The organism is Skermanella mucosa (assembly GCF_016765655.2).
Lineage (GTDB): Bacteria > Pseudomonadota > Alphaproteobacteria > Azospirillales > Azospirillaceae > Skermanella > Skermanella mucosa.
On the sequence record NZ_CP086108.1, the window covers coordinates 1 to 57,671 of the forward strand.

General features: G+C 68.1%; 47 protein-coding genes and 1 pseudogene (1 of these 48 running past the window's edge). 28 read left to right on the plus strand and 20 right to left on the minus strand.

The window, feature by feature from the left end; translation table 11 throughout:
- The first annotated feature begins 50 nt into the window (after positions 1-50).
- The 3 genes from JL100_RS33015 (at position 51) to JL100_RS33025 (ending at position 5,711) form a co-directional block, all read left to right on the plus strand.
- Entirely contained in the window at positions 51-1,769 is a 1,719-nt protein-coding gene (locus JL100_RS33015) for an NAD(P)H-dependent oxidoreductase subunit E (protein ID WP_202683333.1), read from the plus strand.
- Entirely contained in the window at positions 1,766-4,540 is a 2,775-nt protein-coding gene (gene fdhF / locus JL100_RS33020) for a formate dehydrogenase subunit alpha (protein WP_202683334.1), read from the plus strand. Before JL100_RS33015 ends, fdhF begins: the two co-directional genes overlap by 4 nt.
- A 343-nt stretch (positions 4,541-4,883) precedes the next feature.
- Complete coding sequence (locus JL100_RS33025; protein ID WP_228421718.1) at positions 4,884-5,711, plus strand: IclR family transcriptional regulator; 828 nt, start codon at positions 4,884-4,886, stop codon at positions 5,709-5,711.
- Between the two features lie 7 nt (positions 5,712-5,718).
- Here the strand turns inward: JL100_RS33025 and JL100_RS33030 are convergent, their stop codons facing one another.
- The 5 genes from JL100_RS33030 to JL100_RS33050 form a co-directional block, all read right to left on the minus strand.
- On the minus strand, positions 5,719-6,291 hold the full coding sequence (locus JL100_RS33030; RefSeq protein WP_228421747.1) for a PIN domain-containing protein: 573 nt from the start codon (positions 6,289-6,291) through the stop codon (positions 5,719-5,721).
- Positions 6,291-6,740: a helix-turn-helix domain-containing protein gene (locus JL100_RS33035; RefSeq protein WP_202683336.1), complete on the minus strand. Its 450-nt coding sequence runs from the start codon at positions 6,738-6,740 to the stop codon at positions 6,291-6,293. The genes JL100_RS33030 and JL100_RS33035 overlap by 1 nt, the downstream gene beginning before the upstream one ends.
- A 303-nt stretch (positions 6,741-7,043) precedes the next feature.
- Positions 7,044-7,346 carry a helix-turn-helix domain-containing protein gene (locus JL100_RS33040; RefSeq protein ID WP_202683337.1) on the minus strand — a complete coding sequence of 101 codons (303 nt, stop codon included), beginning with the start codon at positions 7,344-7,346 and terminating at the stop codon, positions 7,044-7,046.
- 38 nt (positions 7,347-7,384) lie between these two features.
- On the minus strand, positions 7,385-7,843 hold the full coding sequence (locus JL100_RS33045; protein ID WP_202683338.1) for a type II toxin-antitoxin system VapC family toxin: 459 nt from the start codon (positions 7,841-7,843) through the stop codon (positions 7,385-7,387).
- 47 nt (positions 7,844-7,890) lie between these two features.
- Entirely contained in the window at positions 7,891-8,133 is a 243-nt protein-coding gene (locus JL100_RS33050) for a type II toxin-antitoxin system Phd/YefM family antitoxin (protein ID WP_202683339.1), read from the minus strand.
- 591 nt (positions 8,134-8,724) lie between these two features.
- Here JL100_RS33050 and JL100_RS33055 point away from each other — a divergent pair.
- Positions 8,725-10,074 (plus strand): IS1380 family transposase, encoded by a 1,350-nt coding sequence (locus JL100_RS33055; RefSeq protein ID WP_228421149.1) that lies wholly within the window; start codon positions 8,725-8,727, stop codon positions 10,072-10,074.
- A gap of 279 nt (positions 10,075-10,353) precedes the next feature.
- On the opposite strand, the gene JL100_RS33060 is transcribed toward JL100_RS33055, so the two are convergent.
- The gene (locus JL100_RS33060; RefSeq protein WP_202684737.1) at positions 10,354-11,811 is read right to left on the minus strand and encodes a hypothetical protein; all 1,458 of its coding nucleotides are present in this window, start codon (positions 11,809-11,811) and stop codon (positions 10,354-10,356) included.
- A gap of 1,012 nt (positions 11,812-12,823) precedes the next feature.
- Between JL100_RS33060 and JL100_RS33065 the strand changes: the two genes are divergently transcribed.
- Together JL100_RS33065 and JL100_RS33070 are read left to right on the plus strand one after the other, a co-directional pair.
- Positions 12,824-13,009, plus strand: a complete 186-nt coding sequence (locus JL100_RS33065) for a hypothetical protein (RefSeq protein WP_202684736.1) — start codon at positions 12,824-12,826, stop codon at positions 13,007-13,009.
- Positions 13,010-13,029: 20 nt separating this feature from the next.
- Positions 13,030-13,533 (plus strand): hypothetical protein, encoded by a 504-nt coding sequence (locus JL100_RS33070; RefSeq protein ID WP_202684735.1) that lies wholly within the window; start codon positions 13,030-13,032, stop codon positions 13,531-13,533.
- Positions 13,534-13,557: 24 nt separating this feature from the next.
- On the opposite strand, the gene JL100_RS33075 is transcribed toward JL100_RS33070, so the two are convergent.
- A complete protein-coding gene (locus JL100_RS33075) occupies positions 13,558-14,637 on the minus strand; it encodes a zinc-dependent alcohol dehydrogenase family protein (RefSeq protein WP_407697056.1) in 1,080 nt (359 codons plus the stop codon).
- A 129-nt stretch (positions 14,638-14,766) separates the two neighbouring features.
- Here JL100_RS33075 and JL100_RS33080 point away from each other — a divergent pair, with 129 nt between their 5' ends.
- From JL100_RS33080 to JL100_RS33090, 3 genes are all read left to right on the plus strand, one after another.
- Positions 14,767-15,621, plus strand: coding sequence for a LysR family transcriptional regulator (locus JL100_RS33080; protein ID WP_202684734.1), 855 nt, complete (start codon positions 14,767-14,769; stop codon positions 15,619-15,621).
- An 87-nt stretch (positions 15,622-15,708) separates the two neighbouring features.
- Entirely contained in the window at positions 15,709-15,966 is a 258-nt protein-coding gene (locus JL100_RS33085; protein WP_202684733.1) for a type II toxin-antitoxin system Phd/YefM family antitoxin, read from the plus strand.
- 256 nt (positions 15,967-16,222) lie between these two features.
- A complete protein-coding gene (locus tag JL100_RS33090) occupies positions 16,223-17,863 on the plus strand; it encodes a M20/M25/M40 family metallo-hydrolase (protein WP_202684732.1) in 1,641 nt (546 codons plus the stop codon).
- 752 nt (positions 17,864-18,615) lie between these two features.
- Here the strand turns inward: JL100_RS33090 and JL100_RS33095 are convergent.
- The gene (locus JL100_RS33095; RefSeq protein ID WP_202684731.1) at positions 18,616-19,479 is read right to left on the minus strand and encodes a YsnF/AvaK domain-containing protein; all 864 of its coding nucleotides are present in this window, start codon (positions 19,477-19,479) and stop codon (positions 18,616-18,618) included.
- A gap of 213 nt (positions 19,480-19,692) precedes the next feature.
- Here JL100_RS33095 and JL100_RS33100 point away from each other — a divergent pair, with 213 nt between their 5' ends.
- Entirely contained in the window at positions 19,693-20,166 is a 474-nt protein-coding gene (locus JL100_RS33100) for a methyltransferase family protein (RefSeq protein WP_202684730.1), read from the plus strand.
- Positions 20,167-20,172: 6 nt separating this feature from the next.
- On the opposite strand, the gene JL100_RS33105 is transcribed toward JL100_RS33100, so the two are convergent.
- Complete coding sequence (locus tag JL100_RS33105) at positions 20,173-20,949, minus strand: O-methyltransferase (protein ID WP_202684729.1); 777 nt, start codon at positions 20,947-20,949, stop codon at positions 20,173-20,175.
- Positions 20,950-21,236: 287 nt separating this feature from the next.
- Positions 21,237-21,557: pseudogene (rpoZ, locus tag JL100_RS36965) on the minus strand (DNA-directed RNA polymerase subunit omega); the annotation flags it as partial.
- 197 nt (positions 21,558-21,754) lie between these two features.
- On the opposite strand from rpoZ, the gene JL100_RS33115 reads away from it, so the two are divergent.
- Positions 21,755-22,321, plus strand: coding sequence for a vitamin K epoxide reductase family protein (locus JL100_RS33115; RefSeq protein WP_202684727.1), 567 nt, complete (start codon positions 21,755-21,757; stop codon positions 22,319-22,321).
- Positions 22,322-22,361: 40 nt separating this feature from the next.
- Here the strand turns inward: JL100_RS33115 and JL100_RS33120 are convergent, their stop codons facing one another.
- The gene (locus JL100_RS33120) at positions 22,362-22,661 is read right to left on the minus strand and encodes a hypothetical protein (RefSeq protein WP_202684726.1); all 300 of its coding nucleotides are present in this window, start codon (positions 22,659-22,661) and stop codon (positions 22,362-22,364) included.
- Between the two features lie 507 nt (positions 22,662-23,168).
- Here JL100_RS33120 and JL100_RS33125 point away from each other — a divergent pair.
- From JL100_RS33125 to JL100_RS33135, 3 genes are all read left to right on the plus strand, one after another.
- On the plus strand, positions 23,169-24,068 hold the full coding sequence (locus tag JL100_RS33125) for a replication initiator protein A (protein ID WP_202684725.1): 900 nt from the start codon (positions 23,169-23,171) through the stop codon (positions 24,066-24,068).
- 259 nt (positions 24,069-24,327) lie between these two features.
- Entirely contained in the window at positions 24,328-25,248 is a 921-nt protein-coding gene (locus JL100_RS33130; RefSeq protein ID WP_202684724.1) for a helix-turn-helix domain-containing protein, read from the plus strand.
- Complete coding sequence (locus JL100_RS33135) at positions 25,238-25,648, plus strand: hypothetical protein (protein WP_202684723.1); 411 nt, start codon at positions 25,238-25,240, stop codon at positions 25,646-25,648. Before JL100_RS33130 ends, JL100_RS33135 begins: the two co-directional genes overlap by 11 nt.
- 28 nt (positions 25,649-25,676) lie before the next feature.
- Here JL100_RS33135 and JL100_RS33140 read toward each other — a convergent pair whose 3' ends face one another.
- Positions 25,677-26,747 carry an extracellular catalytic domain type 1 short-chain-length polyhydroxyalkanoate depolymerase gene (locus tag JL100_RS33140; protein ID WP_202684722.1) on the minus strand — a complete coding sequence of 357 codons (1,071 nt, stop codon included), beginning with the start codon at positions 26,745-26,747 and terminating at the stop codon, positions 25,677-25,679.
- Between the two features lie 168 nt (positions 26,748-26,915).
- Here JL100_RS33140 and JL100_RS33145 point away from each other — a divergent pair, with 168 nt between their 5' ends.
- A complete protein-coding gene (locus tag JL100_RS33145; protein ID WP_202684721.1) occupies positions 26,916-27,077 on the plus strand; it encodes a hypothetical protein in 162 nt (53 codons plus the stop codon).
- Positions 27,078-27,089: 12 nt separating this feature from the next.
- Here the strand turns inward: JL100_RS33145 and JL100_RS33150 are convergent, their stop codons facing one another.
- Positions 27,090-28,331 (minus strand): dienelactone hydrolase family protein, encoded by a 1,242-nt coding sequence (locus tag JL100_RS33150; RefSeq protein WP_202684720.1) that lies wholly within the window; start codon positions 28,329-28,331, stop codon positions 27,090-27,092.
- A 34-nt stretch (positions 28,332-28,365) separates the two neighbouring features.
- A complete protein-coding gene (locus JL100_RS33155; protein ID WP_202684719.1) occupies positions 28,366-29,319 on the minus strand; it encodes an aminotransferase class IV in 954 nt (317 codons plus the stop codon).
- 170 nt (positions 29,320-29,489) lie between these two features.
- Here JL100_RS33155 and ppc point away from each other — a divergent pair, with 170 nt between their 5' ends.
- A complete protein-coding gene (ppc, locus tag JL100_RS33160; protein ID WP_202684718.1) occupies positions 29,490-32,282 on the plus strand; it encodes a phosphoenolpyruvate carboxylase in 2,793 nt (930 codons plus the stop codon).
- A gap of 22 nt (positions 32,283-32,304) precedes the next feature.
- Here ppc and JL100_RS33165 read toward each other — a convergent pair whose 3' ends face one another.
- The 4 genes from JL100_RS33165 to JL100_RS33180 form a co-directional block, all read right to left on the minus strand.
- Positions 32,305-33,069 carry a hypothetical protein gene (locus JL100_RS33165; RefSeq protein ID WP_202684717.1) on the minus strand — a complete coding sequence of 255 codons (765 nt, stop codon included), beginning with the start codon at positions 33,067-33,069 and terminating at the stop codon, positions 32,305-32,307.
- Between the two features lie 183 nt (positions 33,070-33,252).
- Positions 33,253-34,371, minus strand: a complete 1,119-nt coding sequence (locus tag JL100_RS33170; protein WP_202684716.1) for a hypothetical protein — start codon at positions 34,369-34,371, stop codon at positions 33,253-33,255.
- Positions 34,368-35,348: a glycosyltransferase family 2 protein gene (locus JL100_RS33175; protein ID WP_202684715.1), complete on the minus strand. Its 981-nt coding sequence runs from the start codon at positions 35,346-35,348 to the stop codon at positions 34,368-34,370. Before JL100_RS33175 ends, JL100_RS33170 begins: the two co-directional genes overlap by 4 nt.
- On the minus strand, positions 35,345-36,826 hold the full coding sequence (locus tag JL100_RS33180; protein WP_202684714.1) for an O-antigen ligase family protein: 1,482 nt from the start codon (positions 36,824-36,826) through the stop codon (positions 35,345-35,347). Before JL100_RS33180 ends, JL100_RS33175 begins: the two co-directional genes overlap by 4 nt.
- Positions 36,827-37,219: 393 nt before the next feature.
- On the opposite strand from JL100_RS33180, the gene JL100_RS33185 reads away from it, so the two are divergent.
- The 11 genes from JL100_RS33185 (at position 37,220) to JL100_RS33235 (ending at position 52,325) form a co-directional block, all read left to right on the plus strand.
- Positions 37,220-38,437 carry a glycosyltransferase family 4 protein gene (locus tag JL100_RS33185; RefSeq protein WP_202684713.1) on the plus strand — a complete coding sequence of 406 codons (1,218 nt, stop codon included), beginning with the start codon at positions 37,220-37,222 and terminating at the stop codon, positions 38,435-38,437.
- Positions 38,434-39,951: a hypothetical protein gene (locus JL100_RS33190; protein ID WP_202684712.1), complete on the plus strand. Its 1,518-nt coding sequence runs from the start codon at positions 38,434-38,436 to the stop codon at positions 39,949-39,951. Before JL100_RS33185 ends, JL100_RS33190 begins: the two co-directional genes overlap by 4 nt.
- A 3-nt stretch (positions 39,952-39,954) precedes the next feature.
- Complete coding sequence (locus tag JL100_RS33195) at positions 39,955-41,157, plus strand: glycosyltransferase family 4 protein (protein ID WP_202684711.1); 1,203 nt, start codon at positions 39,955-39,957, stop codon at positions 41,155-41,157.
- A gap of 145 nt (positions 41,158-41,302) precedes the next feature.
- Positions 41,303-42,514 (plus strand): glycosyltransferase family 4 protein, encoded by a 1,212-nt coding sequence (locus JL100_RS33200; protein ID WP_202684710.1) that lies wholly within the window; start codon positions 41,303-41,305, stop codon positions 42,512-42,514.
- 34 nt (positions 42,515-42,548) lie between these two features.
- Positions 42,549-44,843, plus strand: a complete 2,295-nt coding sequence (locus JL100_RS33205; RefSeq protein WP_202684709.1) for a GumC family protein — start codon at positions 42,549-42,551, stop codon at positions 44,841-44,843.
- 169 nt (positions 44,844-45,012) lie between these two features.
- Positions 45,013-46,260 carry a glycosyltransferase family 4 protein gene (locus JL100_RS33210; RefSeq protein ID WP_202684708.1) on the plus strand — a complete coding sequence of 416 codons (1,248 nt, stop codon included), beginning with the start codon at positions 45,013-45,015 and terminating at the stop codon, positions 46,258-46,260.
- Positions 46,261-46,356: 96 nt separating this feature from the next.
- Positions 46,357-47,655 (plus strand): dTDP-4-amino-4,6-dideoxygalactose transaminase, encoded by a 1,299-nt coding sequence (gene rffA / locus JL100_RS33215; protein ID WP_228421720.1) that lies wholly within the window; start codon positions 46,357-46,359, stop codon positions 47,653-47,655.
- Between the two features lie 62 nt (positions 47,656-47,717).
- The gene (locus JL100_RS33220) at positions 47,718-49,025 is read left to right on the plus strand and encodes a lipopolysaccharide biosynthesis protein (protein WP_202684706.1); all 1,308 of its coding nucleotides are present in this window, start codon (positions 47,718-47,720) and stop codon (positions 49,023-49,025) included.
- Between the two features lie 20 nt (positions 49,026-49,045).
- On the plus strand, positions 49,046-50,035 hold the full coding sequence (locus JL100_RS33225) for a glycosyltransferase family 2 protein (RefSeq protein WP_202684705.1): 990 nt from the start codon (positions 49,046-49,048) through the stop codon (positions 50,033-50,035).
- 823 nt (positions 50,036-50,858) lie between these two features.
- Positions 50,859-51,539 (plus strand): hypothetical protein, encoded by a 681-nt coding sequence (locus tag JL100_RS33230; protein WP_202684704.1) that lies wholly within the window; start codon positions 50,859-50,861, stop codon positions 51,537-51,539.
- A gap of 81 nt (positions 51,540-51,620) precedes the next feature.
- Positions 51,621-52,325: a hypothetical protein gene (locus JL100_RS33235; protein WP_202684703.1), complete on the plus strand. Its 705-nt coding sequence runs from the start codon at positions 51,621-51,623 to the stop codon at positions 52,323-52,325.
- A gap of 37 nt (positions 52,326-52,362) precedes the next feature.
- Here the strand turns inward: JL100_RS33235 and JL100_RS33240 are convergent, their stop codons facing one another.
- Together JL100_RS33240 and JL100_RS33245 are read right to left on the minus strand one after the other, a co-directional pair.
- A complete protein-coding gene (locus JL100_RS33240; protein WP_202684702.1) occupies positions 52,363-53,145 on the minus strand; it encodes a 4'-phosphopantetheinyl transferase family protein in 783 nt (260 codons plus the stop codon).
- A 232-nt stretch (positions 53,146-53,377) separates the two neighbouring features.
- Positions 53,378-53,680: a DUF1127 domain-containing protein gene (locus tag JL100_RS33245; protein WP_202684701.1), complete on the minus strand. Its 303-nt coding sequence runs from the start codon at positions 53,678-53,680 to the stop codon at positions 53,378-53,380.
- A gap of 276 nt (positions 53,681-53,956) precedes the next feature.
- On the opposite strand from JL100_RS33245, the gene JL100_RS33255 reads away from it, so the two are divergent.
- Positions 53,957-57,671, plus strand: the 5' portion of a protein-coding gene (locus tag JL100_RS33255) for a non-ribosomal peptide synthetase (RefSeq protein WP_202684700.1). The gene runs 3,488 nt beyond the window's last position; the window shows 3,715 of its 7,203 coding nt (coding positions 1-3,715); the start codon lies at positions 53,957-53,959; its stop codon lies beyond the right edge, outside the window.

Sequence of the window (57,671 nt, forward strand, 5' to 3'; positions counted from 1 at the left end):
GCTGCCGGCGGCGAGGTAAGAAGAGAACGAAGAGGCAGGGGCAGGAAACCATGGACACGGCCATTCCCAACGAACCCAACAACGGGCACCCCAACCAGAAGCACCCAGGTGCGGGGCGCCGCAAGACCCGTGGGCAACCGAGGGGGCGCCAGGTTGACCTGATCGCGCTGGCCGAGGTCCAGGACCTGCTGGGCGACCGTCCCCGCCGGCCGGACCTGCTGATCGAGCATCTGCACCTCCTCCAGGACCGCTACCACGCCCTGCACGCGCGCCACCTGGTGGCGCTGGCGCAGGAGATGCGGCTGGCCCTGGTCGAGGTGTACGAGGTCGCCAGCTTCTACGCCCATTTCGACATCGTGTTCGACGGGGAGGAAGCTCCGCCGCCGCTCACGATCCGGGTGTGCGACAGCCTGACCTGCGAGCTGAAGGGTGCCGCCAAGCTGCTCGAAGCCCTGCCGGACGCCGTCGGCCCCAATGTCCGCGTCGTCCGCGCGCCCTGCATGGGCGCCTGCCACAACGCCCCCGCGGTGGCGCTCGGCCATGCCCTGCACGAACACGCCACGGTGGAGAACGTCAAACAGGCGCTCGACGCCGGCCACACCCACCCCCACGTCCCCGACTATCACGGGTTCGACGACTACCGCGCCGGCGGCGGCTACAAGCTGCTGGAGGAGTGCCTGGACGGCACCCGCGACCTGGAATCGATCCTGACCACCCTCGAAGGCTCCAGCCTGCGCGGCCTGGGCGGCGCCGGCTTCCCGACCGGGCGCAAGTGGCGCTTCGTCCGGGCCGAGCCGGGGCCGCGCCTGATGGCGATCAACGGCGACGAGGGCGAGCCCGGCACCTTCAAGGACCGCCACTACCTGGAGACCGACCCCAACCGTTTCCTGGAAGGGATGCTGATCGGCGCCTGGGCGGTGGAGGCGACCGACGTCTACATCTATCTGCGCGACGAATACCCCCAGTGCCGCGAGATCCTGGACCGCGAGATCGCCAAGGTCGAGCAGGCGGGCCTCAGCCGGCACACGAAGATCCACATGCGGCGCGGCGCCGGCGCCTATATCTGCGGCGAGGAATCGGCGATGCTGGAAAGCATCGAGGGCAAGCGCGGCCTGCCGCGCCACAAGCCGCCGTTCCCGTCCCAGGTCGGCCTGTTCGGCCAGCCGACGCTGATCAACAACATCGAGACCGTCTTCTGGGTCCGCGACATCGTCGAGAAGGGCCCGGAATGGTGGTCCGGCCACGGCCGCAACGGCCGCAAGGGCCTGCGCAGCTACTCCGTCTCCGGCCACGTGAAGGAGCCCGGCGTCAAGCTGGCCCCCGCCGGCGTCACCATCACTGAACTCATCGACGAGTTTTGCGGCGGCATGGAGGACGGCCATACCTTCAAGGGCTACCTGCCCGGCGGCGCCTCCGGCGGGATCCTGCCCGCCAGCATGGGCGACATCCCGCTGGATTTCGGCACCCTTGAGCAGCACGGCTGCTTCATCGGCTCCGCCGCCGTGGTCGTGCTGTCCGACAAGGACGACATGAAGGCGGTCGGCCTGAACCTGATGAAGTTCTTCGAGGACGAGAGCTGCGGCCAGTGCACCCCCTGCCGCGCCGGCACCGAGAAGGCCGTCAAGCTGCTGGAGCGTCCCCGCTGGGACCAGCCGCTGCTGGGCGAGCTGGCGAAGGTCATGACCTCGGCCTCGATCTGCGGCCTGGGCCAGGCGGCCATGAACCCCATCAAACAGATCATGAAGCATTTCCCGGAGGACCTGACATGACCGAGGCGATCCGATTTTTCCTCGACGGCGAAGAGGTCGAGGCCCGTCCCGGCGAGACCATCTGGCAGGTCGCCAACCGTCGCGGCACCGAGATTCCCCACCTGTGCTACACCCCGGCCCCCGGCTACCGGCCCGACGGCAACTGCCGCGCCTGCATGGTCGAGGTCGAAGGCGAGCGCGTGCTGGCCGCGAGCTGCATCCGCAAGCCGCAGAACGGCATGAAGGTCAACACCGCCAGCGAGAGCGCCAAGTCGGCCCGCAAGCTGGTGTTCGAGCTGCTGGTCGGCGACCAGCCCGACCGGAAGGAGGCGCACGACCCCGACGCCCGCTTCTGGCAGTGGGCCGACAGACTTGAAGTCTCCGACAGCCGCTTCCCCGGCGCCGACGCGGCGCCCGAGAAGGACTTCAGCCACCCCGCCATGGCGGTCCAGCTCGACGCCTGCATCCAGTGCAACCTGTGCGTCCGCGCCTGCCGCGAGGTCCAGGTCAACGACGTGATCGGCATGGCGATGCGTGGCCACGCCGAGAAGATCGTCTTCGACTTCGACGATCCCATGGGCGTCAGCACCTGCGTCGCCTGCGGCGAGTGCGTCCAGGCCTGCCCGACCGGCGCCCTGATGCCGGCCACCCAGGTGGACGCCAAGACCGGCGTCTTCTCGGCGGCGCCCGACCGCAAGGTGGACAGCGTCTGCCCCTATTGCGGCGTCGGCTGCCAGCTCACCTACAACATCAAGGACGACAAGCTGCTGTCGGTCACCGGCCGCGACGGCCCGTCGAACCAGAACCGGCTTTGCGTCAAGGGCCGCTTCGGCTTCGACTATGTCCACCACGAGGACCGGCTGACCGTTCCGCTGATCCGCCGCGAGGGCGTGTCCAAGCATGACGTGGACATCGACCCCGAGAACCCGCTGACCCACTTCCGCCGCGCGAGCTGGGAAGAGGCGCTGGAGGTGGCGGCCAAGGGCCTGGCGAGGATCCGCGACGAGCGGGGCGGCGACGCGCTGGCCGGCTTCGGCTCCGCCAAGGGCTCGAACGAGGAGGCCTACCTGTTCCAGAAGCTGGTCCGCACCGGCTTCGGCACCAACAACGTCGACCACTGCACCCGGCTATGCCACGCCTCCTCGGTGACGGCGCTGATCGAGGGCATCGGCTCCGGCGCGGTGACGGCCCCCTTCATGTCGGCCAAGGACGCCGAGGTGATCGTGGTGATCGGCGCCAACCCGACCGAGAACCATCCGGTCGCCGCGACCTTCTTCAAGAACGCGGTGGAGCGGGGCGCCAAGCTGGTGGTGATGGACCCGCGCGGCCAGGCGCTGAAGCGCTTCGCCACCCACATGCTCCAGTTCAAGCCGGGCCGCGACGTGGCGATGCTGAACGCCATGCTCAACGTCATCATCACGGAGAACCTGTACGACCAGCAATATGTCCAGGCCAACACCCAGGACTTCGAGGAGCTGAAGGAGCACGTCAAGGACTACACGCCCGAGCGGATGGAGGAGATCTGCGGCATCGCGGCCGACGAGCTGCGCACCGTGGCGCGCCTCTACGCCCGGTCCGAGGCCTCGATCATCTTCTGGGGCATGGGCGTGTCCCAACACACCCACGGCACCGACAACGTGCGCTGCCTGATCGCGATGGCGCTGACCACCGGCCAGATCGGCCGCCCCGGCACCGGCCTGCATCCCTTGCGCGGCCAGAACAACGTGCAGGGCGCGTCCGACGCCGGCCTGATCCCCATGGTCTTCCCCGACTATCAGTCGGTGGAAACCCCGGCGATCCGCGAGTTCTACGAGGACCTGTGGGGCACCAAGCTGCCGGGCAAGCGCGGGTTGACGGTGGTCGAGATCATGGACGCGATCCATGACGACAAGATCAGCGGCATGTACATCATGGGCGAGAACCCGGCCATGTCCGACCCGGACGTGGGCCACGCCCGCGAGGCGCTGGCGAAGCTCGACCATCTCGTGGTCCAGGACATCTTCCTGACCGAGACGGCCAAGTACGCCGACGTGGTCCTTCCGGCCTCCGCCTGGCCGGAGAAGGACGGCACGGCGACCAACACCAACCGCCAGGTGCAGATGGGCCGCAAGGCCCTGCCGCTGCCGGGCGAGGCGCGGGAGGACTGGGAGATCGTCACCCAGCTCGCCAACCGGCTGGGCCTCAACTGGACCTACAGCCATCCCAGCGAGATCTTCGCCGAGATGACCAAGGCCATGCCGTCGCTGGCGAACATCACGTGGGACCGGCTGGAGCGCGAGCATTCCGTCACCTACCCGTGCGACGCGCCGGACCAGCCGGGCCACGAGATCGTGTTCGGCAACGGTTTCCCGACCGAGACGGGCCGCGGCCGGCTGGTGCCGGCGGCGATCATCCCGCCGGCCGAGGAGCCCGACGCCGAGTACCCGATGGTGCTGACCACCGGCCGCCAGCTGGAGCACTGGCACACCGGCGCGATGACCCGCCGGGCGCAGGTGCTGGACGACCTGGAGCCGGAAGCCGTCGCCTACATGGCCCCCGCCGACCTGCGCCGGATGGGCCTGAACGGCGGCGACCGCATGCGCGTCTCCACCCGGCGCGGCCATGTGGAACTGGTGGCGCGGGCCGACTATGCGGTGCCGACCGGCCTGATCTTCATGCCGTTCTGCTACGCCGAGGCCGCCGCCAACGTGCTGACCAACCCGCAGCTCGACCCCTTCGGCAAGATCCCGGAGTTCAAGTACTGCGCGGCCCGTGTCGAACCGCTGAGGGAAGCCGCCCAGGCGGCAGAGTAGGGGAGCGGGGCGGTCACCACCACTCCGGCCGCCCCGAACCCTCCGACCGCGCCGGCCGCCTCAACCGCCCCGGCCGCACCGGCCGCCTCAACCGCCCTGGAACGTCATGACCGGGCTTGACCCGGTCATCTCCCCCAGGCCGAACCCGCGACGGCAACGGAAGAGATAGCCGGGTCAAGCCCGGCTATGACGACAGGGGAGAAACCCGGCCCCGGCCCCAACGGTGAAGGCAGCGGAGGACACCGCCGGGCCACCTCCGGCCAAGACGAAGACAGACCGTCCGGTCCAAGAAAGAACTCCATTCGGCAACGCGGGTCAGGTGATGGGAAGCCAGGAAGAGACATTGACACGATCCGAATCGCCGGCCCCCGCCAAGGCAGCGTCCGCGACGGCGGCCGACCCCCGATCCCAGACGGTCCAGTCCCTGGTCCGCGCGCTGCACATCATGACGATCCTGGGCGAGGCCGACGGCCCCATGTCGCTGACCGAGCTGGCCCGCGCCGCCGACCTGTCCCCCTCGACCGCCCACCGCCTGCTGACCACGCTCCAGCAGGAACGCTATGTCCGCTTCGACGGCGCGACCCGGAGCTGGTATGTCGGCGTGCAGGCCTTCATCAGCGGCAGCGGCTTCCTGAAGACCCGCAACGTCGTGGACCTCGCCCGCCCGCGCATGCGCCAGCTGATGGACCAGGCGAGCGAGACGGTGAACCTGGCGATCATCGAGAACCACGAGGTGGTCTATCTGGCCCAGGTCGAATGCCACCAGATGATGCGCGCCCTGGCCCCTCCCGGCTCCCGCCTGCCGCTGCATTGCTCCGCCGCCGGCAAGGCGCTGCTGGCCCGCATGGCGCCGCAATATGTCCGCAACCTGATGGAACAGCGCGGCCTTCCCCGCTTCACCGCCGCGACCCTGACGACGCTGGAGGCGCTGGAAGCCGACCTGGAACAGGTCCGCACCCGCGCCTATGCCGTGGACAACGAGGAACACGCGATCGGCCTGCGCTGCGTCGCCGCGACCATCTATGACGAGCGCGGCCAGCCGATCGGCGCGCTGTCGGTGTCCGGCCCGAAGGCCCGCGTGACCGACGACCGCGTGGCCTCGCTGGGCGGACTGGTGCGGCAGGCCGCCGCCGCGGTGACCAACGAACTGGGCGGCACGGCGCCGGGGTGAAGCGGTTTCAGATCACCTCGGAGAAGGGCCGAAGAGAAGCCACGGTTTTTGGCAACGACTGTCGGAGAAGGGTATCAAGATATTCCCCTGCGGATTTCGGCGGATTCTTGAGCTTACGATGACATCTCTGCGCCGCTATGACGACGGCCGCTCCGTCCAGTTCGAACAGATGCTGAATGAATTCATCCGGGTGGACCGCTTCGAGATCGTGCCTGGATAGCTCGCTCGCCGGGAAATCCTTCAGGTTGAACGTCACGATAGCGTCAGCGCGGGAGTGTATGGCGGCTGCGACGACATGGCGGTCATCCTCGTCCGGCAGAGAAACGGCGGGAGTCAGATGCTCATAACCTTTGACCAGGCAATCGAGCACAGCCGTATTCATCAGTTCCCGTGTTCGGCGCAGCCGTTCGATACCCAAATCCGGCCGGTTGGAAAGCAAGTTCCTGATCCATTCATCATGGATCGCATCAGTCCACTTCGCGCGGAACAAGTTCGCAGCGGCGAGTTCGATCAGCAGGTCCCGTAAAGGTGCAGGATAAAGAACGCAGGCATCATAGACAACGGTGAAGCCGGCCAAGATCAGTAGCCCAGGTCCAGTTCCTGAGCCTGGGCCACAAGCTCGCCCATGGCATCCCGACGCTTCGCATCGGCCTGTTCCTTAAAGGTCTTCAGGTCCTGGAACCTGACCCTGCGATGGGTCCCGACTTTGTGGAACGGGATGAAGTTCTCTTCAAGCAGACGCACCAGGTATGGACGCGACACATTCAGGTAATCCGCCGCTTCCTGTGTGGTCAGCTCCGCATGGACGGGTATCAGGGTGACGGCATTTCCGTGTGCCATTTCGGTCAATACTTGCTCCAGCAACCGGGTCGCAGCCATGGGCAGCGTCAGTGCCCGCCCATCGTCCAATTGCACCCGGAGTGCTGCATTCTCGCCGTTTGCCGCCAAAACGCGGCTCAATTCCGCCGCCAGTCGGGTATCCTCGTCAGTCGGTACGACGCTCTCCGGCCTCCTGATCAGCGCGTTCATGTCTGCCTCCTTGCAAGCTGACCGTTTATGCGCCTTCCGGACCCCAAACGCAATAAACGAAACGCGCGTGCCAAGCGGATGCTGGTGGAGGCATTCAACGTGTCATCGTGCCAGACCAATCATGGTGATGAATGAGGCGAACTCCAGGCCCGGCGCCTCCCTTGCCCTTTCACCTCTTCCCTCTTACTCTCTTCCGTCATCCGCGGACTTGATCCGCGGATCTCCCCGCATCCGCGTCCCCGGCGAAATCCAGTCCGCAGGTCGGCGGGAGCAAAGCGACCGCCGGCAAGCACGCCCGCCCGCTCACCCCTCGGCGAGCAGATCCAACGGCACCCGAAGCGCCGCCGCGATCCGCGCCATTACATCGGAACTGCCCGGCGTCTTCCCCGACTCGATCCCCGACAGGTGCGACGGCGAAACCCCGGCAACCTCCGCCAGTTCCCGGATCGTGAACCTCCGGTGCTCACGCAATACGGCGACCGGATGTTCGCCATCGAGCATCCTTTCCGCCACGTCGAATGGGAACACCTCGGTTTCACCGGCTGCCAAACGGGTCTTCACGGCATCGGCATCCGCGAGATCGACTTGATCCTGTGCGTCATTCATGGAACTCGTCCGTCAAGGGTGATCCCCCACCGCGCTGATCATGATGTCGGCAGAGTTTCGAACGGATTGATCGCCGCGACGCCCAGCGGCCCGAAATGCCGGAAGTTGCGCGTCAGGATGACAAGCCCATGACGCATTCCAGTCGCCGCGATCAGGATATCCGCCGTGCCCGGCGCGAACCCGCCGCCCTGGGCGACATCCGCAAGCTTTCCCGCCAGCCGCGCAATCGCCGGATCGACCGGCAGAATCCGAGTCCCGTACAGATGAACGAGGGCATCGAGCCATTCCGCCAAGTCGGCAGCCTTGCGCGTCGCTCCATGCCGGGCCGCCTTGGCTATCCCGGCCTCGATCTCGGTGACCGTGACCACGGACAGAAACAGCCGGTCCGACGCGGCATCCATCCACGCCAGCAAGTCGTTCCTCGAAACCGAACCGATGGATAACGAAGTGCTTGCGGATGCGCCGGGGGAAAGGACGTTGGTGTCGACCAGATACATCTGCGCCGCATGCTACGCAGGGACACGTCGAACGATCGGCGGCACGATCAGAAATCCGCCGGCCGGATCGGCGTAGCATCCCGCTCGGGCAGGTCATCCGCCTGGAGCGGAGCCGACATCAGCAGCCATCCGAAAGACGGAATCCGCGACATACGCTCCCATTCCTCGAAGCTGACGATGACGGCCGTGGGTTTGCCATGCTTCGTGATCACCGACGGGCAACCCTGCACGGCATCGTCGATCACTGCCGACAGCGACGCCTTCGCATCCCTCAACTGGATTTCGCGCATGGTGCATTCCCGATCGTGAGACTACAATAGTCACTTTGACCGACCAAAGCGTTGGCGTCAATTGTTGCCCGGAATGGCCTCCGCGAAGTGCCGTCAACCTTGAAACAGCCTGATCGGTTCTTGTCCATGCCGGCTCCCGCCTGCCGATGCACCGCTCTGCCGCCGGCAAGGCGCTGCCGGCTTGCATATCCTTTCCGGTCACGCGATCCAACGAATTGGGCGGCACGGCGCCGGGGTGAGGGGAGGAGTGCCGGCGGTCGCCCAGCCCCTCGGCCCCGTGATCGTTGTAGCGCCATACGATCCTGCTGATCCAGGTCGGCGAGTAACCCGTCACCGACGATTCATCAACTCCGAGTGCCCCTAGCTCAGAAGCCAGATGATCTGAAGATGACTGCGCTCAACTCCGTGCATGGCGGCCTTGTAGCGGCACTCAAGGTCCTCAGTGCTGAGGTGGGATGCCAAATAAATCTTGCTTGCCATCCCCCATGAATCTAACCGCAATTATGCACGAGGGCTGGCAGGCATAGCGTAAAGCCCTGATCTAGCTTAGGATTCGGCTGCTGACACCCATCCCACCGGATCCGGATTGCTATGCCCGCCACAGTTGAACTTACCCCATCGCTGCCCGGCCTGTCACCTGTCGCCGGCAAGCCCGTGGTCGCCCGCTTCGATGGCGGGCGGCTGTCCTCCGATGCCGGCGTGCTGGGCCTGCGGGAGATCGAGAAGCGGCTCGGGATTGCCGACCGGCTTGCGGCGTGCCTGGAAGACCCCCGGACGCCCGGGCGGATCGTTCATGGACTGGCGGAGATCATCCGCTTCCGCCTGCTTATGATCGCGGCCGGCTACGAGGACGGCAACGACGCCGACAGCCTGCGCCGGGATCCGGCGTTCAAGCTGGCGCTCGACCGCCTGCCGGACGATGCTGGCCTGTGCTCGCAGTCCACCATCTCGCGCCTGGAGAACCTGCCCGATACCCGCGCCCTGCTGCGCATGGGCCGCGCTCTGGTCGATTTCTACTGCGCCGGGTTCCGGCAGGTCCCAAAGCGGATCGTGCTGGATATTGATGACACCTTCGATGCCGTTCACGGCGAGCAGCAACTGCGTCTGTTCAATGGCCATTACGACGAGTACGGCTTCCAGCCGATCGTCGTTTTCGACGAGCACGGGCGCTTCGTCACCGCCATCCTGCGTCCGGCCAGGCGACCCAAAGGCACTGAGATCCGGGCGCACCTGCGTCGGATCGTGCGGCAGATCCGGGCCAACTGGCCGCAGGTCGAGATCCTGCTGCGCGCCGACAGTCATTACTGCTGCCCCGAGGTTCTGAACTGGTGCCGGGCCAACCGCCTGGACTATGTGCTCGGCCTGGCGCCAACCAGCACGCTGCGGCGGCATATCCTCGACCTGGAGGCCAGCACCGCCGCCCGGTTCGCCGCCGGTCCCGGGACCGCCAAGGTCCGGCGCTTCAAGGAATTCTACGACGCCGCCGGAAGCTGGAGCCGGACCGAGCGGATCATTGCGCGCGTTGAAGTCGGGCCGCAGGGCCCGGACACCCGCTTCATCGTCACCAGCCTGCGCCACGGCCGGGGGCGGTGGCTCTATGAGAAACTCTATTGCGCCCGCGGCCAGGCGGAAAATCACATAAAGAGCTGGAAGGCGCATCTGTGCGCCGACCGCACCTCCTGCCACAAGGCCACCGCCAACCAGTTCCGGCTGTTTCTGCATGCCGGCGCCTACTGGTTGCTGTGGTCGATGCGCGCCCTGATGCCGCGCCGGTCGCGCTGGCGAGTCGCCCAGTTCGACTCGTTGCGCCTGCGTTTGATCAAACTGGCGGCCCGGATCGTCGAGACCAGGCGGCAAATCCTCGTCCACCTGCCTACCGCCTGCCCGGAGCAAACTGTCCTGCGCCTGCTCCTGGAGCGGGTTCCCCGACTCGTCACCTGAACGCCGGGGCCGAGTGCCCCTGTTCCGCCCAACCCGCCAACCTCAAGACCTCTCACCATTGCAGCGCCGCCCAATCGGCGTTACGGCCAACCCTTGCCTGAACAGCTAAAAGTTGAAGAAAGGCAGAGAACTTCAGAGCGCTTTCCGGCCTGGTGCATTAATGCGGCTAAAAAGCAAGCCCAGGCTCCGGTGTCAATCGTGCGATACCCGCAGCCGTGATACCGAAAATGCCCACCATCGCACCACTCCGCTGGAAACCCTCAAAGGATGCAGAATTATTCAATCCGAAAGCTTAGAAATCCCTAAAGTCCTTTCTATCTGCTTTCTCAGATTTGATAATCCTCGAATTTCACTCGGAGTATTTGGAAGTGTAATACTATCTAAGCCATCATAACCTATATTTGCTTCCATACGATAATGTTTATTATTAGCCTTCTTCATGTATCCATGATGAGAAAGTAAAACAGATAATTCACCCCTTAACCTCTTAGGGTTCTTTGTTGCCCTTTCAAGGTCTTCAATCAACTCAATCAACCCATGGGATACTGGAAGATTCTTAATGATTGAGGTGAGAATCACTTTGCTTCGACGATCAAGGCCAGTTTGCTCCGCAGTCTGACAGGCAAGCTTTGCCGCCAATCGAATGCGATCTGAAAACTCACCAGGATAAATTTCACTACCGATGCGTTCAATAAACTGATCAGACAAAATGCCTTCTTCATCACGAGACGATACTTCATTTTGAGACCGAACTGCAACTTCTTCCTCAAGTTGCTTTATCCTATCGCGAAGGTTGGCAATCTCTTCTAAATAAAGCTTCTCTATCTCGTCGTTATTCAGTCGGGAACGATCACGAATGCGTTGCTTTTGGAGCGCTTGCTCCTGCAATTCAGTCCAATCCCAACCTTTTGATGGCATTTCGCTACGGGCATAGATTGAGGCTGATTTCACTGCTGTGAGAAGATCATGCCCGACTTGTAACTTCCAATTAGGGAAAAACTTTCGTATAAAACCTTGTCCCGGCAAAGAAATACCGATTCTCCCTCCGTGAGCAATGACAACGTTGATCTTATCTCTTAAATCAAAAGAGAATTTTTTACTTGGCTCGACTATCACATGTGCTACACCACCGAGATCATAAGCCAATTTCTCAATTTGACTCCTCTCAAGTAGCCATGTTGATGCACCCCGAGCTGACAAATAAATGACAGGAAGAAAACGGCTTGCTTGACCAAGAACAATGCTTTTGGCTAAATCTATAGATTCTTTATTGTCTTTGAGCCAGATCGGCTTGTCTGATACTTCTAATAAATTATCTTTTCCTCCCCAACTGTCATTTAACATTGACTTTATTATATATGGTTTGCGGGGAAATTCTAACTTAACGTTAGGTTCAACTGCAATGCATTGTGTCTTTATGCGGATGAGATCTTGCCGCTCCGTACCGGCACCGCAGACTATCACCACTTCTGTGCGCCAGAGCCGGCCATCATTGTCTGCAAAGTCATGCCTAAAGCCAATGGCACTCAAATTCCCTTGGTCGGATATCTCCCGGAATCGTAGTTCTTCTCCGCTGGCTGACCGGAGGTATGCATTTTCGGTTTCCAGAACTTCATGCTCATACTGATTCAATACAGTACTGTACTTCGTCCCATGCAGCCAAGCCATGACTTGTGCTACAAAATAAGCACGATTATTTACTGGTTTGATAGGGAATTCTGTTGCAAAAACTCGCATGATGAGAATCTCATGACAGAAAGGAGTACGCTCTAAAATTTAGCCTTTATCACATACTAAATCTATAAAAACATTCCGAGAAATTCCTTCGATATCTACTAATAACAGCCTGTTTATTGTTAACCCTAAATTATGTTAACACTCCAAACTTCTGTAATTCGTTTTTCGGGTCCCGTTTCTGACTAATACCTTGCTACATACTGTTGAAGGTTGCGACAAAGCAGAAAATGCTAGGGAATCCGTGTTTTCCCCCATGGCAGATGGCGATAACGTCCTGTACAAGAGTACTATACCAAGCCGTCGGCGCGCTGACCCACGCACCACATCGGCCTTATGTCTCCTTCAAGCGGTACCACCGCTTCACGTAGCTCCCCCACCCGGCACCAGCGTCAAACTGACGCGACATTCCCAACGCGCAGCCACCCTCTCGGTTGCCGCACCCAACCCCGCACCCACTTACCAGAGTATTTGACAATGCGCCCGCATTCGGCGCACTGTTCGCGTGCCGTCGCACCCCGCGAGGCGGCCGAGCAAGGAGTTACCAGCTCCCCACCCGGCCTGACCACCGATCACACCTGTCAAGGAAGATCATCGATGGCTACGCAAGCCCATACCACACCCGGCGCGTTCCTGCGCCAATCTTTGTTCTCCGCCGCCGCAGGGGTCCCGATCCCTGCGGCGGCGGGAACACCCGTTCCCGTCCCGCACCGTCACCGGCCGCACCGTCACCTGCCGCACCGTCACCTGCCGCACCGTCATCCGCCGCGCCGCTCCCCCCGCGGTTCCTGACCGCGACCAAGCTCCGGCAGACTCCATCAGGCCGCCCGGCCGGGTTTCCCGGCCCGCTTTCGGCGAGCGCCCGGCGCTTTCCGGAAGACGCCCTCCCTTGGCCTACTCTTCCGACCGTGCGTGAAGGTCCGATCCGCATGCAGAACGATCCTGCCGATTCCCCCAGCACCGCCCCGTCCCCCAACCAGACCGCCGCCGCCCCGTCGCCCCTCACGCGTCCCTCATGGCCCACGCCCTGGACGTCGTCGGCCTGCTGCGCGACACCGGGCTGACCGTCATCGAGCCCGAGCCGACCCCCGCCATGGTCGCCGCCGGCATGGCCGCCTCCGGCCTCGGCGCCGACCGGGTTCGCGCGGTCTTCAAGGCCATGCTGGCGGCGGGCGGGACGCTCGCCGGCCGGGTCCAATAGCCGGGAAGGGCGGCCCGCCCGTGCTCCCCTACCGCTACCCGGCGTGCCGCTGGCGCACGCTGAACCCCCAGCTCGACCCGCTGCTCACCGTCTGGTGGAACGCCCAGCGCCCCTGCGAGGGCCGCCACCCGCGCTGGTCCGAGATCGACGGCCGCCTGTGGATGCCGTTCCGCCGGCGCCTCCTCCTGGTCCGCGACGGCCCGCGCGCCGACCCGCCGTTCTGCCTCGCCCTGTTCCCGCTGGCGGCAGAACTGCTCGGCCTGCCCGCCGGCTTCCGCGGCACCGCCTGGGCCAGCCGCGCCCAGGCGATGCGGATCGGCCTGCTGACCCTCAACGCATCGGCGGCGCAGGCGGCGGCCTCCGGCCCGATCCCGCCCGGCCCCCGCGCCGCGGAGCGCGACGGCATGCTCAAGGCCGTCGCCGTGCCGCTCGCGCCGGAGCCGGACAGCACCGCCGCCCATGACCGCCCCGTGCTGATCGCGGTCGCGTGGCCGGACCCGAGGCGGACCAACCAACTCCTGTGAGGAACCGGCCGGCAGGTCCCGGCGTCACGCGCCGCCGACGTCCCCGATGTTCCCGGTATCCCCGGCGTCTCCCGTGTCCCCGCCGTCTCCCATGTCCCCGATCTCGACGACGACCTTGCCCCGGGCCGTGCCGGATTCGACGGCGGCATGGGCGTCGGCCGCCCGGTCCAGGGAGAAGCGGCGCGGGTCGAGCAGGGGAAGCAGCTTGCCGGCCTCCACCAGCGCCGCCGCCTGCCGCAGGATCTCGCCATGGCGCGCCTTGCCCTCGCCGGTCAGCATCGGCAGCAAGGTGAACACTCCCGAATATGTGGCAGCCCGGAACGACAGCGGCGCCAGCGCGTGCGTCCCCCATCCCAGCGCGCTGACCACATGCCCGAACCGCCGGACCGCAAGGAAGGAGGCGTCCAGGACCGGGCCGCCGACGGTGTCGTAGACAAGGTCGAACCCGCGCCCCTGCGTGTGGCGGGCGACATAGTCCTCCACCGGCTCGGCCAGATAGTCGATCGGCGTGGCGCCCAGCCGCGCGATCACGTCCGCCTTGTCCGCCGAACCCGTCGCCCACACCGTCGCCCCGAAGGCGCGGGCGACCTGGATGGCGACATGCCCGACTCCGCCGGCGCCGCCCTGGACCAGAACCGTCCGGCCGGCGCCGACGCCGGCCCGGTCCACCAAGCCCTCCCAGGCGGTGATGGTGACCAGCGGCAGGGCGGCCACCTCCCGCATCGTCAGGTTGGCGGGCTTGGGCGCCAGAAGCTCGGCCTCCACCGCCGCATAGTCGGCGAGCGAGCCCTGCCGGCCGCCCACGCCGCCGGTCATGCCATAAACCGCGTCGCCCGGCTCGAAGGCGGTGACGCCCGGCCCGACCGCCGCGACCACGCCCGCAAGGTCGATGCCCAGGACGGCCGGCAGCGGCTGCCTGGCATGCGCGGCGGCCCCGGCGCGGATCTTGACGTCGAGCGGGTTGACTCCGCTGGCCATGATCCGGACCAGCACTTGCCCCGGTCCGGGCACCGGCCGCGCCACCTTGGCCAGCCGGAACGGGGCGCCGGGGGAGTCCAGCACCAGCGCCCGCATCCTGTTCGATCGTCCGTTCACCATCTCCATGATCCCTGCACCATGATCCTTCCACCATGATCCTTGCCGTGTCGTCGAGGGGCGCAGTGTCGGCCCATCGCCGGCGTTTGGCGATCAACGTCCCTGTACGGAATCCATGCATTTCCGTATGGTCCGGCCATGGACTGGAGCGACCTTCGGATCTTCCTCGCCATCGCCCGCGAAGGCACGCTGGGCGCGGCGGCGCGGCGCGTCGGCCAGACGCAGCCGACCATGGGACGGCGCCTGCGGGCGCTGGAGGAGTCGGTCGGCCACGCCCTGTTCCAGCGGACGAGCGACGGCTTCGTGCTGACCGACGAGGGGTCGGCCGTGCTGCGCCACGCCGAGCGGATGGAGGAGGAAGCCATCGCCCTGGAACGCGAGCTGGCCGGGCAGGGCGGGGGGCTGGAAGGCGTGGTGCGGGTGTCGTCGTCCGACTGGTTCGGCACCCATATGCTGACCCCGGTCTTCGCCGCCTTCGCCCGCAGCCATCCCGGCGTGACGGTCGAGCTTCTGACCGAGGCGCGCCTGCTCAGCCTCGCGCGGCGGGAGGCGGACCTCGCCTTCCGCATCCGCCCGTTCCAGGAGCCGGAGGTGGTCCAGCGCAAGCTGACGCGCATCGACTACGCCCTGTACGGAGTCGCGGGCGGGCCGCTGCCACGGACGGGCGACGGCCGCGGCTGCACCCTGGTGACCATGGACACGGGTTTCGGCACCATGCCGGACGTGGCCTGGCTGAAACGCATGCTGCCCGAGGCCCGAATCGGCTTCCGCAGCAACAACCGGGACGCCCAGGCCCGCATGTGCGCCGCGGGCGCCGGGCTCGCGGTGCTGCCCCGGCCGATCGGGGATTCCCTGGAAGAGCTGGCGGAAATCGACCTCGGCGAACCGCCGCCCGGACGCGACGTCTGGGTCGGCTATCACCGGGACCTGCGCCGGCTGGCACGCCTCCGCGCCCTGCTCGACATGACGATAGACCGCTTCGCCGGCCGATGATGCGCCCGCCGGGCCGGTTCCCCCCTTGCTCCGACCAATGCGGAGGAATAGCTTTGGTCAGCCAACCTGTGTCAGGAAGGACAAAAGATGGCTGTCGTCAGCATGGTTGAGGCGAAATCCAACCTGTCCCGCCTGATCGAGGCGGTTGAGAACGGCACCGAAGCTGAAATCATCATCTCCCGCGACGGCAAGCCGGCCGCCCGGCTTGTGCCCGTGTCGCCTGTCCCGACCGGTCCACGAGTCGGCGTGGCGAAAGGGCGGTTCGCCGTACCCGACGACATTGACACCGACAACGAAACGATAAAGGGAATGTTCAGCGGCAGCGCCGAAGTCATCCTCTTCTGATCCTGACAAGGCGCTCACGTTCACCGAAGCCGTTTTCGCCGGATCACGACCTTGCCGGCAGATCCAGCGGCACTCGGAGCACCCCCGCCTGCCGAGTCAATGCGTCGAAACCCGCTCCCGTAAGGTACCGGCCAGGGAACCGGCTGGCCCGGGCCTCGCCGCACTGGCCACATCCCGGCATGCTCCCTATGCTCGCGGGCGAGCAGGCGGCCCCGCCCGTCCGCCCCGTCGCCAACAGCAAGCCGGAACCGACTTCATGAGCACACTCCCCGGTACCGCCGCCGCCCGCTGGGCCATCGCCCTGACGGAAATCCCCAGCGTGACCGGAACCGCCGACGAGGCCGGGTTCGCCGGGCGGCTGGTGGACCTGCTGCGCGCCAGCCCCCTGTTCGCCGGCCGGCCCGGCGACGTCTGGACCATCCCCGTGCCGGGCGGGCGGCACGCGCGGGCCTGCGTCTGCGCGCTGCTGCGGGGCAGGGGGCCGCGCACCGTCGTGCTGACCGGGCATTTCGACACCGTGGGAATCGACGACTACGGCGACCTGTCGCCCCTCGCCTGCCGGCCGGAGGCGCTGAAAACCGCCCTGGCGGAACGGCTGCGCCGGGAGGCGGCGACCCCGGCGGAACGGCTGGCGCTCGCCGACCTGGACGGGCCGGACTTCCTGCCCGGCCGCGGGCTGCTGGACATGAAGGCCGGGCTCGCCGCCGGGCTGGCGGCGATGGAGGAGGCCGCGGCGGACCCGGACTATCCGGGCAGCCTGCTGTTCCTGGCCGTGCCGGACGAGGAGGTCAACTCCGACGGCGCCCGCGCCGCCGCAGCCTCCCTGGCCGGCCTGGGCCGCGACCGGGGGCTGGAGATCGTCGCGGCGGTCAACCTGGACGCCCTGGTGGAGGACGGCGACGGAACCGAGGGGCGGGCGGTAGCCCTGGGCACCATCGGCAAGCTCCTGCCCAGCGCCCTGGTGGTCGGCCGCGCGACCCACGCCTCCGACGCCTTCCGCGGCCTGGGCGCCTGCGCGCTGGCCGGCGCTCTGGCGGCAGAAATGGAATGGGCGCCCGACCTGCTGGAGCGCACCCGGGGCGAAAGCGGGGAGGAGGTCACCGCCGGGGTGACCCTGCTCGGCATGAAGGACACCAAGCAGGGCTACAACGTCACCACGCCCGAGCGGGTCTGGATGTTCTGGAACGTCATGACCCAGCGGCGCGGCCCGGCCGAGGTGCTGGGCATCGTGGCGCGGCTCGCCGGCCGGGCGGCGCGCGGCTTCACGGACCGGCTCGGCGAGCGGCACGGCACCCCGACGGGCGAAGTGCCGGTGCTGACCTTCGACGTGCTCCGGCAGGAGGTCGAGCGCCGGGGACCGGCCGCCGCCGAAGCCCTGGCGGAGGCGGCCCGCGACGCGGCGGAGCGCGGGCTTGACCTGCCGGAACAGAGCCGGATCGTCACCGAACGCGCCTGGGAACTGAGCGGCCGGTCCGGCCCCGCGATCGTCCTGGGCTTCGCGTCCATGCCCTACCTGGCGACCAGCCTGGGGGAAGACCCTGCGGCGCGCCGGCTGGAAACCGCCTGCGCCGAGGCCGCCGCCAATGTCGCCCGGCGCCACGGAACCACGATCCGGCTGCTGCGCTATTTCCCCGGCATCTCGGACATGAGCTTCCTGGGCCAGGCGGACGAGGCCGCCATCCCCGTCATCGCCGCCAACACCCCGCCCTGGGGCGCCGGCATCGCCTGGCCCGACGGCCCGGCGCTCGGCGGAGTCCCCATCGTCAACGCGGGACCCTGGGGCCGCGACTACCACACCCCGCTGGAACGACTGTGCGTCCCTTACGCCTTCGACGTCCTGCCCGACCTGGTCGGCGGGATCGCAAGGCGGACGCTGGAGGACTCCGGGCCGGCGTGAGCGATTCCTTCACCATTCCCTGCCATACTGCCCGCCGCACCCCGGTGCCGGATCTTTGCAGCGTGAATAGGGGAACCGGGGCGTGCCGCCGTTTGATGACATTCGCTGACATAACCCCGGGGGGGAGCAGACGCACGGACACGCCGCCGGGCGCCGAGAACACCCCTGTTTCGTCATGGCCGGACTTGATCCGGCCATCCACGCGCAAGCTTCACCACGGCAGTCTGCGCGTGGATGCGCGGGTCAAGCCCGCGCATGACGAAAAGTGACGAAAAGCGAAGCACTCCCGGGGCCGCCATCATGACATTCGCTGACATACCCCCAGGGGGAGCAGACGCACGGACACGTCGCCGGGCGCCGAGAACACCCCCATTTCGTCATGGCCGGACTTGATCCGGCCATCCACGCGCAAGCTTCACCACGGCAGTCTGCGCGTGGATGCGCGGGTCAAGCCCGCGCATGACGAAAAGTGACGAAAAGCGAAGCACTCCCGGGGCCGCCATCATGACATTCGCTGACATACCCCCAGGGGGAGCAGACGCACGGACACCTCGCCGGGCGCCGGGAACACCCCCATTTCTTCATGGCCGGACTTGATCCGGCCATCCACGCGCAAGCTTCATCACGGCAGTCTGCGCGTGGATGCGCGGCTCAAGCCCGCGCATGACGAAAAGTGACGAGAAGCGAAGCACTCCCGGGGCCACCGCCGTCATGACGTTTGCTGACATACCCCCGGGGGGCCGCCCTTGGTCTCAGGCCTCCCGCACCTTCGGCCGGGCAGGCTTCGACCCCGACGGTTTGGCCGGCTTGCCCGGCACGGTCGCCGCCTTGACCGAACCGGACCGCCCTTGCGACGAGCCGCTGAAGCCCATGTCCTCGACCATCACGTCCTGGCGGCGCACGGTGCCGCTGACGGTCTCCTCGTGCTCGTTGCTGTGCTTGGTCAGGACGACCTCCTCGACGACGTGGGCGCGCTTGGCGACCACCGGCCGCTCGCGGGTCTCGGTCATCTCGATGGTGCGCTCCTCGAAGGCATGGTCCAGCTCATCCGGGGTCAGGTCGCGGTCCACGCGGCTGCGCTCGACTTCGACGCTCTCGCCGCGCAGGTTGATCGTCTGCTCGACCTCGCGTTCGCTGACCGTCACCTTCAGGCGCTTGCCGCCGGTGGTCCGCTCCTTGCCGACCTCCAGTTCCTCCTCGATCACCTGGGCGGTCTCGGCCTCCCCGTAGTCGGCCTCCTCGTCTTCCTCGGCCTCTTCCTCGTCCGCCTCGGCCTCTTCCGCCCGGGCCCGCTCGGCGTCGCGGGCGTCCAGCCGCTCGGCCAGAGCTTCCGGGGTCAGCGCTCCGAAGCGGCGCATCACGGCCAGGGCGTCGTCGGCCCTGTCGTCGTCGGTCTCGGCGACAACCATCGCGCCGCCCTTCTGCATCGCATCGGCATAGCGCCGGGCCTGGCTTTCGTCGTAACCGGCCTCCAGCAAGCGGCTGGAGATCTCGTCCGCGGGCGCGCCCTGCAGGATCTCCATCGCTTCCTTGTCGAAACCAGCTCCGGCAAGCTCGCCGAGCACGTTCCCGGCGATGTCGCCGTCTTCGAAAAGTCCGATGATCGATGTGGTCATTCGAGTCGCCTCTGTGTCATTCCATAGCTGACGTCGAGCGGCTTCCGCCCCGCCCACTTCGCACTGCACAAAAACATGGCGCGCCGCGCGAGGTTCCGGGGACCGGCAGGGGTATAAGGGATGGCGGTACCTGAACGAACGCGCTGGAGCCTTCCCGCCGGGACATGACAGGATTTCCGCAAATTCGTTTTCTGGAAGGGGAGGGGACGCCGCATGAGCGCAGGAACTGACAAGCCCGGCGTGATCGCGCCGCCGCCGCTGCTGTTCGCCGGGGCCGTCGCCCTCGGCTTCGCGCTTCACCATTGGATCGCGCCGCTGGGGTTCGGCCTGCCCGGCGGGTTCCGCCTGGGGCTCGCCGGCCTGCTCGCCGTCGCGGCGCTGGCGCTGGCCGCCGCGGCGATCCGGCTGTTCAGCCGGGCCGGCACCCATGTGGAGCCGTGGAAGCCGGCGACCGCGCTGGTCACCGGCGGGATCTATGCCCGCACGCGCAACCCCATGTACCTCGCCATGGCCCTGCTCCAGACCGCCATCGCGCTCGGCTTCGACAGCGTCCCGGTGCTGGCCATGCTCGTCCCCGCGATCCTGGTGATCCGGTACGGGGTGATCGGCCGGGAGGAACGCTACCTCGCCGCCAAGTTCCCGGCCGACTACCCGGAATACCGGCGCCGCGTCCGCCGCTGGCTGTGAATGTTCCTAGGCCGGCTTGCGGTAGGCCACCAGCGAGGTCCTGGCGAGATGGACGAGCGGGAGCTTTTTCGACAAGTCGCCCAGGTGCCGGAACACGCCCGGCACCTTCGGCCGGTAGTCGTGCCACAGCACGATGCCACCCGGCTTCAGCATCCGGAGCGCCTTCTCCGTGTCGCTGACCACATAGGAATGGGCGTGCGACCCATCGATGAAGATCAGGTCGAAGCCGCCGGCATGGGGTGCGTCATCCAGCGCCTTGCTGTCGCCGTAGAGCTGCTCTATCTTCGCGGCGGCTTCGGTTCCCGTATAGAGGAATTCCGTGAAGCGGGATTCGCGAAGCGCGATCTCCCCATGCTCCCGATCGTCCCTGTCCGACGCCACGTAAGCCTCGTGCCCTTCCGGCGGCAGCGTCAGCGTGACGATCCGCGCGTCGGCCGGGCTGTTGCGCGCCAGGTGATAGGTGGTCTTGCCGGTACAGGTGCCGAACTCGAAGATCCGGGTGCGGCCCTTGGCCAGGACCGACAGGACCCAGCTTTCCAGGTCCGACACGCCGCCCACGGCCGGCTTGTCGCCCTGGCTGATGAAATGCACCTCGCCGCCCAGCCCGGGGCCGAACTCGGTGGCGCTGAAGGCCGGGTCGAAATCGCCGAGGGCGACCATCGGGACCGGCCAAGGCCCGAAGACGAAGCGGTTCTTCCGGCGCGCCCGCAGGGAGAGCAGGCGCCAAGCGAGCCAGCCGGACACGACGGTGGCGACGAAGGAATATAAAACGACGAAAATCATCCGCCTTATATACAGTAAGCGGTCGGAATGAACAGCCGCCGTCAGTCGTAGAAGCGGTTGCCGGGATCGTCCAGGGCGTCGCTGACGCCTTCCGCGTCGCCGCCATAGGCCTTGCCCAGGTCGTTCACGTTCTGGTCGACAAGGTTGCCGTCCTCGCCCTCGAAGCCCGCTCCGGGTTCCTGGTCCATGCGGCTGAGGACGTCGTCTTCTTCGCCGATGGGGGCCTCGCCGATGGCGTCGTCGCCGCCCAGGTCCTCGGCCTCGGTGTCCAGGTCGGACATGGCGATCTCGTCCTCGTCCCGGTCGCCGGCGTCGGGGCGGTCGACCCAGGCCTGTTCGCCGGCCATCAGCTCGGCCACGTCCTCGTCCGGCTCGTCCGCCTCGACCCGGCGCTGGTGGCCCTTCACCAGGGCTTCGCGCAGTCCTTCCAGCGGCACGGCGTGCTCGGCGATCTCGCGCAGGGCGACGACCGTGTTCTTGTCGTCGTCGCGGTCGATCTCCAGCTCCGCGCCGGCGGCCACGTCGCGCGCCCGGCGGGCGGCGATCATGACGAGCTCGAAACGGTTCGGGATCCGCGTGACGCAGTCTTCGACCGTAACTCGGGCCATGGTTCATATCCTCCGGAGTTCGTTTCGACTGGGGAGGACAAACATGCCCGAGGCTGATTTGTTTCGGTGGCGTAACAGTTAATGCGGTGACCGGCCCGACGGGATGGGACACGGCGGGACGGGGGCGGGGTCCGCTTGTTCACCAGGAGAGCGACACGCCACCCGGCAGAAAGGCCGGCAGAAAGAAAGGAAGCTTCATGACATCCGCACGATCGGTCTCCCGGCCGTCACCGCGCCAGCTCAGCCGCCAGCTCCGCGAGGAAAACGACCCCCATCTGCGCCGCCGGCGCTGGATCGTCGGCCTGTCCTATCTGGGGGCGACCATGGGCCAGATCGTCGGCCTGTATCAGGTCGGCGTGCTGCGCCGACTGCCGGACCCGCCGGTCGGGGTCTTCGATTCCGCCAGGGTCGATGCCTCGGACTATGCTTACCGTCGCATGCAGACACCGGACGGCCTGATGATGGTGGCGACCTATGCCGTGACCGCCCTGCTGGCGGGTGCCGGCGGACGGGACCGCGCCCGGACCGACCCTTGGCTGCCGATCGCCCTGGCCGCCAAGGCGCTCTACGACGCCGGCGTGACCGTCAAGCTGGGGCGGGAGGAATGGGCCGACAACCGGGCGCTCTGCGCCTACTGCCAGACCGCCACCGTCGCGTCCTTCGCGACGGCGGCGCTGTCCCTTCCCGAAGCCGCGGAAGCGCTGCACGGGCTGGGGCGGGCCGGCGGCGGCGGGGACGCCGCGAACGACCGCCGCCGCGGATAACCGCGGGAGAAGCCCGACGGACGGCGGATGCCGGCCCGGCTCAGCGGGACAGCAGCTCGGCCGCGATCCGCCGCCCTTCCTCGTCGGTGCCGCCGGACACCGTGGGGCGTCCGGCGCGCCGGTACCAATAGCCCGCGTTGTCCAGGTCGCCTTCGATCCGATGGAGCCACGCATGGATCCAGGCGGCATCGGCCCCGTCCAGTGCCTGGACGATGCCGTGGGCCGGTTCCCATTCGCCCCGCAGGCCATGGCGGATCGCCTGCAGCGTCGGGGGAAGGTCGGCCGGCGCCGGCTCCCGGTCGAGCGACGCGATGAAATCCTGTTCCGTGGTCCGTGCCATCGTTTCCTTATCCTTGTGATCTCGACGTTTCCGTCCCGGACCCGATTTTCCCCCGATCCCGGGAGCTGGTCAACCGAACGCCAAGCCGGCCGTTCGGACGGGGCCGTAGGTCAATCCAACGCCAAGAGGGATAGGACGCCTCCACCCCGGCGGCCCGGTCCCGGGCCGGATGGTCAACCGAACGCCAAGGCCGCCGCCCGGTCAGGCCCTGTCAGGCCCCGAGTCCGGGCCTCATTTCCCCGTTTCCGGGAGGCCAGTCCGCAGCAAAGCCGATTCGCACGGGTCCTATTGGCCTTTGGTTGACCTCCTTCCGGTCAGGATTGGCGTTTGGTTCACCTCGCGGGGGCCGGGGTTGGCGTTTGGTTTACCTGCGTCCTGACTCGACGGTGAGTCCGGTTGGCGTTTGGTTTACCTGGGGGAAAAAGATCTGGCGTTTGGTTGACCTGGGCCATTCACCATCTGGACGGGCGGTCCGCCGGTGGCATGATGCATCCATGAGGAGGACCCATGAGTGAAGGACGCCAGTTAGGCCTGTTCGACAGCCCCTTGCGCGGGGATGTCAGCAATGACCGTCGGATGATGGTCTGGGGCTTCTTCGCGCTGGATACCAGCCGCAAGTCGATGGACCCCATCATCTATGACGACGGCCTGCGCCGGATCGAGGTCAAGCCGAGCTATTCCGGCATGGCCAACGTCGTGGACAAGGATTTCATCATTTATATCGCGAGCCTGATGCGCGAGAAGATCGACAAGGGGGAGCGGCCGGCGCAGAAGTTCACCTTCACCGCCAACGACTTCTGCCGCGTGTCGGGCAAGGTGGTCGGGGGTTCCGCCTACGAGCAGATCCGGGAGAGCATCGACCGGCTGCAGGGCACCCAGATCAAGACCAACATCGAGACCGGGGGGGAGGGCGAGGACGCCTGGTTCTCCTGGATCTCGAAGGCCAAGATCAACTATCGCACCACCAAGGACGGCAAGAAGTCGATGCGCTCGATCACGGTCGAGCTGTGCGACTGGCTCTACCGGGCCATCCTGCACGACGACATGATGCTGACCTACAATTCGCGCTATTTCGAGCTGGCCCCGCTGCCCCGGCGCATCTACGAGATCGCCCGGAGCCACATGGGCGGCAACGAGGGTTTCCGGATCAACCTGGAATCCCTGAAGACCCATGTCGGCGGCTCGACGCCGCTGAAGGGTTTCAAATACCTGGTCAAGCAGTTGCTGGAGGCGGACAGCCTGCCCGATTTCGGCATCGCGCTGGCCAACCAGAAACACCTGGAAGCCGGCCCGCTGGACGGCTCCGAACGCATTCCGCTGAAGGACGTGGCCGTCATCTTCTGGCGCCGGTCGTCCGGCCGCCCGAGCGATTTCGCGGCGCTGCCCTTCTGGAATCCCGAACTGTGAGGTCCCCGAGCGAGGAGACGTCCGGAACTTGAAAACGCTGACTTGAGGACACCGGGATGACATAGCGAAAAAGGAAAGGCCCGCCTGCCAGGGCGGGCCATCCCCCGAACACAAGCGGCGGACGGATCCGCTTACCTGTAGCCTAGACACCTGCAGAGTAGTCGAGTCCGGTTCCTTCTGACAAGCGGAAAGCCTGCCAGGGCTTTTCGCACCAGGGAAGGTGCGCCCGCCGCGGACCGCAACACTCCGCAGGGATATCATGGGCGCTCACGTCGTGGGCAGCCGCTGGGGAACCGTTGCCGCGTCGGTCATGCGCCGGCCCGGCCTCTCCGTGGCTGCCAAAGCAGTCTATGCCGCACTCGCGACCTATGCCGACCGCGTCGGCTGGATCTGGGTGCGCCAGGAAACCATCGCCTCCGACCTGGAGCGCTCCCGCGCCTGGGTCCATGCCGCCATCGCCGAGCTGGAGGCGCAGGGCCTGATCCTGCACGACCGCCAGTACATCGAAGGCCGCCAGCGGGCCAGCCGCTACCGGCTGCAGGACGGCATGGCCCGCCGGGCGGAAGCCGAGGCCGGTGCGCGGCCGGAGATCCGGACGCACGCCGTCGAGGTGTCGGAAGATCCTGACGCCGCTGTCGAGTCCGCTGACACGAGTCATCACGACGAATCAACAGACTCTCACGAAGCGCGGGCGGGCTTGTCGGCGCAGCCGGTTTCCGAAACCGTCCGACCGGTCGCCGCGGACTGGGTGCCGACCGGCGCCGACGCGGCCTGGGCCAAGGCGCGGCACCCCGACCTGGACGTGCTGGCCTTCACCGAAAGCTTCGTCCTGTCCTGCCAGGCCAAGGGCTACCGCTACGCCGACCCGTCGGCGGCGTGGCGGCGCTGGCTGCTCGAACCGAAGGGCGGCCTGCCGCTGCTCAACGCCCGGAATACCCGCCGATCCCCGGACCAGGAGAACTCCCATGGAACCCGCCCGCGTGAAACCGACACGGCAGCAGTCCGGCAACGTGGTGACGCTCGCCGCTCCCCCTCCGAAACCCGATGCAAACCCCAGGACGCCGTCGGCCGGGGACCGGACCCGCGCATTGCCGACCGCAATCGGGAACGGGCGGCTGCCTGCCTGGACCGACTCCTGGGCCGACGAGCCGGCGATCCATCTGCCGGACATGCCCGATGACGTGATCGACGCCTTGCCGGGAGCCCTGGCGCGGGCGAGGGACGAACTCGCGCCCGGCGATCCGGCGGAAGTGCTCGCGGCCGTGACCACGCTGGCGTCCCGCCGGGGCTTCCCGCTTCCCGACGACATCGCCCTCGAACTGGACATCGAGGTGATGGCAAGCTGGCCGCGCGACCTTTGGCGCAAGGCGTTCCGGGCCGTGTGGGAGCAGTTCTCCTACCGGCGGCTGCCGGAGCCTGCCGACTTCCGGCGCCACATCGCCGCCGACCTGGACGAGCGGCGCGCCCGGCTCGACCGGCTGGAGTCCCTGCGGCTGAAGCTGGAGACGGTCCGGCTCAAGCGGCAATGGGACGAGGAGGCGCGCAGCCGCCGGGCGAGGGCGGGATGGCGGGGCCGGTAGCAATGCTCCTCCCGCCTTCCCTGTTTCCCTATCTCCCGCGGGAGACGGCGCGCTTCAGCCTGGCCCACAACCTTGCGATCCGGCCGGCGGGGACCGGTTCCGCCGGTACCGGCGCCGGGGGAGCGGTTTCGACGGGCACTTCGGTGCGGGGTTCCGCCTGCAGGGGGCCGAGGCCCCAGAATCGCGCGATCCGGACTGTCGAGGAGAGCCCCGCATCCAGGATGAACGGCCCCGCGATGCCCAAGGGCTCGCCGTCCTCTCCCGGACCGATCGGCGCCCCATGGGCCATGCCGGCGATCTCGTACAGCTCGACCACGGCCCGTCCGTTCCGGTCATGCAGGACCAGATGGCGCTGGCCCGCGACCTCGTCCTCCCTGGCGGGACCCGGGGCGTCGTGAAGGTGGGCCCACTGGTTCGCCAGCTCGGCGGCATTCATGGCGGCGACGGTGCGGTCGGCCGTGCCGTGCCAGATCGACAGGACGGGCCAGGGACCCTCGTGGCCGGAAGCCTGCCGGACCAGGTCGCCCCATTCCGCCGGGGGCTTGGCGCGGCCGCGGAACATCGCGCCCATCGCCTCGCGCAGGCCGAGCGCCGCCTTGTAGGGGAGGCCGGCGATGGCGCCGCCGCCGACGAAGGTCTCGGGATACGTCGCCAGCATGACCACCGCCATGGCGCCGCCGGCCGACAGGCCGCTGACGAAGGTCCTGGAGGGGTCGGTGCCGTGGGCCTGCCGCATCCGTTCCACCATGGCGCGGATCGACGCGGCCTCGCCGGCATCGCGCTCGATGTCGTCCGGCTCGAACCAGTTGAAGCAGCCGCCCTGGTTGTTTTCCCGCTGTTGTTCGGGAAAGAGGAGCGCGAAGCCCCAGCGTTCGGCAAGAAGCGACCATCCCGTGCCCTCGTCGTAGCCGGCGGCGGTCTGGCCGCAGCCGTGCAGCACGACGACCAGCGGCGCCCCCGCCGCGAGCCCGTCCGGCACGAACTTGTACAGGGCCAGATTGCCGGGATTGGGTCCGAAATCGTCGTCGCGGACGAGGCGGCGGGCGGTCTCCCGACCCAGTTCACCGTCCCGCCCCGTCCCGTCGTCCTGTCTCAGCACGGTGTCGCACCCTTCCCGCTGGTCATGGCCGATCCATAGCAGTCCGACCCTCAACAGGATGCCGTACCGATGGTCGCACCGTGACTTTCCCGACCCGCCGGTGTTGCATTCCCGCGGCCCGCCTTCCCGGCGGACCGCCCGTTCAGCCAATTCACACGGGAGGCCGCCATGGCCGATGAGAACCGGACCGACGACGTCGACAAGGACCAGCCCGCAGGCGGCAAGCCGGGAGCCGGCAAGACCGGCGGCGACAGCCAGAAGGGCGGACAAGTGAACCAGGAGGTTCAGGAGGAAGCCGCGGAGGAACGCAAGGAAGGCGGCTACCAGTAACCGCCGACTTCGCTAAACCCCGTCACTTTCCGTCCAGCGCGCCATCAGCGTGTTGGACGGCAGGGCGGGATCGACCAGCTTGCGCGCCGTCTCCACCCCCGCCACCGGCAGGCCGTCCAGCTTCAGCGCGCCGATCTGCACCAGGACGGACGCCTGGTCCCAATAGATGTGCTCGTTGTAGAGCTTGTCGCCGCGGAAATTGATGATCGCGATCAGGGGGATCTCGACATATTTCCCGGTCGGCGGGATGCCGGGCAGCATCCAGTCGATCTCGCGGTCATGGGTGAAGCAGAACAGCATCTCGTCCACCACGCGATCGGCGCCCACGGTGCGCGAGATCGGGATCAGCTTGGTGTCGGCCGGGTTCCCGTGGACGAAATGGTTCGAGTAGAAGCGGTGAAGCTGCTTGTAGCCATACCCGCCCGTCATGGTCGGGATATGGTTGACGTAGGGCTCGGCCACCATGGTCGACATGGTGGCGTCCACGTCGCGGGTGGCGAACTCGTATTCGCAATGCTTGTCCCACAGCGCCGACAGGTCGTAATGCGGCCCCATCGCGTTGCGCAGCATCGTGATCGAGCGTGAATGCGCCATCAGCGCCGCCGGCTTGTCGAAGTGCGGCCCGGGGCGGTTGAACGCGTGGCCGGCCTGCGGATAGACGAAGATGTCCACGTCGGCCCGTCCCGCGAAGGTGGCGCGGATCTTTTCGACCACCTCGGGCGGGGAGATCCGGTCGGCCCCGCCGAAATGCAGGGTAAGCGGGCAGGCGATGCGGTCCGCCTCGTCCAGCAGCTTCTCGATGCCTCCGCCGTAATAGCCGACCGCTGCATCCACGCCGCAGCGCGCCGCTGCAAGGTAAGCCAGGCGGCCGCCCAGGCAGAAGCCCACCGCCCCGACCGCCTTCCGGCCGTCGGGTCCGCCGACCTCCGGCATCGCGCGGGCGGCGGCGACGGTGGCGCCGATATCGCGCACCCCCTGGTCCAGGTCGAAGCGTTTCATCAGGTCGAGCGCTTTTTCCCGGTCGGCGCCCTCGTAGCCGAGCTCGACGTCCCGCTCCAGCCGCCAGAACAGGTCGGGCGCCAGCACCACGTAACCTTCCTCGGCGTAGAACTCCGCCACGTCCCGGATATGCGCATTGATGCCGAAGATCTCCGGCAAAAGGATGACGGCCGGGCCATGGCCCGCGGCCGGCACCGCCTTGTAGGCCCGGAAGCGCTCGCCGCCCTCGGCCCCGATCTCGATGAAACCGCCCATGTCCGCCCCCGATTCCCGTTGTGGAACGGCTTGTCTACCCGGTCGCGGCCGGCACGCCAATACCGGGGTCGGCTTTTTCATAGTCGATCGGCGTCGCGTGCCAGCCCTCGGCGCGTCTGGCCCAGAAGCGGTCGCGCAGCAGGACCGAGATCGGCCCCGGCCGGTCGTTGCCCATGATCCGGCCGTCGATCCGGGAGGCCGGCATGACGCCGCCGGCCGTGGTGCAGGCGAAGATCTCGTCGGCGTCGCGCAGTTCGGCGGCGGAGACGGGCCGGACCTCGCACGGGATGCCTAGCTCGGCGCACAGCTCGATCATGGACAACCGCGTGATGCCGTCCAGCGCCCCCCGGTCCGGCGTCGCGACGCGGCCGCCGGTGATGCTGAAGATGTTGAAGCCGGCGCCCTCGGTGACGTTGCCGTCGGCGTCCAGCAGCACGGCGAAGTCGGCGCCCCTGTCAAGCGCCTCGAACTGGCCGCGGGTGAGGTCGCCCCAATGGAAGTTCTTGACGCGGGGTTCGACCGATTCCGGCGGAATGCGCCGGGTTTCGGCGATCATGAGGTGAAGCCCGCGCTCGCACATCTCGGCGCTCGCGACCGAGACCCACGGCACCGCGAAGGCGGCGATGTAGCTGCGCGCATAGGCGGGATGTCGGGGCATTCCCGGCGCCGGGACCCCGCGCAGGCAGTCCATCGCGACATAGGCCGACCGCAGGCCGGACAGGCGGACGAGCCGCTCCAGGATCTCCTTGATCTCGTCGTCGCTCTCGGCCGGCGTCATGCGGAGCGAGTCCATGGAGGCCCGGAAGCGCCTGACATGGTCGTCCAGCCGGAAGAACGCTCCCTCCCACACGCCGACCACGTCGTAGGTCACGTCCGAGCGGCGGTATCCCCAGTCGGTCAGCGGGACCGCGGCCTGTCCGACGGGCATGTAGCGGCCGTCGACATAGGCCGCACCGGCGGCGTAGGGGGAGGGGGATTCTTCCGTCATCTCGGCTCCTTCTCGTGGCACCCCTATCCTGCGGCAGGACGAGCCGACGTGACAACGGCCTTTGCGAGGCCGGAATAATGCCGCATTGCAGCACGGAGGGGATGGTGCGGCGGATTGTCGCCGGGTAGACTCCCTCCCGGCAATCCGGGAAGCAAGGGGAGGCGTCGATCATGCGGGAGATCAACCATACCACTGGGCAGGCCGAGGTGCCCGAGAAGGACTTTCCGCTCCGCGACGATATCCGTCTGCTCGGGCGCATCCTGGGCGACACGATCCGGTCGCAGGAAGGCGACGCGGTGTTCGACCTGGTCGAGGGCGTCCGCCAGACCTCCATCCGGTTCCACCGCGACCAGGACCAGGCGGCCCGGCGGGAGCTGGAGGACCTGCTGAACGGCATGACGCCGCGCCAGACCACGCGGATCATCCGCGCCTTCAGCTATTTCTCCCACCTCTCCAACATCGCCGAGGACCAGCACCATATCCGCCGCACGCGCGCCCATGACCTGGCCGGGTCGGCGCCACGGCCCGGCACCATCGGCCATGCACTGGCCCGCGCGGAAGAGGCCGGGATCGGGTCCGAGCGGCTGGAAGCCTTCTTCAAGGAGGCGCTGGTCTGCCCGGTGCTGACCGCCCACCCCACCGAGGTGCGCCGCAAAAGCTCGCTGAACCGGGAGATGGATCTGGCGCAGCTCCTGGCGGAGCGGGAGCGGGGCCGGATGACGCCGGAGGAAACCGCGGTCTGCGACGAGGCCATGCGCCGCGCCGTGCTGACCTTGTGGCAGACCAGCCTGCTGCGCTGGACCAAGCGCACGGTGATAGACGAGGTCCAGAATGGCGTCTCCTTCTACGACCACACTTTCCTGCGCGAACTGCCGCGCTTCTACGCCCAGCTCGAGGATCGCCTGAGGGCGCCGCATCCCGGCCGGAAACCCTCCGAGGTGCCGCCCTTCCTGCGGATGGGAAGCTGGATCGGCGGCGACCGGGACGGCAATCCCTTCGTGACCGCCGACGTGGTCGCCCGGACCATGCGGCTGCAAAGCACCCGGGCGCTCGCCTTCTACCTGGACGAAATCCATGCGCTGGGCGGGGAGCTGTCGCTGAACAGGCGCAACGTCACCTTCTCCGACGCGCTCCGCGACTTGGCGGACCGGTCGCCGGACCGCTCGCCGAACCGCCAGGACGAGCCCTACCGCCGCGCCCTGACCGGCATCTATGCCCGACTGGCTGCGACAGCGCGGGCGCTGGGGCAGGCCGAGGTTCTGCGCCACGCGGTCGGCGACGCGCCGCCCTATGCCGACGCCTCGGAGCTGAAGGGCGAACTGGACGTCATCCACGACTCCCTGATGGACAACGGGTCGGAGGTGCTGGCCCGCGGGCGGCTGCGCCAGCTCCGCTACGCGGTCGCGGTGTTCGGCTTCCACCTCGCCAGCCTGGACCTGCGCCAGAACTCCGACGTGCATGAGCGCACGGTCGCCGAACTGCTGGAGGCCGCGGCGCCGGGCACCGGCTATGCCGGCCTGGACGAGGAGGCGCGCATCGCCCTGTTGCTGGAGGAGCTGAAGACCGCGCGGCCCCTGGCTTCCCCCTTCGTCGGCTATTCGGAGGAGACGGCCGGCGAGCTGGCGATCCTGCGCATGGCGGCCGACGCGCACCGGAGATACGGCGCCGCGTCGATGCCCAACTGCATCATCTCCAAGGCGGACGGCGTCTCGGACATGCTGGAGGTGGCGCTCCTGCTGAAGGAGGTCGGGCTGCTCCGGCCGCTCGACGGCGCGCTGGACGTCAACATCATCCCGCTGTTCGAGACCATCGGGGACCTGCGCAATTCCACCCGGATCATGGACCGGCTGCTGTCGCTGCCGGCGTATCGGAGCCTGCTGGAAAGCCGGGGCCTGGAGCAGGAGGTGATGCTGGGATATTCCGACAGCAACAAGGACGGCGGGTTCGTGACGTCGGGCTGGGAGCTGTACAAGGCGGAGATCGGGCTGGTCGAGGTGTTCCGCCGGCACGGCGTCCGGCTGCGCCTGTTCCACGGCCGGGGCGGGTCGGTCGGACGCGGCGGCGGCCCCAGCTACCAGGCGATCCTGGCCCAGCCGGGCGGCGCCGTGCAGGGGCAGATCCGGATCACCGAGCAGGGCGAGACGATCTCCGGCAAATATTCCAACGCCGAGGTCGGCCGCCGCAACCTGGAGACCCTGGCCGCCGCCACGCTGGAGGCGACGCTGCTCCACCCCGACGCCGCCGCCCCCCGCGACGAGTACCTGGCCGCGATGGAGGAGCTGTCGGGCCACGCCTTCGACGCCTATCGCGACCTTGTCTACGGGACCCGGGGCTTCGAGGACTATTTCTGGGAATCGACGGTGATCACCGAGATCGCCAGCCTGAACATCGGCAGCCGGCCCTCGTCCCGGAAGAAGACCCGCAGCATCGAGGACCTGCGCGCGATTCCCTGGGTGTTCAGCTGGGCCCAGTGCCGGCTGATGCTGCCGGGCTGGTACGGATTCGGGTCGGCTGTGCAGGCCTGGCTCGCCGCCCATCCCGGCGAGGGACCGGAGGGCGGCATGGCCATGCTGCGGGCGATGCACCGGGACTGGCCATTCTTCCAGACCCTGCTGTCGAACATGGACATGGTGCTGGCCAAGAGCAACATCGCGATCGCGTCCCGCTATGCCGAGCTGGTCACCGACCCGGACCTGCGCCGCACCGTGTTCGAGCGCATCCGGGCGGAATGGCAGGCCTCGATCGACGCCCTCCTGACGATCACCGGGCAGGACAGCCTGCTCCAGGACAATCCCCTGCTGGCCCGCTCCATCCGCAACCGCTTCCCCTACCTGGACCCGCTGAACCACGTCCAGGTCGAGCTGCTGCGCCGCCACCGCGGCCGGAGCGAGGAGGAGTACGTCCTGCGCGGCATCCAGCTGACGATCAACGGAATCGCCGCCGGACTGCGCAACAGCGGGTAGCGGCGGCGGCGGGGAGGACGGCTCAGGTGTAGCGGATCAGCAGGACGAGGCGCGCCGAGGAGATCGGCTGCATGGCGCGGTGGAAGGTGTTGGGGTCCTCGGCGAAGCCGTCGCCCGGCTCGCCGGTGGCGACCACCACCTGGCCGGGTCCGTAATAGCTCATCAGCTCGGCCTCGCTGATCGTCGTGCTGGGCCGGAACAGCATCGACACCTTCTTCCTGCGGTGCGACCCCAGGATCGTCGCGTGCGCCCCGTCCAGGTCGTCGTCCCCCTTGAGGATGTAGAAGAACAGCGAAACCGAGTTCTTGCCGATCACGTCGTAATGCCAGCGGCTCGCCAGGTCGATGTCCTTGTGCTGGGTGGGCGGCAGGTTGGTCGGGAACGACCAGCGCAGCGATGCCTCGATCCCTTGCGGGTTGAATCCCAGGACCCGCTTGCCCAGCAGCAGGAGCTTCGGGTCGTGGGTGATCCTCCGGACCGCTTCGCACCGGTCCAGGTCGACCGTCTCGGCGACGGCGACCGGCTCGCCGGTCGGCAGCCTGCCCCCCGCGACCGCTTCCAGCGGCATCCCTTCGCTGGCGCCCCACGGCTTGACCGGGGTGGTGGTGCCGAACTCGGCCAGGGCGTCGCGGAGGTCGTCCGGCAGCCGGAGCCCGAGGGCAAGCCCGTCCCGCTTGATCCGCAGGGCGACCTGCTCGACGTCCATCGTCGTGAACAGGGAACCGTCCTGCCCTCGGGGGTCCAGATGGTCCTGGTCGGGCGCTGCGATCTGGTAGAGCGTGGACATCAGGCCCTGTATCCGCCTGACCGATCCGAAACGCCCCAACGTTCGCTGAAGGCGCTTTTCCTTGATTACGGCGTTCAATCTCGAAGGTTTCACTGTTGCGCACCAGGTTGAAGCGGTTTCAGGCGAAAGTAATAGACGGGTCCCTCACCGGGAAGGGACGCCAAGGCGCTAACCCGTAAAATTTTATCCAAATGAAGAGTGTCCGGCGCAGCAACCCGCCGCGGTCGTTCCCAGGTTCCGGCGCACCTTGCGATAGGCATCGACTACGTCATGGGCCAGGGCGTCGGTTTCCAGCGAGCGCAGCATGTCGCCCACGGTCCTGCCCCCCCTCACCACGATCTCGGCGGGTGCCTCGATCAGCAGTCCTGCCCCTCCGGCCTCCCGCATCCAGCGCTGTTCCTCCTGGGCCGCTTCGGCCGCCAGGGCGGTCGCCTCCTCCGCGCAGGCCTGGGCGAGCCAGACCTTCATGTCGGCTGGAAGCCGGTCGACCACGGCGGATTTCGCCAGCAGTTCGGTCGCCAGCCCCGGCGAGAAGGCGCCGAAACGGACATAGCGGAGCCTGGCGTCCGCCAGCCGCCGGGCCGGTCCGGCGAGCACGGGCGGCACCTCCGCCGCGACCGCCTCGCCGTTCACGACCGCGCCCAGGGCCGCCGCCGGGGTCATCGGAACGGTGTCGAACCCGAGCCGCCCCCAGACGGCGGCGGACCCGGGGCTGCAGGCGATCCTGCCCCCATCGGGCCAGGCGTCGTTCCGCACCGCCATCCCGCCGGCCGCGACCTCGCCGGTGAACCAGACCGCCAGGCCGGCGCGCCCGGCCTGATCCTCGCGCACGCCCCGGCCGGGCGAGGTGTTGCGCCAGACCCGGACCTCCGGCGCCGTCATCCCGAACATCTGCATGCCGAACAAGGTCCAGACGGGCGGAGCCCCGGGCCACAGGTGGGCGGCCGAGTGCCAGGCATCGACGGGGATCCGCGCGACGTCGTCGAGCGCCGGCAGGCTGACGGTCCCGATATCCACCAACTCGACCGCGACGGACCCGCCGCTGAGCCACTGGATGCGCTGGGCGAGACGCCGGGTGGAGAGGCCGAGCAGGTTGCCGTAGAGCGGCCACGCCGCGCCGAGGCGCAGCCGGTGAACCGGCGTCCCGCCCATCTCCTCCGCCGTCCGGCCCTGGGACTGGACGGCGGAGGACGCGATCGGGACCAGGCAGGCCATGCCGCCGACCTTGGCGCCGGCCTTCAGGCCCGCCTTCAGGAAGGAGCGCCGGTCGATTCCCCGGTCCATCTTGGGAGGGGGCCTCATGGGCTGGCGGCCAGCGGCATGCCGCGCGGCGTCCGTTCGCGGCGCCAGCTGGCGAGGCCTTCCATCCGGCCGCGCAAGGTCGCGCGCCAGCGGTCGAGGGCCAGGCGGCGGTCGGAGCGGGCTTCCAGCGCCAGGCAGAGCAACCCGGGCGCGTTCCGCGTCCCGCAGGCCAGCGACCACGCCAGCAGCGCCGCCCGCCGGACCGGCGAAAGGTGGTGGAGCAGCAGGAAGGTCTCGTTGTGGACCGCGTCGCTGACCGCCCGGGCGTTGAAGCCGTTGCGCTTGTCGTAATCCTGGCGGGGCGCGGGGAAGTGGTCGACCAGGATCGCCGGGTCGTAGACCAGCTGCCAGCCCCGCTCGACCATGTCCAGGCCGATGCCCAGCTCGAAATGGACCTGCGCGCCCGCCCCCTTCAGCCGCCGGTCGAACCCGACCTTGCGGAGCAGCCCCGTCCGATAGGCGCAGTTGACGCCCTTCAGCACCTGGACCCGGCGCGGCCCGCCGCACCCCAGGTGATGGTTGCCGACCACGCGGCCCCACCACTGGACCAGGCCGACCTTCCCGTGCAGGCCGCCCGGCTCGCCCAGTTCTCCCGGGATCAGGTCGCGCCCGCCGACGCCGCCGACCTTGACCGACGCCGCGAACGTCCGTTCGATCCGCTCCAGCCAATCGGCATGGGGAACCGCGTCGTCGTCGGTGATAGCCACCACCTCGCCCCGGACATGGTCGAGGCCGGTCGCCATGGCGTGGATCACGCCGGGCTGGTCGACCAGCACCAGGTCGGGCGGCGGGTTCGGGGAGAACAGCGGGGCGAAGCGCCGGACCGTCTCGATGGTCTCGTCGTCGCCGTCGCGGGCGACGACGACGATCTGGTCGGCCGGGCGGCGCTGCCGGGCGAGGCCGGCAAGGCACCGGGCGAGGTCCATGGGACGCCGGTACGAGGGAACGAGGACGCTGATCTTCATCATGGTCTTCATGGTGCGGAGGCCCCGCGGCTGGAGGATTGGGAGGCCCAGTGCCGCTCGGCCGCGATCGAGAAGCCGATGAAGCTCCAGAACAGGGTGCCGATGAAGCCGGTCAGCATGTTCGTGAAGATCATCTGGACCAGGATCGACAATGCCACCGATTCGGCGACGGTGACGAAGCCGTCGTGCCGGCTCCACCGCCGCTTGAAGGTGGCCGTGACCAGCAGCGCCACGCCCGACAGGTACAGGGCCGCTCCCAGCCAGCCGAGCACGAACGGCACCTCGAGCAACCCGCTGTCGATCACGCCGAACTCGCCCATCTTGCCGTTGTTGGAGATCTTGGTCGCGACGCCGGTGGCGCCGATCCCCTGGCCGATCGGGTTGGACAGGGCGTCCTCGACGAAGGTCTGGAAGAAGTGGACCCGGTCGTTGAAGCTCTGGTCGTCCTGCGCCTTGTCGCCGATCATGCTCTCGATGCGCGTCGTCACGGTCTTGGAGACCTGCTCGATCGACAGCAGCGGCAGCGACAGGACGGCGGTCAGCAGCACGGCGGCGATCAGCTTGGCGCGGCGCGACATGTCCATCTTGGCGAGCATGATGAACAGGCCGGCGCCGAAGCCGACCCAGGCGGCCCGCACCAGCGACAGCAGCAGCGCCACGACCGCGGGGATGCCGGCCAGGAAGGGCAGGCGCCCGCGGGCCCCCAGCACGATCAGCAGGCTGACCGCCAGCATGTTGGCATAGGGGCCGGGGGAATTCAGCGGGCCGAAGATGCGGACTTCCATGGGCGCCGGCCGGCCGATCGATTCCATCTGCACGACCTGCATCCAGAACGCGTCCCACGGCGCCAGGAAGAAGAACTGATGGATGCCGTAGATGCCGAGCACGGCGGCGCCCATCAGGAACGCCTGCTCGGTCGAGGCCTTCAGCTTTTCATAGCTGCGCCAGCTGAAGGCGATGTGGATGCCCATGACGACCGGCAGGACCCAGTTCAGCACGTCGAACGAGGCCGGGCTGAAGCCGACGTTCATCACCCCGACCGGGTAGGCCAGCGACAGCGCCACCAGGATCGGCACGAAGGGGAACATGTCGCGCTGGTTCAGCCGGGGCAGGAACCGGATCACGGTGACCAGCATCAGCAGGCTGACGACGTAGGGCGCCAGCATGATCGGGCTGAACTCGGTCCAGCCGGACTTGAAGTCGACCACCCGGCGAACGAACGGCGTCAGGAACCAGATCCACCAGAGATGGACCAGGTAGGCCGCCGGAAACCGCACGAACAGGAAGGCACCGATCAAGAAGGCGAGCGGCGTGTAGAAGAACCGCGTGGCCCCCGTCAGCCCCGCCGCGCAGGACAGCAGCACGATGGCCCAGAAGCCGCCGATGAAGAACAGGCTGACCGGTACCGTCAGCCTGACCTGCCGGTCGCGCCGGGCCTTGGGCGGCACCTGGGGCGGACCCTGGGGAGGAACCATGCTGTACGCCGTCATTCACTGCTTCCCGATGATTTGCAGGCCGAAGCCGTCGCCGGACCGGGCGAGGGCACGTCTTCCAATTATCACAGGCGGCGGGTGCGGGCCGGGTAGGAAAGAAGATTAGTCCGAAGAAGAAACCGGCAGGAATGCCGCCGGAGTCTTCGGGATGATACGACGGGGCGGGGCGGCGACTTGGATGATCCATGGCATCGAAGGACAGACCTCCGTCGGGGCGGGTGGCTGCAAATAATCAGTTATCCGTTCGCTCCATGCTTCGCTCCGGCGCCAGCCCCGAAGGTAAGGGCCTGACGTCCCGGAATGCCCCTCCGATGAGGATCTGGCGGCATTTTACGCGTTTGCCCTAGCATCCGCCGTCAGCTTCCAGTCATGACCCGGGTGATTTCCCTTATGACCTTGTCGTATCCCGCCGTCGACGCGCCCGGCGGCCGTCAGCCGCTGTCGCTGGTTCCTCCCGCGCGCGTCACCACCCTGCAGATCGGCATCGGCTGGTTCCCCGAGACGCCGGGCGGACTCGACTGCGTCTACTACAACCTCGCCCGCCATCTGCCCGACCAGGGCGTCGACGTCGTCGGGCTGGTCGCCGGATCGGAGAACGTCGCCCGCGGCAGCGGCGGGCGGGTCACCAGCTTCGCCCGCCACGACGACGACTGGAAGGTCCGGATGAGGGCGATCCGGGCCAGGGCCGGCGAGGTCCTGAAGTCCGGCGGAGCCGACCTGATCGCCAGCCATTTCGGCCTCTACAGCCTGCCCCTGTACGACCATCTGCGCAAACGTCCTTTCGTGATGCACTTCCACGGCCCCTGGGCCCTCGAATGCGCCGCCGAAGGGGGCGGGTTCCTGGCGCAGCACAGCCGCTGGCTGATCGAGACGGCGGTATACCGCACGGCCGACCGCTTCATCGTGCTGTCCGACGCCTTCGCCCGGCTGCTGGAGAACCATTATCGGGTCCCGGGCGACCGGATCGACGTGGTCCCCGGCGGCGTCGCCGACAGCTTCTTCCAGGAGAACGCCACCCCGGCCGAGGCGCGCCGGCTGCTCGACCTGCCGTCGGACCGGCCGATCCTGCTGACCGTCCGCCGCCTGTGCCGGCGCATGGGGCTGGAGGACCTGATCGACGCCATCGGCGACCTGCGCGAGGCGGTTCCCGACGTGCTGCTGTTGATCGGCGGCAAGGGCCCGATCGAGGCCGAGCTTAAGCGCCGCGTCGCGGAGCGCGGGCTGGACCGCCACGTCCGCATGCTGGGGTTCATTCCCGATGCGGAACTGCCGCTCTACTACCGTGCCGCGGACCTGTCGGTCGTGCCGTCGGTGACGCTGGAAGGCTTCGGGCTGGTCGCGGCGGAATCCCTGGCCGCCGGCTGCCCGGCGCTGGTCACCCCGGTCGGCGGCTTGCCCTCCGTGGTGGCCGACCTGTCGCCGGGGCTGGTGCTCGAGGACGGCGGGCAGGCCGGGCTGGCGGACGGCTTGGCCGCCGTGCTGCTGGGCGTCATCAAGGTGCCCGACCGGGTGGCATGCCGCCACTACGCGCTGGACCGGTTCCAATGGTCGCTGGTGGCCGAGCGCACGTCCCGGGTCTATCGCAAGGTGCTGGGAGCCGCGCCATGAGCGCCGCCCACGGGGCGCTTCCCGGCAGCATGGCGGGACCGTGGATGCTGGACGGGCGGGACGCCATCTACGGCATGGTCGCCGGGGTGTCCAACGCGATCCCGGTCGGCGTGCTGCGCGGCACCGGGACCGTGTCGGTCGCCGACAAGGGCGCGATCGGCGACGGCGACAGCCATCCCCTGTCGGAGGTCTTTCCGACCCTGGACGCCGCCCGCAAGATGTATCCGTTCGCGGCCAGCCTGCGGATGGAGATCGACGAGGCGGCGATCCGCCTCGCGATCCTGGAGGCCGAGGCGGCCCGGCCCAAGAAGGCGGTCTACCTGCCCGGGGGCCGGCGCTACCGGGTCGGCGGCACCCTGACGCTGGACCAGGTGTCGATGTTCTCCGACGCGATCGGCACGACCCTGGTGTGCGCGGACCTGGGGAGGGGCCGGCCCTGCATCGAGCTGACCGGCGATTCCAACCGGATGAACGTCCGGCCCTATCTGCGCGACCTGACCATAGAGGGGCCGGGACGCCCGGCCAGGGTGGGCGAGAGCCCGGCCGAGTGCGACGGCGTCCGGATCGGCCGGCCGGGAACCAAGACCGCGCCGCAGCTCGAGCGCGTGTTCGTCAGCGGATTCCGCAACGGCATCGTCATCGACCAGGATGACGGCCACATCATGATGTACAGCGTCGCCGCGACCGACAATTACTATGGCCTGCATCTGGTCAGGACCAACGGCGACACCAAGATGCTGAACTGCCAGTTCGGCGGCAACCGGTTCGCCGGCATCGGCTGCCGGCCCGACGCCGGGCTGGGCGGCGGCTTCACCTGCTACCAGACGACCTTCGGCTTCCAGCCCTACGGCATCTACCAGGAGCCGGGGCCGGGCCGTAACAACCTGCTGACCGACGGCATCATCCATGGCCGGTTCGAGGCGCTGGGCAACGGGGCGATCGTGTCCGACGCGACAGCGGCGGGCGAGAACCCCATGGTGTCCGGAATCCGGATCGTCGGGACCGGCTTCAATTGGGACGATTCCTTCAGGATCGCGTCCCGGCCGCGCGATTACTGCCTGAAGCTGCCCTTCGTCCAGGGCATCAATACGATCGAGATGGACAATTTCCCGTTCGCTCCGGGCGACAGGGGAATGATCCATGCCGGCGACGGGCAGGGGCGGTTCCGCCTGATCTTCTCCGGCCGGGCCAAGCCCGAGCCCGACTGGAAGCTGGTGGCCGGCAACGACTACACCGAGGGCCTGACCCGCGTCAGCGTCCGCGACACCGTGAACACGGTGGAAGTGGCGGTTCCCGCCGGGGCGCGTTCCGCCTCCGTCCGGGTGCAGACCAACTGCTACGCCGCCTCGTCGCGCGGCATCAACCCGCAGGCCACACCCATGGGCGACCCCGGCGGCTCCTGGTGGATCGCCACCGCGGAGCAGGGCGCCTTCACGGAACTCACAGTACGGCTATCGGCGCCGGCCCCGTCGGGCGGTGTGCGGTTCCGCATCCTGGTCACCGACAAGGACTGATCCATGAACCGAACCGTACATGGCGGCCTGAACATCGGGATGGTCAGCTTCGCCTTCCACCGCGAGAACGGGCAGGGGCTGGTGAACTGCGAGATCGCCGCCGCGGCGCTGGCCCGGGGGCACCGCGTCACCCTGTTCTGCGAGGACGCAGATCCGGCGCTGGCGGCGCACCCCGGCGTCGAGGTGGTGCGCCTCAAGTCCTGGAAGCTGCCGACCCAGCTGCTGCGCGACCAGGCCCTGGCGCTCCAGGCTACGGCGGCGGTCGCGCGGCGCCGCCGTCGGCTGGACCTGGTCGTGACCAACGGCTTCTGCATGTGGGGGCGAAGCGACGTCAACGCCGTCCATTTCCTGCACCGCACCTGGACCCGGTCGCCCAACCATCCCTGGCGGCTGAAGCGCAGCCCCGACGGCGCCTACCGCTGGCTCTACAGCCAGGCGAACTGCCTGTTCGAGCGCCATGCCCTCGCCCGCTCCGGGCGGATCGTCGCGGTCTCCGACCCGCTGCGGGAAGAGGTGATCGCGATGGGCTTCGCGCCCGACCGGGTCGTCACGATCCACAACGGCGTCGATCTCTCGCGCTTCCGCCCCGGCCCCGGGGACAGGGCGCGCTTCGGCCTGCCCGAGGGTGTTCCGACCGGGATCTTCGTCGGCGACATCCAGACCAGCCGGAAGAACCTGGACAGCGTCCTGAAGGCGCTCGCGATCACTCCCGGCGTCCATCTCGCGGTCGTCGGAACGGCGGAGGGCAGCGCCTTCCCGGCCATGGCGGAGCGGCTGGGCGTCAAGGACCGCTGCCATTTCCTGGGCTTCATGAGGCCGGATGGCGTCGCGGCGGCGTTCCGCTCGGCCGATTTCTTCATCTTCCCCTCGCGCTACGAGACCAGCGGCCTCGTCCTGCTGGAAGCCGCGGCCACCGGCCTGCCGGTGATCACTGCGGCATCGGTCGGAGCCGCCGGGATCTTCGCGCCCGACGCGGCGCTGATCTCCCCGGACCCGGAGGATGTCGCCTGGCTCGCCCGGGCCATGGCCCGGTTGCGCGACGACCCAGGCCTGGCCCGAAGCCTGGGAAGCGCGGCATTGGAAGTCGCCGGGCGCCAGACCTGGGACGTGGCGACCGGGAATTACCTCGACCTGTTCGAACAGGCGACCCGGCGGGTCGCCGAAACCCGGGCACCGGCCGGCCTGGGGGCACCTGAAGGCGCCTGAAGGCGATTGCGGGTTATCCCGCACTGCGACATCTCCCGGCCGAATCCAACCCTTTCGGTAGTAGTACAAATCCCGGACTGATCCGGCGTCCGGGATTTTGGTAAAAAATCTTATAACGCATTTGTCACGGGATGCACCGGGCCACATGGATCCATCCATACTCTTCGTCGATCACGCCTCCGATGTGGGCGGTGCCGAGCTGTCGCTGCTCGATACCGCGATGCATTGGGCGGCGCCCCTATGCGTGGCCTTGATGCAGCCGGGGCCGTTCCGCGACCTGCTGCGCGACCAGGGCGTCCCTTCGACCCTGGTCGAAGCCGGCGAGGCCGTCCTGGGCGTGCGCCGCGGCGGCGGCTGGGATCAGGGCCTGCGGGCGGCCGCGGGCATTCCCCGGCTGGCGCACCAGCTCGCCCGTCTCGCCCGATCCTACGACGTCGTCTATGCCAATACCCAGAAGTCGCTGATCGTCGGCGGCCCCGCCGCCTGGATGGCCGGCCGGCCGCTGGTCTGGCACCTGCACGACATCCTCTCGGCCGAGCACTTCTCGGCGATGAACCGGCGGCTGCCGGTGCTGGTCGCCAACCGCTTCTGCGCCCGCGTCATCGCCAATTCGTCCGCGACGGCCGAAGCCTTCGTCCGCGAAGGCGGCAACCCCGACCTGGTCGGCGTGGTGCCCAACGGCTTTTCCGGGGCTCCGTTCGACCGGGACTCCGAGGAGGAGATCGCGGCCCTCCGCCACGCGCTGGGCCTCGACGGCAAGCCGCTGGCCGGGATGTTCGGCCGCCTCGCCCCGTGGAAGGGCCAGCATGTCTTCATCCGCGCCGTCGCCGCCGTTCCCGGCCTTCATGCCGTGATCGTCGGCGGCGCGCTGTTCGGCGAGCAGGTCTACGAGGAGGAACTGAAGCTCCTCTGCGCCGAGCTCGGCGTGCGGGACAGGGTCCATTTCCTGGGCTTCCGGCGCGACATCCCCCGGCTGATGCGCATGATGACCCTGATCGTCCACGCCTCCACCGCGGCGGAGCCGTTCGGCCGGGTGCTGGTCGAGGCGATGCTGGCCCGCTCGCCCCTGATCGCGTCCCGGGCCGGCGGCGCGCTGGAGATCGTCGAGGACGGCGTCACCGGCCGGCTGGTAGCACCCGGGAGCGTCGCGGAACTCCGGGCCGCCATGGCGCGCATCCTGGCCGAGCCGGGCGAGGCCGCCACGATGGCGGACCAGGCCCGGCGGGCGGCGGTCGCGAACTTCTCCACCGAGGTCATGATCGACGGCATCCGCCGGGAGATCGGCCGCGTCCTGCCCGCCCCGGCCACCGACCCGCTTCCGGGCGGCCGCGGCGGTTCGACAGCCATTTCCGGCTGAATTCAAAAACCATCAAACTTTGATTGAGGCGATAATGAGCGTCGAGATGCTCTCCTCCCCCATCAGCGAGCCGGCACCGGCCCACGCCCGTCCGGCGAAAGGCGATGAAATCGACCTCGGCGCCATCATGGCCGCGATCAAGCGCCGGCGGGGGACGATCCTGGGCCTGGCGGTGGCCTGCACCGCGATCGGGGTCGGCGCCAGCTATGCCGTCAAGCCGACCTATTGGGCCGAGGCGGTGATCTCCCTGAACGTGCGCGGCGCCGCCATCACGGAAAGCGCCAGCGTGATCCCCGACCTGAAGGTCGACAACTCGATCATCCGCGGCGAAATCGACATCCTGACCTCGCGCACCGCCGCCGGGCGGGTGGTCGACTCGCTCGGGCTGACGCCGGAGCCGGTTTCCGAGGACGCCGGCCTGATCAGGGACGGTCTCCAGCGCCTGGGGCGTTCGATCGCCGAGTCCGGCCTGTTCGACCGGGCCGCCGCCCTGGTCGGCCCGAGCGAGGTGGTGGACGGGATCCGCGCCGCGCTTGCCCGGCCGGACGTCCCGTCCCAGCCGGTGTCCAGCGATCCGCGCGAGCAGATGATCAACATCTTGCTCGGCAACGTCAGCGCCGCCAACGACGGCCGATCCTACAGCATCCGGGTGGGCTATTCCGCGGCCTCGGCGGAGCAGGCGGCGCTGGTCGCCAACGCCTTCGCCAACGAATACCTGCAGATGCAGCGGGACGAGAAGGTCCGCGAGACGGTCAATGCCAACGAGTGGCTGAAGCGTCAGGTCCAGGTGCTGCGCGAGGACGTGCTGGCCGCCGAGACCCGCGTCCAGAAGCTCCAGGAGAACGCGGGGCTGGCCGATCCGGCGCGCGGCGGCTCGGCGGTCAGCCAGCAGATGGCGCAGCTGAACGTCCAGCTCGTCGCCGCCCGCGCCGCGGTCACCCAGGCCGAGGCCAAGCTGCGCTCCGGCCAGGACATGCTGCGCACCCGCGGCAGCATCGACAGCGCCGCGGCCGTGCTGGAAAGCCCGATGCTCCAGCTGCTGGCGCGCGACCAGACCGAGATCAAGCGCAAGATGGCCGACCTGTCGAGCCAGTACGGCGACCGCCACCCCACGATCATCGGCCTGCGCAGCGAGCTGGCCTCGGTCGAGCAGCGCATCCGGGACGAGATGCAGCGGACCGTCCAGGCCCTGAACAACGACGTCGCGATCGCCCGCGCCAGCGAGCAGAGCCTTCAGAACCGCCTTCGCCAGCTGGAGGCGAGCTATGCCGACGGCGCCAAGGTCGAGATCCAGGTGCGCCAGTTCCAGCGCGAGGCCGACGCCGCCCGCGAGCTGTACCAGAGCTTCCTCCAGCGCATGAAGGAGACCGGCGCGCAGGCCGAACTGGCGCGGCCCGACGCGCGGATCATCTCCGAGGCGGTCGAAGCCCCGTTCCCGGCCTTCCCCAACCGCAAGCTGTTCGCCGTGATCGGCCTGGTGTTCGGCCTGTTCCTGGGCCTGTTCATCGCCTTCGTCGCCGAGAACCTGCAGCGCGGCTTCAACGACATCGATGACCTGGAAGGCGAGACCGGCATCCCCGGCTTCGGAAGCATCCCGCTGGTCCGGCGCGGCCGCAAGGGCAACCCGGTGGACTATCTCGTCGAGAAGCCGATCTCCGCCTATTCCGAGTCCCTGCGCACCGTCCAGAGCCTGATCCACAGCGTCAGCCAGAGCCGCACCGCCCGCGTCATCCTGGTCACCTCGGCGGTGGCCGGCGAGGGCAAGTCGACCTTCTGCGCCTCCCTGACCCGCCAGCTGGCGCTCGGCAACCAGAAGGTCCTGCTGATCGACGGCGACCTGCGCCGGTCCCGGCTGCTCGAGGTGATGCCGGGCAAGCCCGTGGCCGATCAGGCCGATGCGCCCGCCGACCTGATCGAGGTGCTGGAAGGCAGGCGGGAGTTCGGCGACGCGATCCGGGTGGACGAGGCGACCGGCCTCCACTATCTCGCGACCGCGCGGCACGAGCAGAACCCGCAGCGGCTGCTGATGGGCCGCCCGATGCAGGGTGTCATCACCCAGGCGCTGCGCCACTACGACCTGGTGGTGATCGACGCGCCGCCGGTGATGGCGGTGTCCGACGCCCTGGTGCTGGCCCGCTACGCCGACGCCAGCCTGCTGATGGTCCGCTGGTCCAAGACCTCGCGCAAGCTGGTCAACGACGCGGTCAAGCGGCTGCGGGTCAGCGGCGTCAAGGTCTCCGGCGCGGTCATGACCATGGTCGACCTGAAGAAGCGGGCCAAGGGCGGCCACGAGGACTACAGCTACCGCAACCCCTACTACGCGGACTGAGCGCGACCGGCCGGGGCGCCGCGCCGATGGCGCCCCGCAAGGGGTAAGGATCACCCGACAGAAATGGGTATGCGGAAGAGCGGTGCGGGACCTCTTCCTATTCGGCGACCGCGGTGCGCCGCAAAATTATAATAAATCCATGACAAACAGCCAGAGAGGCAAGCACGTCATGCCGTTCGACAGTAGCGGTTTCCTGGTGGAAAAAGCGCGCGTGGCCGTGATCCACGACTGGCTCTATACTTACGGTGGCGCCGAGCGGGTGCTGGAGCAGATCCTGGCGGTCTTCCCCAATGCCGACGTCTTCAGCCTGTTCGACACCCTTCCCGACGACCAGCGGGGTTTCCTGGGCGGCCGCAAGGTCAAGACCTCGTTCATCCAGAAACTGGTCCGCAAGAACGGCAACCACCGATTCCTGCTGCCCCTGATGCCGCTGGCGATCGAGCAGTTCGACCTGTCGGACTACGACCTGGTGATCTCCAGCTCCTACGCGGTCGCCAAGGGGATCATCACCGGCCCGCGGCAGTTCCATGTCAGCTACGTGCATTCCCCGATGCGCTACGCCTGGGACCTGCAGCACGAATATCTGCGGAATTCCAAGCTGACCAGCGGCGCCAAGGCCTGGATGGCCAGGCTGCTCCTGCACAAGATGCGGCTGTGGGACATCCGGACCAGCAACAGCGTCGATTCCTACATCGCCAATTCCAACTTCGTCGCCCAGCGGATCTGGAAGCTGTACCGCCGTCCGGCCAAGGTGATCTCGCCGCCGGTCAACGTCGATCGTTTCCGGGTCGGCGAAAGCAAGGGCGACTTCTATTTCACCGCGTCGCGACTGGTCCAGTACAAGCGCATCGACCTGATCGCCGAGGCCTTCTCGCGGACGCCGGAACGGCGCCTGGTGATCGCGGGCGAGGGACCGGAGATGCGCCGCATCCAGGCGCTGGCCGGCCCGAACGTCGAGATCCTCGGCCATGTCGATTCCGACCGGCTGACCACGCTGATGCAGCAGGCCCGCGCCTTCGTCTTCGCGGCCGAGGAGGATTTCGGCATCGTCCCGCTGGAGGCCCAGGCCTGCGGCACGCCGGTGATCGCCTATGGCCGCGGCGGCGCCCTGGAGACGGTCCGCGGGCTGCTGAACTCGGCCCAGCCGACCGGCATGTTCTTCAACCAGCAGACCAGCGACAGCCTGGTCGAGGCGGTCGACCTGTTCGAGCGGATGTCATCCCGGATCACCCCGCAGGCCTGCCGCGCCAACGCGCTCCGCTTCGGCGAACAGCGCTTCCGCGACGATCTGCTGGCCTTCATCGGCCAGGAGTTCGAGCGTCACGTCCAGCATTACGACGGCGTCCGGCCGGAGCCGATGGTCGAGGCCGAATGGGCCGAGAAGCGCCTGGTCACCCACCCCGGCCACGCGGCGTAGGCGCGCCGGACGGCGCAAGCCTCCGGGGCCGGCATCAATTCACAAATTTCTGTAGAGCTGAAAGGCGCAATCATGAGCGTGTCCGAGAGGATGATGATGAACCCTGTTCAAGCGACCGACGGTGTTGTCAGCCTCGGTGCGGCCACGGGGGAATCCCTTGCCGGCGATGCCGCGGCCGGCGGCTCATCCATCGCGTCGATCCACAAGTTCAGGCTGCCCGAGGTCAGGCAGACGTTCCGGTCCCGCTTGATCGAGCCGGTCGGACCCGTTCCGTTCAACCGGATCTTCCTCACCGGCGAGGAGCGGTCGAGCCTCAACGCCGCCTCGGGGGACGATAATGTCGCGACCGACGGCCGCGCGACCACCCGCTGCATCGAGTTCCTGAAGTCCCGGCTGGGGCTTCGCCATGTCCTGCTGACCCCGTCCTGCACCCTGGCGCTGGAGGCGATGCCGCGGGTCCTGGGGATCGGCCCCGGTGACGAGGTGATCATGCCGTCGTTCACCTTCTGCTCGACCGCCAACGCCTTCCTGCTGGCGGGCGCCACCCCGGTCTTCGTGGACGTGCGGATCGACACCCTGACCATGGACGAGAACATCGTCGAGGCGGCGATCACGCCCCGGACCAAGGCGATCTGCGTGGTCCACTATGCCGGCGTCAGCTCCGACCTCGACCGGATCGCGGCCGTGGCGGCGCGCCACGGCATTCCCATGGTGGAGGACGCGGCCCAGGGCGTCGGCGCGTCCTACAAGGACCGGGCGCTGGGCAGCATCGGCGAGATGGGCGCCTACAGCTTCCACCACACCAAGAACATCGTCTCCGGCGAGGGCGGCGCCCTCTGCATCAACAATCCGGCCCTCGACGACTCAGCCTGCAACTACCGGGACAAGGGCACCAACCGCCGCCAGTTCTTCCGCGGCGAGATCGACAAGTACACCTGGGTCAGCCCCGGCTCGTCGCTGGCCATGAGCGAGGTCGTGGCGGCCTTCCTGGTGTCGCAGCTGGAAGCCATGGACCTGATCACCGCCCTGCGCGGAGCCGCCTACGGCTACTACCGCAAGGGCCTGCGCGGCCTGGAGCGCCGGGGCCTGCTGACGCTGCCGGTCATTCCCGACTATGCCCGCAGCAACTACCACATCTTCCACATCCTGCTGGAAAGCCAGGACACCCGCGATCGTCTGCTGGCCTTCTTGAAGAGCTGCGGCGTCCAGGCCACGTCCCACTTCGTCCCGCTGCATTCGGCGCCCATGGGTGTCTCGCACTGCCGGACGGCGGGTCTCCTGCCGGTCACCGAGCATGCGGCGAAATGCATGCTGCGGCTGCCGCTGTTCGCGAACATCACGCGCAGCGAGCAGGACAAGGTGATCGAGGCGGTCCGCGCGTTCTTCCAAGGCTGAGACGGCCTGACGCGGGCGCTTCTCTGGGTGCCCGCGTACGTAATCCCCATGGGAAAGATTTGATGAAGGCGTTGCGGTTCATCTTCGGCCGGGGCAGCACTGCCGCCGCCGTCCAGACATTCGGCGCCCGGGTGATCATCCTGGGCATGAACCTGCTCACGGGGATCGTGACGGCCAACCTGCTTGGACCCGAGGGCCGGGGCGAGCAGGGCGCCATGGCCCTTTGGCCGTCGGTCCTGATGCCGATCCTGGCGATCGGCCTGCCGATGTCCCTGGTCTACAACTGGCGGAAGTCGGAGCGGTTCGGCCCGGATTTCTTCTACGCGGCGATCGCCGTGTCGCTGGCCGTGGGAATCGTGGGCGGCGGCTCCGCGGCGCTGGCGATGCCGTGGCTGCTGAGCGGCTACGACGCGGACGTGGTGGCCGGCGCCCAGGGGCTGGTGCTGCTGATGCCGTTCATGCTGTGCAATACCCTGGTCTACAGCGTCTACGAGGCGCTCGGCCGGTTCCGGTGGATCAACATCGTCATGCTGGGGCAGACGCTGGCCACCCTGGTGCTGCTGGCCGTCCTGGGCTGGATGGGCGAGCTGACGGCGGTGCGAAGCGCCTATTGCTACGCCGTTCCGCCGCTGGTCTTCGCCCTGGTCTCCGGCCTGCGGCTGCTGCCGCGCCTGCCGGTGAGGCTGCGTCACCTGAAAGGCACCGTGCGGCGGCTCCACGGCTATGGCTGGCGGTCCTACGGGATCGAGTTCATGGGCGTGATTTCGTCCTACATCGACCAGCTCCTGCTGGTGGCGCTGCTGGCACCGGCCGAGCTGGGCCTGTACGTCGTCGCCGCGAGCCTGGCGCGCATGCTGCACATGATCAGCGGGTCCGCCGCGGTCGTGCTGTTCCCCAGGGTGGCGGCCCAGCCGCTGGACGACGTCATCACCTATGTCTCGCTGAGTTCCCGGGTCGCGACGACGGCGACCGGCCTGCTGGCCATCGGCATCGCCCTGGTGGCCCCGGTCATGCTGCCGTTCATCTACGGCGCCGACTTCGCGCCGGCGACCCGGATCTTCCCGATCCTGCTGGCCGAGGCGGTGCTGACCGGCAGCATCCGGATCATCGGGCAGGGCTTCATGGGCGCCGGCCGGCCGGGGGTGATCGCCTGGGCGCAAGGCGTCGGCCTCGCCTGCGTGGTGCCCCTGCTGTGGGTCCTGGTCCCGGCCTACGGCGTCATGGGAGCGGCGGCGTCGATGCTGCTGGCGACCATCGTGCGCCTCGCCTTCATCGCCGCCGCCTACGAGCTGCTGCTGAACCGGCGCATGCCGGGCCTGCTCATGCGGCGCAGCGACGTGAACTTCCTTTATCGGCGGCTTGTCAACTGAACCCGCGGAGTGGCATTCCGATGAGTGACCTGATCAGCGTCTGCATACCTGCCTATGGCAAGCGGTTCCTGGCCGAGACCCTGGAATCCTTGATGAAACAGGACTACCGCCCGTTCGAGATCGTGATCGGCGACGACCGGCCGGACGCGGTGGACGAGGCCCTTCTGAACGCGATGCGGACCGACGAGGGGATCACGGTCCGCTACATCCCCAACCGGCCGCGGCTGGGCCAGGCCGGCAACGTCAACATGCTGTTCCGGGAGGCGCGCGGGGCCTGGATCGCGATCATGCACGACGACGACCTGATGATGCCGGGATCCCTGTCGGCGCTGCATGCCGGCGCGGTCCGGCACCCCGGCGCCTCGGTCGTCTATGGCAGGGTCACCATGATCGACGCCGCCGGCACCATCGACGCGGCGGCGACGGCCCGGGGCAACCGCGACTTCGGCCGCACGCCGGACCGGGCCGGCGCGCAGTCCTCCGCCCTGGCGGCCGCGGTGGACGGGCGCATCCCGCACAACGGCTTCCTGGTGCGCGCCGACCTCGCCCGTGCCGTGCTCTACAGGCCGCGGGAAGAGGTCGGCGACGTCTGCGACTATGATTTCGGCATCCGGCTGGCTCTCGCGGCCCCAGACGCGCCGTTCGTCTTCGTGGACCACGACGCGTCGGCCTGCCGGCGCTGGGGGGGACAGATCTCGGCCTCGTCGCGCAGCGGCATCTTCGCGCTGGGCCTCCTGGACCGGCTGGAACCGCGCAACGCCGAAGAGAAGGCCGCAGTCGGGCGCGCGGCGGCCCGCCACGCCGCCATCGCCCTGTGCGAGCACGCCCGCGCCGGCAGCCGCGGCGCCGCCCTGCGGCTGCTGTTCTCCGGAGCCTACTGGAGCGCCGCCCGGCCCGGCGAGGCGGCGTACCACGCGCTGCTGATCCTGTCGCCGGACTTGGCCGGCAGGGTCATGGCACGGCTGCGGCTGGGACGGCGGGCGCGCCACGCAGACATGGCCATGGGGTAACCCGGGGAACACGGCGTCCGGACGCGCCGCCGATCCGTCCCTGCGATCGCGGCAAGGCAGCCCGGATCGGCCAGCCCGGCACGGGGCTCGGAATCGAACGCCCGGAACGATGATGGGTCCACGGCAGGCGTCGTGAGGACCGCGACGGGGCCGGCGCCGAGCCGCCGCCCCGTGGCAAACGCCGGACAATGTCGGTCGCCCGCGACTCGTGGACGGCGACCCGGAACTTGTCCCGATAGACGGAGCGGATGCCGATCAGGATCCCGGGCGCAGCCTCACGGAGGCGCGGATTCGGTCCTGCGGACGACCCCCAGGCGGATTCCGCCGGGCTGGCGCATTTCGATCATCCCGATCGTCATCGGCCGCCACTTCGATTTTTCAGATTTACTCGCTGGAGATGGGCCTCGGGGGCGAGAACGGTCCCGCAGCGCGATTGTATTCAAATTTCATACTCAAGTGTTCTTCATGAACACGCACGTAAATCAAAGTAAAGATCTAGTATTTCTGTTTTGAAATGTTCCTTTTTCCTGTTGACTCGTTGCTTAGTTAGGGCTCTATATGCCTTATAACGTCGGCAACTGAGGCGATGATACTAAATAAAAATTAACAAACAACATAACAACCGAAGCGCAGACAATACAATAGAGTTCGATTGATGGGAATTAATCTTTCCATATCGTTATTTTTTTGGCCGTTTACTGACAAAAATCCAAGTACTCATAACGGCTGTACCAGGCCATGGACTGGCCGCAACGAGCTTGATTGCTCCGCGCATAATCCAATTCGCTCATAACGTTGATCCAGATACAGACAAGGAATTGAGATGTCGACCACCTATACGCTGACCATCACCATGGACGATACTACCGTCAATGACCTGCTGAACTCCGGTTATTACTTGTACGCCTACAAGGCGGTGCAGGCGGCCAACGCGAACGGCGGCGCGCCGCTGGTCTGGTTCCAGACCCAGACCATCTCGGAAAACACGGTGATCACCTGGACCGAGAGCTATGAGGCCTATACCTCGACGGAGACGAGCTTCACCGACGGCACGGTCATCAACGCCAGCGCCAGCTACCCCATCAACCTGGGCCAGGAACTCCAGGTGAACTCCGTCGCGGGCACCGGCACAATCGTCAACTCGTCCAACACCAGCGTGATCTCCATCCTCAACCAGACCAGCACCCAGTTCACCTGCGGCATCTCGCAGTCGGTCCAGGGCTCGTCGGGCTCCCAGCTCTGCGCGCTGCCGCTCTACGGCAACAACCTGGACACCATCACGCCGGTCGAACAGGTCTTGGTGGTCTTCCAGACCGAGCAGGTGGACACGGGATCGGTCGTCTACCAGTGCTACGCGCCCAGCCTGCTGGTCAACATGACCGGAATGACCGCGGCGTCGATCAGCTACGACATCAACACCAACTGGTCGGGCAACACCGAGGGATGGTGCACCCAGTACGAGGCCGGGACCGATATCACCCCGATCCTGGTCCAGCAGTCCTGACCCGGTGAGCTGAAGCGGATCCGGCCGGCCGGGCCGAGCTATCGGGTTGCAGGCGGCAGCACACTCGACGGAGGGAGCGGCTTGGGCAGTTACAGCATTCAGATCACGATGGATCAGGACACGCTGACCGACCTCCTGGATTCGGGATTCAGGCTGCTCGTCTTCAAGGCGGTGTGCACCACCATGGGGGGCGGCGCGCCGCTGGTCTGGTTCCAGACCACCGATTACAGCCTGTCGAACATGGTCGGCTGGAGCACGTCGACGGAAGCCTACACCTCGCCGACCACGACCACGACCGTGGCGCAGGGGCAGACGGTCGTCGCCAGCACGACCTACTCGATCACGGCCGGCCAGACCCTTCAGGTGACATCGGCCGCCGGAACCGGGGCGGTGGTCGCCAACGGCTCCACGACGGAGATCTACATCGACAACACCACCACCAGCGAGTTCCTCTGCGGCCTGTGCCAGCAGCTTTCCTGGCAGGGTGTCGCCGGCGCGTACGAACCGACTTTCGCGCTGCCGCTCTACGGCGGGATCATCGATGTCGTCACCCCCGCCGAAACGGTCCTGATCGCGTTCGACACCGATCCGCTGACCGCGGGGATGGCGGCCTACCAGCTCCTCTCCCCCGCGCTGCTCGTCGATTTCTCGGAAGCCAGCGAGACCACGCTCGACGTCACCTATGCGATCAACACCAACTGGGCGGCCAACACCGCCGCGTGCTACACCCAGGTCGCCGCGGGCCAGGAGCTGGTGCCGCTGCTGTTCCTCCAATCCGACGACTGATATGGCCCGGCGGCCGGCCCCGCGGCGACCCCGCCCATCAGTGAGCCGCTTCCTGCACGCCGGCCGGGCCGAGCGGCACGACGCGGTGCAGGCGGGCCTGGAGTCGCGGGGCGGAAGGGCATCCGGGCTTCCGTCCGGCCGCCACGGCCATCAGGTGGTTCCCGGTCGGTTGGAAGGTCGCGAAGGACCAGCGGGCGGCATCGTCTTCCAGGTCGGGCTCGAAGGCGATGCGGATGCGGGTCGGATCGGCCGGGTCGATGGCGAAGCGGTCGAGCGGGATCGACAGGCCAAGCCCCCGCGCCTTGATGTAAGCCTCCTTCAGGGTCCAGTAGGTGAAGAAACGGCGGGTCCGGCCGGCGGGCGGCAGCGACCGCAGGTCGGCCACTTCCGCCGGGGCGAGGAAGCGGCCGGCGATCTCCATCAGGTCGCCGGCGCGTTCCAGGTTCTCGACGTCGATGCCGATCTCGCGATCGGCGGCGACGGCGCAGGCGACCATGCCGTTCGTGTTGGACAGGTTGAACTCCAGGCCGGAAAGGCCGGAAAGGCCGGGCAGGGCGGGGCCGGCGATTTCCGGCCGGCCGTGGGCGTTGGCCCGGAACCGCCAGGCGGCCGGCGGAACGTCCGCATAGCGGGACAGCACGGTGCGCACCAGCGCCCGCGTCACGAGGTATTCGTGCCGCGCCCGGTCGTTGAGGTAGCGGCGATACCGGTTGATTTCCTCCGGCGCCAGCAGGGCACGGTAGGATTCCGACAGGTCCGACACCGTCGGCGAGTCGGACAACACGTAGTAGATGTCGACCTGGCCGGGCTCCGGGATCATCGTTGCGCTTTCAGTTTGCCCTAGGACCAAGTGCCAACCACCAGACGACATAGGTTTGTGATCACGCACCCTGGGGAAAACCGTAGCTCAGCGTGCCTGCCCCTCGCTCCGGGCTCGCCTGCCGCCGATCCTCCCATTCCGCACCACAATGGCCGCAGTGCCGGAAAGGATCAACGGCAGGATCGGGGCAGACCGGGGTCCCGGCCAGCCGTCCTGACGGGAACCGCGACGTTCAAGCGGCGTGCGGGACGTCGGGGCCGCCGGACGGGCGGGTCGGGCGCCGGCGCATCGGGATGATCTCGGCGCATCGCCCGGACGGGGCGCCGCGGCCGTAACGCACCGCGTCGGCGATCTGCGCCCGGGTTATGCCGATATCGGCGAGCTGCCCGTCGGTCATCTCGTGCAGGCGCTTCTCCGCGCGCGAAATCGGATCAAGCCCGATCCAGCGGGCCACGACCGCCGCCGCGGCCGGCAGCAGGCCCCGGCGCGCTAGGCGGCTGCGGGGAAGAAAACGATCAAGTTCAACCAGGTTCATGTCCGGCTCCTTTGCTGTCCGGCACTGTGATCGGACCCGGTTTCCATAGAGTTAGCGGCGGGTGCCCGGGGCTGAGACAAATAAATGTCATCAATTCGCGGCCTGCGGCAAACACCGCCCGGCAGGGCTCCGCGTCGATCGCGCTTGACCGGGCCACGGCCGAAAAGTACTAGAGAAGCTTAGGCCATCCTATCTAAATTGGATGGAATATTACCATTGTATGCAATCAGTACTAGCATAATCCATTAACCGCCGATCCGGAAGCTCACGCTCGCCATGCCAGATACCGACAGCAGCGAAGCCGACCTAGACCTTCTCGACTTTCTCCTAGACGAAGACGGCGATTCCCCGCCGCAGCGCGGGACCGGCATCGGGATCCGCCCGGCGGACGGGGTGCGGGACGGGGGGCCTCGCCGGGCCCCGCTGTCGTTCCAGCAGCGGCGCATGTGGTACCTGCACCGCCTGGACGAGAGCGCCGCCTACACGATCTGCCTGGCCTTCCGGCTGGACGGGAGGTTCGAGCCCGGGGCCTTCGAGGCGGCGGTCGGCGACGTGGTGGCGCGCCACGCGGTCCTGCGCACCCGCTACGAGGAGCGGGACGGCGAAGGCGAGCAGGTGGTCGAGCCGGCGGGGCCGGTCCCGGTCGGGCTGTTCGACTGGCGGGACCGGGCGGAGGACGGCGAGGCCCTGGCGGCGGCGATCCGCGAGGAGAGCGCGCGGCCGTTCGACCTGGGCCGGGGATCGCCGCTGCGGGCGACGGCGATCCGGATCGCGGAGTCACGGACCGCGATCGTCCTGGCGATCCACCATATCGCGGCCGACGCCTGGTCGTTGGGCATCCTGTCGGGCGACCTGCTGTCGGCCTACCGGGCGCGGCTGGCCGGTGGCGCCCCCGCCTGGGCGCCGCTGCCGGTCTCCTACGCCGACTTCGCGGCCTGGCAGCGGGAGACCTACGGGCCGGAAAGCATCGCGGACGACCTGGACTATTGGCGGAGGCGGCTGGCCGGGCTGCCGGTGCTGGACCTGCCGACCGACAGGCCGCGCCCGCGCCTGCAAAGCTTCGACGGCGCGCTGGTCCCCTTCGCGGTTCCGGCCGCGGCGGCGGACCGGCTGCGCCGGTTGGCCTCGGCCGCGCGCACCACCCAGTTCACCGCCCTGATGGCGCTCTTCCAGATGCTGCTGGCGCGGCACTGCCGGCAGGACGACGTGCCGGTCGGCACCTCGCTGGCCAACCGGGAGCGGCTGGAGACCCAGGGGCTGGTCGGATTCTTCGTCAACATGGTGGTGGTGCGCGGCGACCTTTCCGGCGACCCGGGGTTCGCGGCGCTGCTGGAGCGGCAGCGCGGGCTGGTGCTGGAGGCGTTCGACCACGCGACCCTGCCGTTCGAGATGCTGGTGGAGGCGCTGGACCTGCCGCGCGACACCGGCCGCAACCCGCTGTTCCAGGTCGCCTTCACGCTGCTGGACCCGACCCCGCCGCCGACCGCCGGCGGGGAGTTCGCGGTCGAGCCGCTGCTGACCCAGGAGGCCGCCCGCTTCGACCTGGAGCTGTTCATCCGGGAGGAGGCGGGCGGCGGCCTGTCCGGGGTGTTCTCCTACAATACGGACCTGTTCGAGGCGGAATCGGTCGCCCGGCTGGCGCGGCAGTTCGTGACCCTGGCGGAGAGTGCTGCGGCGGCGCCGGACATGCCGGTGTCGCGCCTGCCGCTGATCGGGCCGGACGAGCGGGCGGCGCTGCTGACCGGGCCGAAGCGGCCGGCGGCGCCCTTCGCCGAAGGGGTCCACGACCGGTTCGTCCGCCACGCGCGGGAGCGGGCCGGGGCCACCGCGCTGAGGCTGAACGGCGAGCGGCAGGGCTACGGCGCGCTGGAACGCCGGTCCGCCGCGATCGCCGGGCGGCTGCGGTCGCTGGGGATAGGGGCCGGCGACCGCGTCGCCCTGTGGTTCGAGCCGTCGCTGGAGATGCCGGCGGCGATCCTGGGCGTGCTGCGGGCGGGGGCGGCCTATGTGCCGCTCGATCCCCATTATCCCGCCGACCGGGTCGCCCACGCGCTGGAGGACAGCGGCGTCGCGGCCGTCCTGACGACGGAAGCGCTGGCGCCCCGGGTGCCGCCCCGGGTGCAGTCGGGAACCACGGCGCCGGTGGTGTGCGTCGAGGACTGCGGGGACGCCGATGCCGAGGGGTTCGAGCCGGTCGCGGTCGGGCCGGACGACCTGGCCTATGTGATCTACACCTCCGGCTCGACCGGCAGGCCCAAGGGCGTGCTGGTCACCCACGGCAACCTGACCCGGCTGTTCGACGCGACCGACGCGTGGTTCCGCTTCGGCGCGCGGGACGTCTGGACGCTGTTCCATTCCTACGCCTTCGACTTCTCCGTCTGGGAGATCTGGGGCGCGCTGGCTCATGGCGGCGCGCTGGTGATCGTCCCGCGCGAGGTGGCGCGGGCGGCCGACGCCTTCTACGACCTGCTGTGCCGCGAGAAGGTGACGGTGCTGAACCAGACGCCGTCGGCCTTCCGCCAGCTGATCCAGGCGGAGGAGGCGGACCCGCGCGAGTCCGAACTGGCGCTGCGCTTCGTGGTGTTCGGCGGCGAGGCGCTGGACCTCGCCAGCCTGGAGCCGTGGCTGGACCGCCACGGCGACGACGCGCCGCGGCTGGTCAACATGTACGGCATCACCGAGACGACCGTCCACGTGACATACCGGCCGATCCGCTGGCGCGACGTCAAGCGCCGGCTGGGCAGCGTCATCGGCGAGCCGATCCCGGACCTGTTCATCCGCCTGCTCGACGACCACGGCGAGCCGGTGCCGCCCGGCATGGTCGGGGAGATCTGGGTCGGTGGCGCCGGCGTGGCGCGGGGCTACCTGAACCGGCCGGAGCTGACGGCGGAACGCTTCGTCCTGGATTCCGCCGGCGGCGGGCTTCTGTACCGCAGCGGCGATCTGGCGCGGGTCACCCCGGTGGGCGACCTGGAATATCGCGGGCGGGCCGACGCCCAGGTGAAGCTGCGCGGGTTCCGCATCGAGCTGGGGGAGATCCAGGCCGTGCTGTCGGACCATCCGGCGGTCGGCGACGTGGCGGTGGTGCCGCGCGGGGAGGGTGACGCCAAGCGGCTGGTCGCCTATGTCGTCCCGCGTCCCGGCGCGGACGGCGAGGCCGGAGGCGACGAGGGCTGGCGCGCCACCTTCGACATGATCTACGGAGGTGACGGGGAAGCGCGGGACTTCGATATTTCCGGCTGGAACGACAGCTACACCAACGCGCCGATCCCCGCGGCGGAGATGCGCGCCTGGCTGGACGAGACGCTGGACCGGCTGCGGGCGCTGGCGCCGCGCCGGGTGCTGGAGATCGGCTGCGGCACCGGGATGATCCTGTTCGGGCTGGCGCCGTCGGTCGAGCTTTACCACGGGCTGGATTTCTCCTCCCCCGTAGTCGAGCGGCTGCGCCGGGCGGCTGCGGCGCGCGGGCTGGACCATGTCACGGTGGAGCGGCGGGAGGCCGCCGACCTGGACGGGGTGCCCGGCGGCTTCGACCTGGTGGTGATCAATTCGGTCGCGCAATATTTCCCGAGCCGCGCCTATTTCATGGCGGTGGTGGAGGGTTCCCTGGCCCGGCTGGCGCCGGGCGGGCGGCTGTTCCTGGGCGATCTGCGCAACCGCGTGCTGCTGCGGGCGTTCCATGCCGACATCGCCGCCGCGACCGGGGCGGGACGGACCCGGCTGGAGCTGGCGCGCCGGCTTGCGCGCGCGGTCGAGCGCGAAAAGGAGATCCTGGTCGATCCCGCCTTCTTCTCGGCATTGGCGCGGCGGCCCGACGTGGCCGGCGTGGCCGCCATGCCCAAGGTGGCGGCGGGAGACAACGAGCTGACCCGCTTCCGATACGACGCCGTCGTGACGCTCAAGGGCGGCGCCGGGACCGTTGCGGGGGCGGAATATTCATCCTGGGCCGATTGCTGCACGGAAGGCCATCTGGCCGGGCGGCTGGCGCGGG

Excerpts from the sequence above, each read along its gene's own strand:
- JL100_RS33115 (WP_202684727.1), top strand. The coding sequence starts at position 21,755 with ATGACATCCGCACGATCGGTCTCCCGGCCGTCACCGCGCCAGCTCAGC.
- JL100_RS33095 (WP_202684731.1), bottom strand. The coding sequence starts at position 19,479 with ATGACCACATCGATCATCGGACTTTTCGAAGACGGCGACATCGCCGGG.
- JL100_RS33175 (WP_202684715.1), bottom strand. The coding sequence starts at position 35,348 with ATGAAGACCATGATGAAGATCAGCGTCCTCGTTCCCTCGTACCGGCGT.
- JL100_RS33015 (WP_202683333.1), top strand. The coding sequence starts at position 51 with ATGGACACGGCCATTCCCAACGAACCCAACAACGGGCACCCCAACCAG.
- JL100_RS33060 (WP_202684737.1), bottom strand. The coding sequence starts at position 11,811 with ATGCGAGTTTTTGCAACAGAATTCCCTATCAAACCAGTAAATAATCGT.
- JL100_RS33150 (WP_202684720.1), bottom strand. The coding sequence starts at position 28,331 with ATGGGCGGTTTCATCGAGATCGGGGCCGAGGGCGGCGAGCGCTTCCGG.
- JL100_RS33080 (WP_202684734.1), top strand. The coding sequence starts at position 14,767 with ATGGACTGGAGCGACCTTCGGATCTTCCTCGCCATCGCCCGCGAAGGC.
- JL100_RS33205 (WP_202684709.1), top strand. The coding sequence starts at position 42,549 with ATGAGCGTCGAGATGCTCTCCTCCCCCATCAGCGAGCCGGCACCGGCC.
- JL100_RS33085 (WP_202684733.1), top strand. The coding sequence starts at position 15,709 with ATGGCTGTCGTCAGCATGGTTGAGGCGAAATCCAACCTGTCCCGCCTG.
- JL100_RS33230 (WP_202684704.1), top strand. The coding sequence starts at position 50,859 with ATGTCGACCACCTATACGCTGACCATCACCATGGACGATACTACCGTC.
- JL100_RS33045 (WP_202683338.1), bottom strand. The coding sequence starts at position 7,843 with ATGTATCTGGTCGACACCAACGTCCTTTCCCCCGGCGCATCCGCAAGC.
- JL100_RS33135 (WP_202684723.1), top strand. The coding sequence starts at position 25,238 with ATGCCCGATGACGTGATCGACGCCTTGCCGGGAGCCCTGGCGCGGGCG.
- JL100_RS33185 (WP_202684713.1), top strand. The coding sequence starts at position 37,220 with ATGACCTTGTCGTATCCCGCCGTCGACGCGCCCGGCGGCCGTCAGCCG.
- JL100_RS33225 (WP_202684705.1), top strand. The coding sequence starts at position 49,046 with ATGAGTGACCTGATCAGCGTCTGCATACCTGCCTATGGCAAGCGGTTC.
- fdhF (WP_202683334.1), top strand. The coding sequence starts at position 1,766 with ATGACCGAGGCGATCCGATTTTTCCTCGACGGCGAAGAGGTCGAGGCC.
- JL100_RS33125 (WP_202684725.1), top strand. The coding sequence starts at position 23,169 with ATGAGTGAAGGACGCCAGTTAGGCCTGTTCGACAGCCCCTTGCGCGGG.
- JL100_RS33050 (WP_202683339.1), bottom strand. The coding sequence starts at position 8,133 with ATGCGCGAAATCCAGTTGAGGGATGCGAAGGCGTCGCTGTCGGCAGTG.
- JL100_RS33190 (WP_202684712.1), top strand. The coding sequence starts at position 38,434 with ATGAGCGCCGCCCACGGGGCGCTTCCCGGCAGCATGGCGGGACCGTGG.
- JL100_RS33065 (WP_202684736.1), top strand. The coding sequence starts at position 12,824 with ATGGCCCACGCCCTGGACGTCGTCGGCCTGCTGCGCGACACCGGGCTG.
- JL100_RS33195 (WP_202684711.1), top strand. The coding sequence starts at position 39,955 with ATGAACCGAACCGTACATGGCGGCCTGAACATCGGGATGGTCAGCTTC.
- JL100_RS33105 (WP_202684729.1), bottom strand. The coding sequence starts at position 20,949 with ATGATTTTCGTCGTTTTATATTCCTTCGTCGCCACCGTCGTGTCCGGC.
- JL100_RS33170 (WP_202684716.1), bottom strand. The coding sequence starts at position 34,371 with ATGAGGCCCCCTCCCAAGATGGACCGGGGAATCGACCGGCGCTCCTTC.
- JL100_RS33145 (WP_202684721.1), top strand. The coding sequence starts at position 26,916 with ATGGCCGATGAGAACCGGACCGACGACGTCGACAAGGACCAGCCCGCA.
- JL100_RS33055 (WP_228421149.1), top strand. The coding sequence starts at position 8,725 with ATGCCCGCCACAGTTGAACTTACCCCATCGCTGCCCGGCCTGTCACCT.
- JL100_RS33075 (WP_407697056.1), bottom strand. The coding sequence starts at position 14,637 with ATGGAGATGGTGAACGGACGATCGAACAGGATGCGGGCGCTGGTGCTG.
- JL100_RS33035 (WP_202683336.1), bottom strand. The coding sequence starts at position 6,740 with ATGAACGCGCTGATCAGGAGGCCGGAGAGCGTCGTACCGACTGACGAG.
- JL100_RS33180 (WP_202684714.1), bottom strand. The coding sequence starts at position 36,826 with ATGACGGCGTACAGCATGGTTCCTCCCCAGGGTCCGCCCCAGGTGCCG.
- JL100_RS33120 (WP_202684726.1), bottom strand. The coding sequence starts at position 22,661 with ATGGCACGGACCACGGAACAGGATTTCATCGCGTCGCTCGACCGGGAG.
- JL100_RS33155 (WP_202684719.1), bottom strand. The coding sequence starts at position 29,319 with ATGACGGAAGAATCCCCCTCCCCCTACGCCGCCGGTGCGGCCTATGTC.
- JL100_RS33040 (WP_202683337.1), bottom strand. The coding sequence starts at position 7,346 with ATGAATGACGCACAGGATCAAGTCGATCTCGCGGATGCCGATGCCGTG.
- JL100_RS33200 (WP_202684710.1), top strand. The coding sequence starts at position 41,303 with ATGGATCCATCCATACTCTTCGTCGATCACGCCTCCGATGTGGGCGGT.
- JL100_RS33240 (WP_202684702.1), bottom strand. The coding sequence starts at position 53,145 with ATGATCCCGGAGCCCGGCCAGGTCGACATCTACTACGTGTTGTCCGAC.
- JL100_RS33245 (WP_202684701.1), bottom strand. The coding sequence starts at position 53,680 with ATGAACCTGGTTGAACTTGATCGTTTTCTTCCCCGCAGCCGCCTAGCG.
- JL100_RS33130 (WP_202684724.1), top strand. The coding sequence starts at position 24,328 with ATGGGCGCTCACGTCGTGGGCAGCCGCTGGGGAACCGTTGCCGCGTCG.
- JL100_RS33100 (WP_202684730.1), top strand. The coding sequence starts at position 19,693 with ATGAGCGCAGGAACTGACAAGCCCGGCGTGATCGCGCCGCCGCCGCTG.
- JL100_RS33165 (WP_202684717.1), bottom strand. The coding sequence starts at position 33,069 with ATGTCCACGCTCTACCAGATCGCAGCGCCCGACCAGGACCATCTGGAC.
- JL100_RS33210 (WP_202684708.1), top strand. The coding sequence starts at position 45,013 with ATGCCGTTCGACAGTAGCGGTTTCCTGGTGGAAAAAGCGCGCGTGGCC.
- JL100_RS33220 (WP_202684706.1), top strand. The coding sequence starts at position 47,718 with ATGAAGGCGTTGCGGTTCATCTTCGGCCGGGGCAGCACTGCCGCCGCC.
- rffA (WP_228421720.1), top strand. The coding sequence starts at position 46,357 with ATGAACCCTGTTCAAGCGACCGACGGTGTTGTCAGCCTCGGTGCGGCC.
- JL100_RS33090 (WP_202684732.1), top strand. The coding sequence starts at position 16,223 with ATGAGCACACTCCCCGGTACCGCCGCCGCCCGCTGGGCCATCGCCCTG.
- ppc (WP_202684718.1), top strand. The coding sequence starts at position 29,490 with ATGCGGGAGATCAACCATACCACTGGGCAGGCCGAGGTGCCCGAGAAG.